This is a genomic window from Aeromicrobium sp. CF4.19, assembly GCF_051262555.1.
Classification (GTDB): Bacteria; Actinomycetota; Actinomycetes; order Propionibacteriales; family Nocardioidaceae; genus Aeromicrobium.
On sequence record NZ_JBIMEU010000005.1, the window covers coordinates 54,006 to 107,998 of the forward strand.

At 70.9% G+C, this 53,993-nt stretch carries 60 protein-coding genes (2 of these 60 cut by a window edge); 16 read left to right on the forward strand and 44 right to left on the reverse strand.

Going from position 1 to position 53,993, the window contains the following annotated elements:
* The 7 genes from ACHAAC_RS11950 to ACHAAC_RS11980 all read right to left on the reverse strand — a co-directional run.
* Window positions 1-492, reverse strand: partial view of an amidohydrolase family protein gene (locus tag ACHAAC_RS11950; protein WP_435716464.1) — the 5' portion only. The gene continues 387 nt to the left of window position 1, outside the view; only the first 492 of its 879 coding nucleotides appear in the window; it begins with the start codon at window positions 490-492; the stop codon falls past the left edge of the window.
* On the reverse strand, window positions 493-969 hold the full coding sequence (gene smpB, locus ACHAAC_RS11955; RefSeq protein WP_435716465.1) for an SsrA-binding protein SmpB: 477 nt from the start codon (window positions 967-969) through the stop codon (window positions 493-495).
* Window positions 970-1,006: 37 nt separating this feature from the next.
* On the reverse strand, window positions 1,007-1,483 hold the full coding sequence (locus tag ACHAAC_RS11960) for an SRPBCC family protein (RefSeq protein ID WP_435716466.1): 477 nt from the start codon (window positions 1,481-1,483) through the stop codon (window positions 1,007-1,009).
* 6 nt (window positions 1,484-1,489) lie between these two features.
* Complete coding sequence (locus tag ACHAAC_RS11965) at window positions 1,490-2,815, reverse strand: peptidoglycan DD-metalloendopeptidase family protein (RefSeq protein WP_435716467.1); 1,326 nt, start codon at window positions 2,813-2,815, stop codon at window positions 1,490-1,492.
* Between the two features lie 86 nt (window positions 2,816-2,901).
* The gene (ftsX, locus tag ACHAAC_RS11970; protein ID WP_435716468.1) at window positions 2,902-3,816 is read right to left on the reverse strand and encodes a permease-like cell division protein FtsX; all 915 of its coding nucleotides are present in this window, start codon (window positions 3,814-3,816) and stop codon (window positions 2,902-2,904) included.
* A gap of 11 nt (window positions 3,817-3,827) precedes the next feature.
* Window positions 3,828-4,517: a cell division ATP-binding protein FtsE gene (gene ftsE / locus ACHAAC_RS11975; RefSeq protein ID WP_435716469.1), complete on the reverse strand. Its 690-nt coding sequence runs from the start codon at window positions 4,515-4,517 to the stop codon at window positions 3,828-3,830.
* Window positions 4,518-4,585: 68 nt separating this feature from the next.
* A complete protein-coding gene (locus ACHAAC_RS11980; RefSeq protein ID WP_435716470.1) occupies window positions 4,586-5,827 on the reverse strand; it encodes a YeeE/YedE family protein in 1,242 nt (413 codons plus the stop codon).
* A 101-nt stretch (window positions 5,828-5,928) separates the two neighbouring features.
* Between ACHAAC_RS11980 and ACHAAC_RS11985 the strand changes: the two genes are divergently transcribed.
* Complete coding sequence (locus tag ACHAAC_RS11985; protein ID WP_435716471.1) at window positions 5,929-6,519, forward strand: DinB family protein; 591 nt, start codon at window positions 5,929-5,931, stop codon at window positions 6,517-6,519.
* An 11-nt stretch (window positions 6,520-6,530) separates the two neighbouring features.
* Here the strand turns inward: ACHAAC_RS11985 and ACHAAC_RS11990 are convergent, their stop codons facing one another.
* The 3 genes from ACHAAC_RS11990 to ACHAAC_RS12000 all read right to left on the reverse strand — a co-directional run bounded on the left by ACHAAC_RS11990 (window position 6,531) and on the right by ACHAAC_RS12000 (window position 8,544).
* Window positions 6,531-7,136, reverse strand: coding sequence for a maleylpyruvate isomerase family mycothiol-dependent enzyme (locus ACHAAC_RS11990; RefSeq protein ID WP_435716472.1), 606 nt, complete (start codon window positions 7,134-7,136; stop codon window positions 6,531-6,533).
* On the reverse strand, window positions 7,133-8,248 hold the full coding sequence (gene prfB / locus ACHAAC_RS11995; protein ID WP_435716473.1) for a peptide chain release factor 2: 1,116 nt from the start codon (window positions 8,246-8,248) through the stop codon (window positions 7,133-7,135). Before prfB ends, ACHAAC_RS11990 begins: the two co-directional genes overlap by 4 nt.
* A gap of 119 nt (window positions 8,249-8,367) precedes the next feature.
* A complete protein-coding gene (locus tag ACHAAC_RS12000; protein WP_435716474.1) occupies window positions 8,368-8,544 on the reverse strand; it encodes a DUF5302 domain-containing protein in 177 nt (58 codons plus the stop codon).
* A 33-nt stretch (window positions 8,545-8,577) separates the two neighbouring features.
* Between ACHAAC_RS12000 and ACHAAC_RS12005 the strand changes: the two genes are divergently transcribed.
* Both ACHAAC_RS12005 and ACHAAC_RS12010 read left to right on the forward strand, forming a co-directional pair.
* Window positions 8,578-8,997: an HIT family protein gene (locus ACHAAC_RS12005; RefSeq protein ID WP_435716475.1), complete on the forward strand. Its 420-nt coding sequence runs from the start codon at window positions 8,578-8,580 to the stop codon at window positions 8,995-8,997.
* 1 nt (window position 8,998) lies between these two features.
* Window positions 8,999-9,265 (forward strand): hypothetical protein, encoded by a 267-nt coding sequence (locus ACHAAC_RS12010; RefSeq protein WP_435716476.1) that lies wholly within the window; start codon window positions 8,999-9,001, stop codon window positions 9,263-9,265.
* Window positions 9,266-9,294: 29 nt separating this feature from the next.
* Here the strand turns inward: ACHAAC_RS12010 and ACHAAC_RS12015 are convergent, their stop codons facing one another.
* The 8 genes from ACHAAC_RS12015 to ACHAAC_RS12050 form a co-directional block, all read right to left on the reverse strand.
* Window positions 9,295-10,053: a lytic transglycosylase domain-containing protein gene (locus ACHAAC_RS12015; protein ID WP_435716477.1), complete on the reverse strand. Its 759-nt coding sequence runs from the start codon at window positions 10,051-10,053 to the stop codon at window positions 9,295-9,297.
* 207 nt (window positions 10,054-10,260) lie between these two features.
* The gene (locus ACHAAC_RS12020; protein WP_435716478.1) at window positions 10,261-10,662 is read right to left on the reverse strand and encodes a pilus assembly protein TadG-related protein; all 402 of its coding nucleotides are present in this window, start codon (window positions 10,660-10,662) and stop codon (window positions 10,261-10,263) included.
* Window positions 10,659-11,081: a TadE/TadG family type IV pilus assembly protein gene (locus ACHAAC_RS12025; RefSeq protein WP_435716479.1), complete on the reverse strand. Its 423-nt coding sequence runs from the start codon at window positions 11,079-11,081 to the stop codon at window positions 10,659-10,661. The genes ACHAAC_RS12020 and ACHAAC_RS12025 overlap by 4 nt, the downstream gene beginning before the upstream one ends.
* On the reverse strand, window positions 11,078-11,458 hold the full coding sequence (locus ACHAAC_RS12030; RefSeq protein ID WP_435716480.1) for a TadE family protein: 381 nt from the start codon (window positions 11,456-11,458) through the stop codon (window positions 11,078-11,080). Before ACHAAC_RS12030 ends, ACHAAC_RS12025 begins: the two co-directional genes overlap by 4 nt.
* Window positions 11,458-11,607, reverse strand: a complete 150-nt coding sequence (locus ACHAAC_RS12035) for a hypothetical protein (RefSeq protein WP_435716481.1) — start codon at window positions 11,605-11,607, stop codon at window positions 11,458-11,460. Before ACHAAC_RS12035 ends, ACHAAC_RS12030 begins: the two co-directional genes overlap by 1 nt.
* 32 nt (window positions 11,608-11,639) lie before the next feature.
* The gene (locus ACHAAC_RS12040) at window positions 11,640-12,545 is read right to left on the reverse strand and encodes a type II secretion system F family protein (RefSeq protein ID WP_435716482.1); all 906 of its coding nucleotides are present in this window, start codon (window positions 12,543-12,545) and stop codon (window positions 11,640-11,642) included.
* A 118-nt stretch (window positions 12,546-12,663) separates the two neighbouring features.
* Window positions 12,664-13,515 carry a type II secretion system F family protein gene (locus tag ACHAAC_RS12045; RefSeq protein ID WP_435716483.1) on the reverse strand — a complete coding sequence of 284 codons (852 nt, stop codon included), beginning with the start codon at window positions 13,513-13,515 and terminating at the stop codon, window positions 12,664-12,666.
* On the reverse strand, window positions 13,512-14,777 hold the full coding sequence (locus tag ACHAAC_RS12050) for a CpaF family protein (RefSeq protein ID WP_435716484.1): 1,266 nt from the start codon (window positions 14,775-14,777) through the stop codon (window positions 13,512-13,514). The genes ACHAAC_RS12045 and ACHAAC_RS12050 overlap by 4 nt, the downstream gene beginning before the upstream one ends.
* Before the next feature lie 230 nt (window positions 14,778-15,007).
* Here ACHAAC_RS12050 and ACHAAC_RS12055 point away from each other — a divergent pair, with 230 nt between their 5' ends.
* From ACHAAC_RS12055 to ACHAAC_RS12065, 3 genes are read left to right on the forward strand one after another with little or no spacing between them, the layout of a single operon-like run.
* Window positions 15,008-16,765 (forward strand): TPM domain-containing protein, encoded by a 1,758-nt coding sequence (locus tag ACHAAC_RS12055; protein WP_435716485.1) that lies wholly within the window; start codon window positions 15,008-15,010, stop codon window positions 16,763-16,765.
* A gap of 20 nt (window positions 16,766-16,785) precedes the next feature.
* Window positions 16,786-17,577, forward strand: coding sequence for a PspA/IM30 family protein (locus tag ACHAAC_RS12060; RefSeq protein ID WP_435716486.1), 792 nt, complete (start codon window positions 16,786-16,788; stop codon window positions 17,575-17,577).
* Between the two features lie 25 nt (window positions 17,578-17,602).
* Window positions 17,603-18,088, forward strand: coding sequence for a DUF2505 domain-containing protein (locus ACHAAC_RS12065; RefSeq protein ID WP_435716487.1), 486 nt, complete (start codon window positions 17,603-17,605; stop codon window positions 18,086-18,088).
* A gap of 5 nt (window positions 18,089-18,093) precedes the next feature.
* On the opposite strand, the gene ACHAAC_RS12070 is transcribed toward ACHAAC_RS12065, so the two are convergent.
* The 4 genes from ACHAAC_RS12070 to ACHAAC_RS12085 all read right to left on the reverse strand — a co-directional run bounded on the left by ACHAAC_RS12070 (window position 18,094) and on the right by ACHAAC_RS12085 (window position 21,588).
* On the reverse strand, window positions 18,094-18,381 hold the full coding sequence (locus ACHAAC_RS12070; protein WP_435716488.1) for a hypothetical protein: 288 nt from the start codon (window positions 18,379-18,381) through the stop codon (window positions 18,094-18,096).
* On the reverse strand, window positions 18,378-19,781 hold the full coding sequence (locus tag ACHAAC_RS12075; protein ID WP_435716489.1) for a wax ester/triacylglycerol synthase family O-acyltransferase: 1,404 nt from the start codon (window positions 19,779-19,781) through the stop codon (window positions 18,378-18,380). Before ACHAAC_RS12075 ends, ACHAAC_RS12070 begins: the two co-directional genes overlap by 4 nt.
* A 113-nt stretch (window positions 19,782-19,894) precedes the next feature.
* Window positions 19,895-21,064, reverse strand: a complete 1,170-nt coding sequence (locus ACHAAC_RS12080) for an AAA family ATPase (protein WP_435716490.1) — start codon at window positions 21,062-21,064, stop codon at window positions 19,895-19,897.
* Window positions 21,061-21,588 carry a hypothetical protein gene (locus tag ACHAAC_RS12085; protein ID WP_435716491.1) on the reverse strand — a complete coding sequence of 176 codons (528 nt, stop codon included), beginning with the start codon at window positions 21,586-21,588 and terminating at the stop codon, window positions 21,061-21,063. The genes ACHAAC_RS12080 and ACHAAC_RS12085 overlap by 4 nt, the downstream gene beginning before the upstream one ends.
* A 238-nt stretch (window positions 21,589-21,826) precedes the next feature.
* On the opposite strand from ACHAAC_RS12085, the gene ACHAAC_RS12090 reads away from it, so the two are divergent.
* Window positions 21,827-22,066: a helix-turn-helix domain-containing protein gene (locus ACHAAC_RS12090; protein WP_435716492.1), complete on the forward strand. Its 240-nt coding sequence runs from the start codon at window positions 21,827-21,829 to the stop codon at window positions 22,064-22,066.
* Here ACHAAC_RS12090 and ACHAAC_RS12095 read toward each other — a convergent pair.
* Window positions 22,056-22,559 carry a hypothetical protein gene (locus tag ACHAAC_RS12095; RefSeq protein WP_435716493.1) on the reverse strand — a complete coding sequence of 168 codons (504 nt, stop codon included), beginning with the start codon at window positions 22,557-22,559 and terminating at the stop codon, window positions 22,056-22,058. The two genes, ACHAAC_RS12090 and ACHAAC_RS12095, sit on opposite strands and share 11 nt — an antisense overlap.
* 102 nt (window positions 22,560-22,661) lie before the next feature.
* On the opposite strand from ACHAAC_RS12095, the gene ACHAAC_RS12100 reads away from it, so the two are divergent.
* Window positions 22,662-23,264 carry a LysM peptidoglycan-binding domain-containing protein gene (locus tag ACHAAC_RS12100; protein ID WP_435716494.1) on the forward strand — a complete coding sequence of 201 codons (603 nt, stop codon included), beginning with the start codon at window positions 22,662-22,664 and terminating at the stop codon, window positions 23,262-23,264.
* Window positions 23,261-23,749, forward strand: a complete 489-nt coding sequence (locus ACHAAC_RS12105; protein ID WP_435716495.1) for an Rv3235 family protein — start codon at window positions 23,261-23,263, stop codon at window positions 23,747-23,749. Before ACHAAC_RS12100 ends, ACHAAC_RS12105 begins: the two co-directional genes overlap by 4 nt.
* A gap of 22 nt (window positions 23,750-23,771) precedes the next feature.
* Here ACHAAC_RS12105 and secA read toward each other — a convergent pair whose 3' ends face one another.
* The 12 genes from secA to ACHAAC_RS12165 form a co-directional block, all read right to left on the reverse strand.
* Complete coding sequence (gene secA / locus ACHAAC_RS12110; RefSeq protein WP_435716714.1) at window positions 23,772-26,504, reverse strand: preprotein translocase subunit SecA; 2,733 nt, start codon at window positions 26,502-26,504, stop codon at window positions 23,772-23,774.
* A 68-nt stretch (window positions 26,505-26,572) separates the two neighbouring features.
* Complete coding sequence (locus ACHAAC_RS12115; RefSeq protein ID WP_435716496.1) at window positions 26,573-27,784, reverse strand: winged helix-turn-helix domain-containing protein; 1,212 nt, start codon at window positions 27,782-27,784, stop codon at window positions 26,573-26,575.
* Between the two features lies 1 nt (window position 27,785).
* Complete coding sequence (locus tag ACHAAC_RS12120) at window positions 27,786-28,451, reverse strand: response regulator (RefSeq protein ID WP_435716497.1); 666 nt, start codon at window positions 28,449-28,451, stop codon at window positions 27,786-27,788.
* Between the two features lie 97 nt (window positions 28,452-28,548).
* Window positions 28,549-29,175, reverse strand: a complete 627-nt coding sequence (gene hpf / locus ACHAAC_RS12125) for a ribosome hibernation-promoting factor, HPF/YfiA family (RefSeq protein ID WP_435716498.1) — start codon at window positions 29,173-29,175, stop codon at window positions 28,549-28,551.
* Window positions 29,176-29,285: 110 nt separating this feature from the next.
* Window positions 29,286-29,954, reverse strand: coding sequence for a ComF family protein (locus ACHAAC_RS12130; protein ID WP_435716499.1), 669 nt, complete (start codon window positions 29,952-29,954; stop codon window positions 29,286-29,288).
* Between the two features lie 74 nt (window positions 29,955-30,028).
* Complete coding sequence (locus tag ACHAAC_RS12135) at window positions 30,029-31,720, reverse strand: GerMN domain-containing protein (protein WP_435716500.1); 1,692 nt, start codon at window positions 31,718-31,720, stop codon at window positions 30,029-30,031.
* Window positions 31,717-33,261, reverse strand: a complete 1,545-nt coding sequence (gene mtrB / locus ACHAAC_RS12140; protein ID WP_435716501.1) for an MtrAB system histidine kinase MtrB — start codon at window positions 33,259-33,261, stop codon at window positions 31,717-31,719. Before mtrB ends, ACHAAC_RS12135 begins: the two co-directional genes overlap by 4 nt.
* 7 nt (window positions 33,262-33,268) lie before the next feature.
* Window positions 33,269-33,964, reverse strand: a complete 696-nt coding sequence (mtrA, locus tag ACHAAC_RS12145; protein ID WP_435716502.1) for an MtrAB system response regulator MtrA — start codon at window positions 33,962-33,964, stop codon at window positions 33,269-33,271.
* A 30-nt stretch (window positions 33,965-33,994) separates the two neighbouring features.
* Window positions 33,995-35,452 carry an adenosylhomocysteinase gene (gene ahcY, locus ACHAAC_RS12150; RefSeq protein ID WP_435716503.1) on the reverse strand — a complete coding sequence of 486 codons (1,458 nt, stop codon included), beginning with the start codon at window positions 35,450-35,452 and terminating at the stop codon, window positions 33,995-33,997.
* A gap of 47 nt (window positions 35,453-35,499) precedes the next feature.
* Complete coding sequence (locus ACHAAC_RS12155) at window positions 35,500-35,667, reverse strand: Trm112 family protein (RefSeq protein ID WP_435716504.1); 168 nt, start codon at window positions 35,665-35,667, stop codon at window positions 35,500-35,502.
* Between the two features lie 36 nt (window positions 35,668-35,703).
* The gene (locus ACHAAC_RS12160; RefSeq protein ID WP_435716505.1) at window positions 35,704-37,068 is read right to left on the reverse strand and encodes a phosphomannomutase/phosphoglucomutase; all 1,365 of its coding nucleotides are present in this window, start codon (window positions 37,066-37,068) and stop codon (window positions 35,704-35,706) included.
* Window positions 37,068-37,412, reverse strand: a complete 345-nt coding sequence (locus ACHAAC_RS12165) for a DUF3499 domain-containing protein (RefSeq protein WP_435716506.1) — start codon at window positions 37,410-37,412, stop codon at window positions 37,068-37,070. Before ACHAAC_RS12165 ends, ACHAAC_RS12160 begins: the two co-directional genes overlap by 1 nt.
* A gap of 49 nt (window positions 37,413-37,461) precedes the next feature.
* On the opposite strand from ACHAAC_RS12165, the gene ACHAAC_RS12170 reads away from it, so the two are divergent.
* Window positions 37,462-37,917, forward strand: a complete 456-nt coding sequence (locus ACHAAC_RS12170; protein WP_435716507.1) for a metallopeptidase family protein — start codon at window positions 37,462-37,464, stop codon at window positions 37,915-37,917.
* A 10-nt stretch (window positions 37,918-37,927) separates the two neighbouring features.
* Here the strand turns inward: ACHAAC_RS12170 and ACHAAC_RS12175 are convergent, their stop codons facing one another.
* From ACHAAC_RS12175 to ACHAAC_RS12185, 3 genes are all read right to left on the reverse strand, one after another.
* Entirely contained in the window at window positions 37,928-39,259 is a 1,332-nt protein-coding gene (locus ACHAAC_RS12175; protein WP_435716508.1) for a DUF5719 family protein, read from the reverse strand.
* A complete protein-coding gene (locus tag ACHAAC_RS12180; protein ID WP_435716509.1) occupies window positions 39,256-42,063 on the reverse strand; it encodes a glycosyltransferase in 2,808 nt (935 codons plus the stop codon). Before ACHAAC_RS12180 ends, ACHAAC_RS12175 begins: the two co-directional genes overlap by 4 nt.
* A gap of 211 nt (window positions 42,064-42,274) precedes the next feature.
* On the reverse strand, window positions 42,275-42,529 hold the full coding sequence (locus ACHAAC_RS12185) for a WhiB family transcriptional regulator (RefSeq protein WP_375002813.1): 255 nt from the start codon (window positions 42,527-42,529) through the stop codon (window positions 42,275-42,277).
* Window positions 42,530-42,656: 127 nt separating this feature from the next.
* On the opposite strand from ACHAAC_RS12185, the gene ACHAAC_RS12190 reads away from it, so the two are divergent.
* The 3 genes from ACHAAC_RS12190 to ACHAAC_RS12200 all read left to right on the forward strand — a co-directional run bounded on the left by ACHAAC_RS12190 (window position 42,657) and on the right by ACHAAC_RS12200 (window position 45,089).
* A complete protein-coding gene (locus ACHAAC_RS12190) occupies window positions 42,657-43,325 on the forward strand; it encodes a TIGR03089 family protein (RefSeq protein ID WP_435716510.1) in 669 nt (222 codons plus the stop codon).
* A 65-nt stretch (window positions 43,326-43,390) separates the two neighbouring features.
* Window positions 43,391-44,248 (forward strand): ABC transporter permease, encoded by an 858-nt coding sequence (locus tag ACHAAC_RS12195; RefSeq protein WP_435716511.1) that lies wholly within the window; start codon window positions 43,391-43,393, stop codon window positions 44,246-44,248.
* A 118-nt stretch (window positions 44,249-44,366) separates the two neighbouring features.
* Window positions 44,367-45,089, forward strand: a complete 723-nt coding sequence (locus ACHAAC_RS12200) for an ABC transporter ATP-binding protein (protein WP_435716512.1) — start codon at window positions 44,367-44,369, stop codon at window positions 45,087-45,089.
* A 24-nt stretch (window positions 45,090-45,113) separates the two neighbouring features.
* On the opposite strand, the gene ACHAAC_RS12205 is transcribed toward ACHAAC_RS12200, so the two are convergent.
* Both ACHAAC_RS12205 and ACHAAC_RS12210 read right to left on the reverse strand, forming a co-directional pair.
* Window positions 45,114-46,577, reverse strand: coding sequence for an LCP family protein (locus tag ACHAAC_RS12205; protein ID WP_435716513.1), 1,464 nt, complete (start codon window positions 46,575-46,577; stop codon window positions 45,114-45,116).
* 78 nt (window positions 46,578-46,655) lie between these two features.
* Window positions 46,656-48,089 (reverse strand): LCP family protein, encoded by a 1,434-nt coding sequence (locus tag ACHAAC_RS12210; RefSeq protein WP_435716514.1) that lies wholly within the window; start codon window positions 48,087-48,089, stop codon window positions 46,656-46,658.
* A gap of 251 nt (window positions 48,090-48,340) precedes the next feature.
* On the opposite strand from ACHAAC_RS12210, the gene ACHAAC_RS12215 reads away from it, so the two are divergent.
* Complete coding sequence (locus ACHAAC_RS12215) at window positions 48,341-49,435, forward strand: LCP family protein (RefSeq protein ID WP_435716515.1); 1,095 nt, start codon at window positions 48,341-48,343, stop codon at window positions 49,433-49,435.
* A gap of 29 nt (window positions 49,436-49,464) precedes the next feature.
* Here ACHAAC_RS12215 and ACHAAC_RS12220 read toward each other — a convergent pair whose 3' ends face one another.
* On the reverse strand, window positions 49,465-50,316 hold the full coding sequence (locus tag ACHAAC_RS12220; RefSeq protein ID WP_435716516.1) for an NAD(P)H-binding protein: 852 nt from the start codon (window positions 50,314-50,316) through the stop codon (window positions 49,465-49,467).
* An 82-nt stretch (window positions 50,317-50,398) separates the two neighbouring features.
* Window positions 50,399-51,553, reverse strand: a complete 1,155-nt coding sequence (locus tag ACHAAC_RS12225; RefSeq protein WP_435716715.1) for an acyl-CoA dehydrogenase family protein — start codon at window positions 51,551-51,553, stop codon at window positions 50,399-50,401.
* Between the two features lie 108 nt (window positions 51,554-51,661).
* On the opposite strand from ACHAAC_RS12225, the gene ACHAAC_RS12230 reads away from it, so the two are divergent.
* Both ACHAAC_RS12230 and ACHAAC_RS12235 read left to right on the forward strand, forming a co-directional pair.
* The gene (locus tag ACHAAC_RS12230; RefSeq protein ID WP_435716517.1) at window positions 51,662-52,249 is read left to right on the forward strand and encodes a hypothetical protein; all 588 of its coding nucleotides are present in this window, start codon (window positions 51,662-51,664) and stop codon (window positions 52,247-52,249) included.
* A gap of 18 nt (window positions 52,250-52,267) precedes the next feature.
* Window positions 52,268-52,885, forward strand: coding sequence for an MSMEG_1061 family FMN-dependent PPOX-type flavoprotein (locus ACHAAC_RS12235; protein ID WP_435716518.1), 618 nt, complete (start codon window positions 52,268-52,270; stop codon window positions 52,883-52,885).
* A 26-nt stretch (window positions 52,886-52,911) separates the two neighbouring features.
* On the opposite strand, the gene purE is transcribed toward ACHAAC_RS12235, so the two are convergent.
* Together purE and ACHAAC_RS12245 are read right to left on the reverse strand one after the other, a co-directional pair.
* On the reverse strand, window positions 52,912-53,406 hold the full coding sequence (gene purE, locus ACHAAC_RS12240; protein WP_435716519.1) for a 5-(carboxyamino)imidazole ribonucleotide mutase: 495 nt from the start codon (window positions 53,404-53,406) through the stop codon (window positions 52,912-52,914).
* Window positions 53,407-53,492: 86 nt separating this feature from the next.
* Window positions 53,493-53,993 carry the end of a 5-(carboxyamino)imidazole ribonucleotide synthase gene (locus ACHAAC_RS12245; protein WP_435716520.1) on the reverse strand. 630 nt of this gene lie beyond the right edge of the window, so 501 of the gene's 1,131 nt are visible here — the last part of the coding sequence; its start codon lies beyond the right edge, outside the window; the stop codon is at window positions 53,493-53,495.

Consider the following 53,993-nt stretch of genomic DNA (forward strand, 5'->3'; position numbering starts at 1 on the left):
CCCGGCATGGATCACGATCGGGGTCCCGCTCTCGGCCAGCGTCCCCCAGACCGGGTCAAGCAGCGGGTCGTCGGCGGCGAAGTCACCCACCTGCAGGTGGGCCTTGAACACCTCGACTCCGCCCGAGACGAGGTCGGCGACGTAGTCGGCAGCCTCGGGCTCGGGGAAGAACGTGGCCGACCACAGGGCGTCCGGCGTCCGCGCCGCGAAGTCACGCGTCCAGTCGTTCATGAACGTCGCGACACCCGGGCGGTGCGCGTAGGACAGCGCAGAGAACGTGCGCACCCCCATCGACCTCAGGTGGGCGACCCGCTCGTCGTCACTGCCCCGGTAGGTGATGGGCCACGGTCGGCCGAGCTTCGGCCCGGCAGCATCGAAGTAGGCCCACACCTTGGCCAGCACGCGAGGGTGCATGAAGTGCACGTGGACGTCGAAGAGCCCGGACAGGCCGAGCCCGTCGACCACCCCGGGCAGCTCATCGTCGGCGAGCACTCAGCGGATGCCCTTGAGCCGGCGACCGATCTCGCGCTGGGCCTCGGACTTGGCCTGCCGCTCGGCGATCGCATGCCGCTTGTCGTACTGCTTCTTGCCGCGTGCGAGGGCGATCTCGACCTTGGCCCGCCCGTCGGCGAAGTACAGCGCCAGCGGGATGATCGTCAGGCCCTTGGCCTGCGTACGCTGCTCGATCTTGTCGATCTCGTGGCGATTGAGCAGCATCTTGCGACGTCGCCGGGTCTCGTGGTTGGTCCACGTCCCCTGGCTGTACTCGGGGATGTGGACGCCGATGAGCCACGCCTCGCCGTTGTCGATGTCACCGAAGCCGTCCGTCAGGGATGCGCGACCAGCACGCAACGACTTGACCTCGGTCCCCGTGAGCACCAGCCCGGCCTCGAACGTGGACTCGATCTGATAGTCGTAGCGCGCCTTCTTGTTCTGCGCAATCATCCTGCGCCCGGTCTCCTTGGGCATGTGCCCCAGTCTGACAGATCAGTCAGCAGGCGGGACCTCAGTCACCCACCGCGGCCACGACGGCCGGGTCGGCGCACCCTCGGGCGAAGCCGGCGATGCGTCGATCGATGTCGCGCTGCAGCACCAACACGCCGATGCGCTCGGCCAGTGGCGCCAACCATGCCGGCCGACAACGGAAGCTGTACCGCCACGTGGCGATCGAGCGTGCGGCGTCGTCCGGGTGCGGGACGAAGCGCCAGCCAGCGGCGAAGCTCTCGAAGAACCACGGCCCCTCGACCATCGTCATCCCGACGTTGGTCGGCGGGTTGTACGAGACGTACTCGCTCACCATCGTCAACAGGCGGCTGCGGTGCCGGGTCCAGGTCCGGACGCCCTTGGCCGGGGCCTCGCCGAACAGCTCCTGGCGGGCGATGAACCGGTCCCAGCGCAGGCGCGTCTCACCGGTCGTCTGGGAGACCGCGAAGGCGGTGGCTGCGTCGACCGGCAGCGGCACCGACGACTCGACGACGGGCACGGTTGCTCAGAGCCAGCCCATGGGGTTGGTCGTGCCTCCGTTGGCGATCACCATGAAGTGCAGGTGGCAGCCGGTGGAGTAGCCCGTCGTGCCGACGTAGCCGATGACCTCGCCGCGGCTCACCCGCGCCCCGGCGCTCTTGGCGTAGCGCGAGAGGTGGTTGTACGTCGTGGCGACGCCCTGACCACGCATCACGCCGTGGTTGATGACGACGCGGTTGCCGTAGCCCGCGTTGTAGTACTGCTCGCTGATCGTGCCGTTGGCGGCCGCGCGGATGGGGGTGCCGCAGGGCGAGCCCCAGTCGGTGCCGTCGTGCAGCTTGTTGACGCCGGTGATCGGGTGGACGCGCATCCCGTAGGACGAGGTGATGGGACCGTTGACGGGGTAGGACAGCGACGAGCCGCCGCCACCGCCGCCTCCTCCACCGCCACCGGAGGACGAACCGCCTCCGCCGCCGCCACCACCGCCACCGCCGCCGCGGTTGGCGCGGCGGCGCTGCTCGCGCAGCTCCTTCTCAGCCAGTGCGGCCAGTCGGGAGTTCAGGCTGTCGCGCTCGCTCTCGTAGGTCTGCAGCGTCTTGGCGTCGGCCTGGCGGATGCGGTCGGCCTTCCCGCTCGCGCTCCGGCGGGCCTGGACCAGCTCGGTGACCTCGGCGGCCTGGGCCTCGGCCGCGGCCTCCAGCTCCTGCTTCTGCACGAGGTTGGCGGCTGCGGCCTCACGGGCGACGGCCACCTCGTCGCGGAGCTCCTTGACCTCGTCGCGGTTGAGCTTGAGCATCACGCGCGCAGCGGCGAGCTTCTGCATCGTGGAGACCTGCGAGTCGCTCACGGAGTCGTTCAGGCTCACCTGCTCGGTGAAGTCCGAGGGATCAGCGCCGGAGAGCAGCTCGGCGAAGGTGCGCATCCCACGGTCGCCCTCCTGCAGGGACTCGACCGTGAACTGCTCCACCTCGGTCTCGGACCGGCGCAGGCGGGACTCGCCGCGCTTGAGCCGGGTGACGGCCTTGTCCAGCTCAGCCTCGCTGCGGTCCAGCTCCGCCTGCATCCGGACGTCCTCGGCCGCGGCGACGGCGAGCTGGCCACGGGTCTCCCCCAGGGTGGACTCGGCCTTGTCGAGGCTCGCCTGGGCCTTGTCGAGTGCGGCTGAGGCCTCCGCGAAAGCCTTGCTGGACTGGTCGTAGCTCTTCTGCGCACCGTCGATCTCGCCACTCACGCCTCGGCGCTCACGCTCCAGCTCGTCGCGCGAGTCGGCGAAGACGGGGTGCGTGAAGGCAGTCACGAGCGTGACGGTGATGACTGCGGCGAGTGCCGCCTTGCGAGAGCTGAGAGCCATGTCCTCGACCTGTGGGGGAAGGCCTCCGGTGGTTCCGAAGGTGTCGATGTGACGGGTGGTACTGGTGTGACTCTAGTTGCTAGGGCTCAAACGTCAAGGTACTTGCGCGTCATCACCAGCGTCGGGATGAGCGCCAGCAGCACCGCCAGGCCCGTGGTGTAACCCATCACGAGGATCGCGTCCTGCCACCTGATCCACGTCGTGAGTTGGTCCAGCGTCGAGCGCAGGTACCCGTAGACGACCACGTACATGAACGCCGCGACCCCGAGCGCGGCCAGCGCTGCGGAGATGAGCGCGGCCAGGAGCGACTCCAGCAGGAAGGGCAGCTGGATGTGCCAGCTCGAGGCGCCCACCAGGCGCATGATGCCGATCTCGCGACGTCGGGCGTAGGCCGTCATCCGGATCGTGTTCGACACCTGCAAGATGGCGGCGACCACGAGCAGCAGCGACGTCGTGAGCGCCACCCAGCGCATGTTGTCCAGGATCTCGAACAACGGGCCCAGCAGCTCGCGCAGCGAGTTCACGCTGCCGACCCCGTCCATCCCGGAGACCTGGCTGACGACGCCGTCGAACTCCTGCGGGTCCTCCAGCGTGACGTAGTAGCTCTCGGGGAAGGAGTCCGGGCCGACCGTCTCGAGCTGCTGGCGACCGGACTCGGACTGGCCCAGCACCTCCTCGGCACGCTCGAAGTTGTCCGCCGGCGTGCGGACGTCGAAGCCCTTGACCTCGGGGTTGGTGTCCAACGCCTCCTGGACGGCACTCGCCTGCTCCTCGGTCACCGCTCCCCCGACGCAGGTGGCGGCCGGTGAGTTCTCGGTGCAGAGGTTGACCTGCAGCTGCAGGCGGTCGCCGAAGTACTGCTCGGTCCGCTCGGCCTGGCTCTGCATGAGCAGGCCGATCGCGGCGAGAAGCAGGGAGACGGTCATCGTGACGATCAGGGAGATCGTCATGGAGGTGTTGCGCGACAGGCTCGCGCGCAGCTCGCTCAGGGTGGTTCGCATGGGAGAAGTCCTCAGGACTGGTAGCCGTAGATGCCGCGGGCCTCGTCGCGCACGACCGCGCCGTCGACGAGCTCGATGACGCGCTTGCGCATCTGGTCGACGATCGAGGAGTCGTGCGTGGCCATCACGACGGTGGTGTCGGTGCGGTTGATCCGGTCGAGCAGCTTCATGATGCCGACGCTGGTGGTGGGGTCGAGGTTGCCGGTGGGCTCGTCGGCGATCAGGATCATCGGTCGGTTGACGAAGGCGCGGGCGATCGCGACGCGCTGCTGCTCACCGCCGGAGAGCTCATCGGGCATCCGGTGCGACTTGCCCTCCAGCCCGACCATCTCCAGCGTCTCGGGGACGAGGGTGGCGATGTCCTGGCGTGACCTGCCGATCACCTCCAGCGCGAAGGCGACGTTCTCGTGGACGGTCTTGTTGGGCAGCAGCCGGAAGTCCTGGAAGACGGTGCCGACCTGGCGGCGGAGCTTGGGGACCTTCCAGCTGGAGAGCTTGTTGATCTCCTTGCCGGCCACGTGGACGCGCCCCGTGGTGGGTCGGGTCTCGCGCAGCACGAGCCGCAGGAAGGTGGACTTGCCGGAACCGGAGGCGCCGACGAGGAACACGAACTCGCCCTTGGCGACCTCGAGATCCACCGACTCCAGCGCGGGCCGCTTCTGTCCAGGATAGGTCTTGGTGACCTTGTCGAAACGAATCACTCGGTCGAGTCTAGGCAGACGACCACACGTTGTTGCGGACCCACGCTCAGCGGACGCTGTCCTGGGGCTCAGCAGACCGTGTCCTTCGGACGGGGCACCCCCAGCCCGAAGTACGGTCGCAGACGCAGACCGACCCACGTCCCGGCCAGCGCCACCACGGCCCAGACCCAGCCGGAGACGCTCCCCGTCGTGATGCCACCGAGGTAGGCGCCGATGTTGCAACCGTTGGCGAGCCGCGCGCCGACGCCCAGCAGGATGCCTCCGACGAAGGCCGCCGCGGTCTCCCGGCCTCGGAAGCGGTGCCTGAGCGAGTAGACCCCTGCAGCGGTGGCGGCTGCCGCGGCGCCGATGATGATGCCGAGGTTGGTCAGGGTGTTCTTGTCCGACAGCAGAGGACCGGACAGCTGCGCCGCCGCGTCGGGCTGTCGCCAGTACGTCCACGTCTCCGGGTGCATGCCGAGAAGCTGGAGCAGCTTGGCGCCCCACAGGGCGAAGGCATTCGTGATCCCCCAGATGCCGCCCGAGACCCAGAGCACGCCGACGGCCAGGACGCCCAGCACCACGGCTCCGACGAGCATCGGCCAGGACCCTCGCAGGAGCCGCGCCCACCCCTGCGCACTCGGCGGACGGCCGGTGGGCGGGGGGTTGCGACGGCCTTGATGGGCTCTCGAGGCCGCGGCGATGCCGAGCAGCACGAGGATGGTCACCGCCCACGCACCGCCGAACCCGACGTGGTCCTGCAGCAGGATCGGGTCCCACGCGGGCAGGTCGTCCACGAGGTCGTACTGCCAGGTGTAGAGCACCGACCCGACGATGAAGCCTGCGAGCGTGACGAGGATGCTGGTCTGACCCGAGCCGACGGCGAAGAGCGTCCCGGACGCGCACGCACCGCCCAGCTGCATCCCGACGCCGAAGAGGAACGACCCCAGCAGCAGCCCGAGCCCCAGCGGCCCGGCGGCCGGGGTCGGCGTGGAGCCGAACAGGCCGGCGCCCGTCGCGAGCACCAGCAGGCCGAGGGTCGCGGCCGTCCCGAGCAGCAGCGCGTGCGCCCGGACACTGGCCCCGTTGCCGACCGCGACCAGCTGCCGCCAGCCGGAGGTGAACCCGAACCTCGCGTGGAAGAGCGCGACACCCAGGCCCAGCCCGAGCGCGAGCAGCACGGCCTGCTGTGCCCCGTGCCGTGAGGCGACCCACCAGAGCAGGCCGAGGGCAAGGGCGCCCGCGACCACGGTCGGCAGGACCTGCACGGGTGGCGCCGGCGGGGACTCCGGAGCGGGACCGGACGTCCGGGCGGGAGACAAGATGCTCATCCATCGACCGTAGGCACGATGCACCCGGTCGCCGCACCGTGCTCACATCACGGACGCGCCCGTGGCCGAACCTGTCCGGGGCCGCTGGCAGACTCCCCGGCATGAGCACCCCGGACCACAAGGACACGCTCCTTCGCCACCTCCACGTCGGCCGCGACGCGCTGCGCTGGAAGCTCGAAGGGCTCCCCGAGCTGGACGCTCGGCGCCCGCTCACCCCCACTGGGCTGAGCCTGCTCGGCCTCGCGCACCACGTCGCGGTCTGCGCGGCCGGCTACTTCGGCGAGACGTTCGACCGGTCGTTCATCGAGCCGCTGCCGGACGTCGAGACGGACCCGCACGCGGACTTCGTCGTGCCGGCCGAGGTGAGCCTGGCGGGCGCCCTCGGCTTCGTCGATCGCGCGTGGGCCCACGCCGACGCCACGATCGAGGCACTCCCGCTCGATGCACCCGGCCGCGTGCCCTGGTGGTCGGGGCCGCGCAGCGAGGTCACGCTCGAGCAGATCCTGGTCCACATGATCGCCGAGACGCATCGTCATGCCGGCCACGCGGACGTCCTGCGAGAGGGGCTCGACGGCCTGGCCGGCGTCCGGCCGGATGCGGACAACCTGCCCGAGAGCATGGACTGGCCCGCCCACGTGGCGCGAGCCCAGGGGGTCGCGGAGGACGCGGCCCGCCGGGCCGGGGAGGCCTGAGCCGGCCCTGCTCAGCCGTTCTGGGAGGGGCCGGGCCGCGAGGCAGCGGTGCGTCCTGTCGCGGCGAGGAGGACCTCCTCGGCCGTGCCTCGCACCACCTCCGGCCCGGAACCCAGGGCGACGTCGACGTCCGTGGCCTCGAAGCGCTGGGCCGCGAGGTCCGTGCCGAACCCCTTGACGTGGGACTGGTCCATCGCGCCGAGCACCACGGCGATGCGCTGGGGCGGCGACACCGTGGGCAGGCCGAGAGCGCGGGTGATGTCGAGGCCATGGATGACGTCGTGACTGAGCGCGCTGTGCTCGGTGCCGCCCGGCGGCTGCCAGCGGGTGTCGACGTTGGCTCGCAGCGTGGCCACCAGCTCAGGACGCCCGCGATCGGCGTCGCGACGGGCCTGGCGGTCCGCAGCGCGGTCGAAGCTGAAGCGGGCCCGCGCGAGCAGGAGCAGCAGCCGCGGCACCGAGACGGTGAACGGCATCACGAGGTGCGCGGCCACCTCCTGGACCCGCCATCCGTCGCACAGCGACGGCGCCTCCCACTGCGCGTCGGTCAGGCCCTCCAGGAGATGGACGAGGTCGCGCCGCTGCGCCGACGTCATCGCCTGGACGTCATCGGTCATGCCGAGTCCGCCTCCACACCACGACGCCAGCGGATGCCGGCCTCGATGAAGTCGTCGATCTCGCCGTCCAGGACGGACTGGGTGTTGCCGGACTCGAGCTCGGTGCGCAGGTCCTTGACCAGCTGGTAGGGGTTGAGCACGTAGTTGCGCATCTGGTCGCCCCAGGAGGCCTGCACGTCGCCGCGCAGCTCGTCGAGCTCGGCCCGCTCCTCGGCCTTCTTGAGCGCGAGGAGCTTGGCCTTGAGGATCACCATCGCGCTGGCCTTGTTCTGCAGCTGGCTCTTCTCGTTCTGGCAGCTGACCACCACGCCGGTGGGCACGTGCGTCAGACGGACGGCCGAGTCCGTCGTGTTGACGCTCTGGCCGCCGGGACCGCTGGAACGGTAGACGTCGACGCGGATCTCCTCCTCGGGGATGTCCACCTCGTCGGTCTGCTCGAGCACGGGCACGACCTCGACGGCTGCGAAGGAGGTCTGGCGACGGCCCTGGTTGTCGAACGGGGAGATGCGCACCAGGCGGTGGGTGCCGGACTCCACCGAGAGGGTGCCGTAGGCGTAGGGGGCCCTGACGGCGAAGGTGGCGGACTTGATGCCGGCGCCCTCGGCCCAGGACGTGTCGTAGATGTCGACGACGTACTTGTGCCGCTCGGCCCAGCGGACGTACATCCGCTGCAGCATCTCGGCGAAGTCGGTGGCGTCGTCGCCGCCGGCACCGGAGCGGATGGTGACGATGGCGTCACGCTCGTCGTACTCACCGGAGAGCAGCGTGCGGACCTCCAGGCGCTCGATGGCCGTCCGGAGCCTGCCGATCTCGGTCTCCGCCTCGGTGATCGAGTCGGCGTCGCCCTCCTCCTGCGCGAGCTCCACGAGGACCTCGACGTCGTCGAGCCGCTGGCGCAGCCCCTCGATGCGCTCGAGCTCGGACTGCAGTGCGGACAGCCGGCCGGTGACGCGCTGGGCGTTGGCCTGGTCGTCCCACAGGTCGGGGGCTCCCACCTGGTCCTGCAGGTCGTCGACCTCGACGCGCATCGCGCCCAGGTCGAGCACCTTCTCGACGGACGCGAGCGTGGCGCCGAGCTCCTTCAGCTGAACGGGAAAATCGGTCGTGGCCACCTGGTCAGGCTACCTGCCACCCGCCAGTCCAACTCCCGCACGGGTGCTCGCCCCCGAGACGGCTGTGCCTGCGGCGCGTCACCTCGTCCGGGGTCACCGTGGGCGACGGCTTCGAGCCCTCAGACGCTCTTGCGCCTGAACTCCTTGACCTCGATGGGCTTGTCGGACCCGTGCGACTTCTCGCTCGTGTCGTGCTCGACCCCGTCGGCGGTGGCGTGGTGACGCTCGTGCTTCTTCTCCAGAGCCTCACGGAACTTTCGCTTGACGTCCTCGTCGCTGCTGCTGTTCTCGTCCATGCCTCACCGTACGCCGTGTGATGTGATCAGGCCGTGACCTGCCTGTTCTGTGCCGTCGTCGCCGGCGACTCCCCTGCCCACCGCGTGCTCGAGGAGGAGCACGTCGTGGGGTTCCTCGACGTGCGCCCCGTGTTCAAGGGTCACGTCCTGCTGGTGCCTCGCCAGCACGTCGACACGCTGCCGGACCTGCCGACCGACCTCGTGCAGCCGCTGTTCTCCACCACGCAGAGGGTGGCCACTGCCGTCACCGAGGCGTTCGACGCACAGGGCACGTTCGTGGCGATGAACAACGTCGTCTCCCAGAGCGTGCCGCACCTGCACGTCCACGTCGTTCCGCGCACCAAGGGCGACGGGCTGCGAGGTTTCTTCTGGCCACGCACCAAGTACGGCGACGACGCGGATGCCGCCGGGCACGCCGCCCGTCTGCGCACGATCCTCGAGGAAGGGACATGAGATGACGAAGGCAACCGTGGGGCCCGCCGCCCGCCTGGAGGGGGTGCGCGTCAGTGGACCGACCGCCGTCGCCGCGCTCGCGCTCGGCGCGACGGCAGTCAGCGCACTGGCGATCGGTGCCGTGGCGATCGGACGGCTGGCCGTCGGACGCCTCACCGTTCGTTCGCTGCAGGCAGACGAGGTGGACATCGGCGTGCTCCGCGTGGGCCGCGTCGAGGTGGACGGCCAGGTGTGGCCGCCGCCGGCACCTCGAACCGACGGGCCCTGACGCCGACGAGCACGTCCGGCCCTGGCGAGTCAGGGCGTCGCGGACCACGCCGTCGCGACGCGCGCGACCTGCGCGGTGTAGTCGGCGCTGTCGTTGTAGCTCCTGACCGCAGCGACCCACGCCTGCGGCTCGCGCAGGTCCGTGCTGTCGGCGCACAGGTAGCGTGCGGCGGCCAGCACGGCGTCGTCGACGCTCTGCGGATTCTCGACCCCGTCGCCGTCGCCGTCCGCTGCATGCTGCGCCCACGTGGAGGGGATGAACTGCATCGGTCCGACGGCCCTGTCCCACAGTGGGTCACCGTCGAGCCCACCCTCGTCGGTGTCGGCGATGCGGGCGGTGCCCTGCGTGCCGTCGAGCGCGATGCCGATGACCTCCGGGGTGGCCCTGCCGGCCTCGTCCAGCACCGCACCGTCGATCGTGCCGTGCTCGGACTCCACCTGGCCGATCGCGGCGAGGGTGTTCCACCCGAGACCGCAGCCCGGCTGCTCCTCGGAAAGCTGCAGCGACGCACCGGCGTAGGCCGCCAGCGCCCGCTCGCCGATCCCGGTGCTTTGACCCACCCTGGCCACCCACTCGGGGTCGGCGAGCGCAGAGATGGCGGCATCACCGGGCGCAGCCTGCTCGTCACCGGTCTCCGGCGCGGCAGCCGGCGGGGCCGCGGCGGGCGGCTCCGCGACAGCCTGCTCCGCTGCCGGGGAGAGCTGCCAGCCCGCCACGGCGATAAACCCGAGGCCCAGGACCATCAGTGCGACCGCCACCACCGCGAGGCTGCGACGAGGGGCGCTCACGGCGCTTCCGCCCGTCCCACCACGCTGCACGCCCGAGCCGCCCGGCGCCGCGGGAGCACGCACCCATCCAGCGACGGGTGCTGGCGCTGACAGGTCATGGGGCCTCGAACCATGGGCGGGAAGATCATCGCGTCAAGCCTAGGGAGGTCGAGCCTTGTGAGGCGGGGGCACGTCGCTGTCGGCAGGGAGCAGCACCGCCCCGAGGACTCACTGGAGCTGACGCAGGGAGGAGGTGGCCTCGGACACCACGGTCGTGCTGGACGTCCACCCGGGCGGCGCCAGGGCGAGCCCGATCTGCCGGTCCAGGCGGACCGTGACCCGGTCGTCGTCCACCACCACGTCGACGGCACGTGCGTCACGTCCGGCCAAGTACGCCCCCACGAGCCGGCGAGCCTCCCCGGCATCGAGCTCGACGCGTTGGTCGGTGTAGAAGCCGGCCTCATCGAGCCCGTCGGCGGCAGTCAGGGCAGCGCCGTCGGCCAGGTTGTTCAGCTCCTGCTTCTGCAGGAAGGCGGCCGAGGCGTTGACCACGACCACCACCAGCAGGCCGATCACGACAAGGAACCCGATGGTCGTCACGCTGATGCTGCCGCTCTCGCGCCGGGTCATCGACCCTCCCGGAACGTCCCGTACGGCTCGCGGTGCTCGCTGTCCACCGAGATGCCCCCGAGCTGATCACCCAGGGCGCTCGGCGTCAGCGGCAGCGGCTGCACGGCACGGACGGTCACCAGCACCGAGGAACCCGGCTGCAGGCAGTCGGCCGGGGTCGGGTGGCATCGGATCGCGACGTCGGCCTGCACGTCGTGGTCGGCCAGGGCGACGTCCGCAGCGAGCCTGGCCCGCTGTTCGGCCGTGGTCAGGTCGGGCGCGAGCAGATAGGCCCGTGCGGCCGCCTTTCCGGCGACCGAGACCCCGTAGGCAGCACGCTGTGTCTCGAAGACCGCGAGCAACAGGTAGACGAACGGCACCAGCAGGATCAGCGTGACCCAGACGAACTCCACCGACGCCGAGCCGCCCTGTCGTCTCACGGCTCGACCTCCCGGATGGCCCGGCCCCGTGCTTCCAGGGGGACCGCGGGGCCGAACAAGCCCAGCGCCGGCACCTCGGCCCGGATGCGCACGAGCACGGCGGGGCTGCCACCGACATCGGTGCTCTGGACCCTGATGTCCCCGGCGTAGCGATCGGCGAGCGTCGTGCGCACGAGGTCGCGGGCCCGGTCGGCGGCGTCCTCGGGTCGGGCCTCCAGCGGCGCGGCCGCCCTCGCCCCGTCGGAGGCAGCCGCAGTCAGGGTGTTCCGGACGTGCAGGACGAGCCCGAGCTGGATGATGCCGAGCACCAGCGGGACCAGCAGCATCATGACGAGCACGTAGTCGACGACGGCCGACCCGCGCTCCCCGCGAGTCATCAGCCGCCGACGGCCGACAGCGCGCTCTCGAGCATGGATCTCAGCTGCGGCCCGGCGACGGCGGTCAGGATGGCGACCAGGCCGGCGGACATCACCGTGATCATCACCCACCCCGGTACGTCGCCGCGCTCGTCGCGAGCTCGCGTCATGGCGGTCGTCGAAGGTCTCATCGTCGTCTCACTCATCCTGTCGTCATCGTCAGTCCGATGTATCCGGGGAAGAAGGCGAAGATCACGGTCACGGGGAGAATCAAGAAGACCACCGGGAGCATCATCGCGATCTCCTTGCGCCCACCGGCCTCGATGAGCTGGCGACGCGCCGTCTCCCGGACGTCACGGGCCTGGGCGTGCAGGACGTCCACGAGCGGGGTCCCACGCTCCACCGCGACGGCCAAGCCCTCGCTGAACCTGGCGATGCTCGGGACGCCGGTGCGCGAGGCGAGCCGCACGAACGCCTCCGCCACAGGGGTCCCGGTGCGGATGTCGGCCAGGACACGGCCGAGGTCGTCGGAGAGGTCGCCGCGGCACACCCTCAGCACGCGCTCCAGGCCCGCGACGGGGCTCTCGCCGGCAGCCACCGCGAGCGCGAGCAGGTCCGCCACCACCGGGAACTCCTCCGCAGCGCGCTCCTCGTGCCGCCGCACCCGCGCGCCGAGGTGGTTGTCGCACGCGAGCGCTCCAGCGACGAAGCCGGCGAAGCAGAACGCCAGCAGGGCGACGACGTCCGTGCGCGTCGTCGACCACACCACGACGCTCGTGATGGAGCAGACGGTGAAGCCGAGCACGCCCCAGACCACCTGTCGCAGTCGGAAGTCCTCGACGTTGCCCTCGATGCCCAAGCGATCCAGCCGGCGCTGGACGCTCACAGCACCGCCCAGCACGTCACCGAGCCTCGCGGCGAGACGCCGCACGATCACGTCGACGACGGCGCCAGCCGCCCCGGGGACGGGCACGACAGCGGCGGGATGGACGTCGCGCACGTACGGCAGGACGCGCGACTCCAGGCTGGGACGGCGACCACGACGCCATCCGGAGACAAGCAGGAGCACACCGACACCCAGGCTCCCGCCGAGCACCGCGCCGGTCATGCGGACACCTCCGTGGAAAAGGCACGGTACGAAGGTGCCCGCATGAGGCGCCAACTGTTCACTCGCTGGGGGTACCACCCTGCACGCAGCGAAGCGGAGTGCTTGGGGGAGCGCTCGCTCATGCCAGCACCCTGCGCTCGGCCGGTAGCCGGCCGAGCCACATCATCAATCGATACGCCACCAGGCAGACCACTGCCCCGGCCGACAGGACCAGGGCACCGGTGCCACTCGCGTACCTGTCGACGACGTCGCGCTGCAGGCTCATCGCGAGGAGCACGACCCACGGGGCCGCCACCGCGAGGCGCGCTGCGTTGACCGTCCACGACTGGCGTGCCTCGAGCTCGCTGCGGGTGCGCAGGTCCTCGCGCAGGAAGGTGGACAGGGAGCGCAGCATCCTCCCCAGGTCACCGCCCCCGACGTCCCTCGCGATGCGCAACGCCTCCACCACGCGGTCCCCGGTGGGATCGGCCAAGCGTTGCTTCAGCAGCTCCAGTGCCGTGTCGAAGCGTCCGGTGGCCTGGTAGTCCCGGCCGAACGCCTCGAACGGCCCGCGGAGCCCCTCCGGCCCACGCTCCCCCAGCTGCACGAGCGACTCCGGCAGGGACAAGCCGGCGCGGACGGCGGAGGCGAGGTTGTCGACCGCGTCCGGCCACAGCTCGGCGTTCTCGCAGAGCCGACGCTCTGCCCTGCGCCTCAGGACCCCGACGGGCACCGCCGCGCCCATCAGCCCGAATGCCAGAGCGACCGTGGCGACGCCGGAGACGACGAGCATCACGAGGCTCGCCACGAGGAACGATCCGGCACACAGCCCGACGACCGTGCGCAGGGGCACGTCGGGGAGACCGAGGCGCGCCAGCACGACGGACCGAGCCGGTCGAGAGCGTTCGCGCCGCGGCGGCGGTTCCACGGCCATCCACCACAGCACCAGCAGCAGCCCGCTCCCCATCAGCAGCCCGACGACGACGCTCATCGATGCCTCCCCGCGGCGTCGGGGCCGAGCTCCAGGACGTGGTCGAGGTCGATGCCGGCCTGCTGGAAGGCGTCGCGACGAACGGGGATGCCATGGCCCCGCCGCAGCGTCCCCGCCTCGAGCACGAACACCGGGTCGCCCTCCACGAGGCCGTTCTCCACCCGTCCTGTGACCGCAAGGATCTCGCGGACCGTGCGTACTCCGGACGCGTCGATGCCGGTGTGCACGACGAGGTCGACCGACCCTGCGACCGTGGGGACGACGAAGCCGGCGCCGATGTTCTCGCCCGCAAGCAACGGCAGGGTGCAGAGCTTCACCAGCGCCTGTCGGGCCGAGCTGGCGTGGATGCTCGCCATGCCGGGGAGCCCTGCGTTGAGCGCCAGCAGCATGTCCAGGCACTCCGCCGCACGCACCTCCCCGATGACGATGCGGCTCGGCCGCATCCGCAGGGCCTCCTTGACCAAGGACCGGAGCGGGATCTCCCCCGTGCCCTCCAGCCCGGCCTGTCTGGTCTGAAGGGCCACCCAGTCGGGGTGACCACACTGCAGCTCGAAGACCTCCTCGGCACTCACCAGCCGTTGGGACCCGGGGATGGCCGCGCACAGGCAGTTCAACAGGGTCGTCTTGCCGGCCTGCGTCCCACCGGAGACGACGACGTTGAGCCCGGCCTTGACGCTCGCGTCCAGGAACGTGGCCGAAGCCTCGTCCAGAGTGCCCAGGGCGACGAGGTCGGCCAGGCTGTGCGCGCGGGCCACGAACTTCCTGATGTTGACGGCCGCGAACCCCCTGCTGATCCCCTCGAGCACCACGTGCAGACGGTGGCCGCCGGGAAGCATCGCGTCGACGAACGGCTGGGAGATGTCCAACCGTCGTCCCGACGTGGACAGCATCCGTTCGACCAGCTCGCGCACCTGACCGGTCGTCAGGATGACCGAGGTCAGCTCCGGCCGACCGTGTCTGGCCACGAAGACCCGGTCCGGCTGGTTGATCCAGATCTCCTCGACCTCTGGGTCATCCAGGAACGGCTGCAGTGGACCGAACCCCGACACGTCGGCCACGATCTGACCGACCACACGGTCGGGCTCGTCCAGCGAACGCACCACCCCGGTCAGGCTGCGCCGCTCGTGCTCGGCCACCACGTCCAGAGCCACCTGCCGCACCGCATCGGCCTCACGCTGGGGGTCGATGCGACGCTGGCGCACCACGTCGCGCACCTGCTCGGACAGGCTCGAGCCCGTCACGGTGCCGCTAGTCGAGTCCATCTCGACGCCTTCCCCCGAAAGCTCAACGATTGCCCGGCATCCTGCCGCAAACTCCACGTCAGCGGAACCCCGACACCGCAACCCTGTGGAAAATCGGGACGGTCGCACCACCCGCCCGAGATCGCGACGAGCCCGCGCCGGGTGAGCCGCGACGAGGCCCGGCCCGGCCGAGCGCCCTCACCGACCGGGGCCGTGTTGTCCCGTCACCACCCATCGGCCAAGATCGAGGCGTGACGCCTGCGCCACTGCGACTCCCCGCCCTGCTGCTCATCGGGCTCCTCCTCGCGCCCGCGCTCGTCTCCCCCGCGGCCGCAGAGGCTCCGCTGGACATCTCCGGCCCCGTCACCGACCGGGCGGGGGTCCTCTCCCAGGGTGAGACGTCGCGCGTGGAGTCCGCGCTCGACGACTTCTACACCGACACCCGACGCCAGCTCTTCGTCGTCTACGTCGACAGCTTCGACGGCATGAGCGGACAGGAGTGGGCCGAGGCGACCGCTGAGGAGTCCGCCATCGGCTCGGCTGACGTCCTGCTCGCCGTCGCGGTCCGCGAGCGTGCCTACGGGTACAGTGCGCCGGCCGAGGGCTTCAGCGACGACGACCTCGCGACGGTCGACCGCGAGTTCATCCTGCCCGCCCTGCGCCGAAGCGCCTGGGACGACGCGGCCGTCGCAGCTGCGGAGGGGTTCACCGAGGCCAGCGAGGGCACCGACGTGCCCTGGGGCCTCGTCGCCCTCGGCACCGCCGCGGTGCTCGGAGCGGGTGGCTACGCCGTCTACCGCTCACGCCGCCGCTACGACCACACCCACCACGTCGTCGACGAGCACGGCAACCCCGTCGACCCGGCAGCCATCCTCACCGACGCCGAGCTGGAGCAGAACGCCGCCGCCGCCCTCATCGCCATCGACGACGCCCTGCACACCTCCGAGCAGGAGATCGGGTTCGCCGAGGCACAGTTCGGCACCGAGGCCACGCGGAAGTTCCGCGCTGCGTTGGAGGAGGGTCGCGCGACGGTGCGCGAGGCCTTCACCCTGCGCCAGCAGCTGGACGACGCCGAGCCCGAGACCGACCAGGAGCGCCGACACATGGCCTCGCGGATCATCACACTGTGTGAGCAGGTGGACGCCTCCCTCGACGAGCACGTCGAGGCCTTCGACCAGATGCGCGACATCGAGCACCGGGCGCCCGAGGCACTCGACGAGGCCGCCGCACGGCTCGTCGCCGTGCGCGACCGGCTCCCCGTCGCGCGAGAGTCGTGGACGCGCCTGCGGGCGGAGCGCAGCAACACGGCCGTCGCCCCGGTCGCGGGCAGCGTCGAGCAGGCGGAGGCGCTGCTCACCGCGGCCGAGCAGTCCGTGGCCGAGGGTCGACAGGACCTCGCCACCGACACCGACGCCGCTGCGGTCGACATCCGCGCCGCCGAGTCCGCCACGGCACAGGCCGACGCCCTGTTGACGGCCCTGTCAGAGCTGGAGCAGAACCTGCGGTCCGAGGCCACCGCCGCCGATGACCTCGCCGGCCGGGTCGCTGCCCAGGTGCGGGCCGTGCAGACCTTCGTGCAGACCCATCGTGGGGCCGTCGGCAGCGACGCCCGGACCCGGTTGTCGGAGGCGGAACGCCTCGTCGAGTCGGGTCGTTCGGTCCTGGCCACCGACCCGGACGTCGCCACGACCTCGCTGGAACGAGCCGAACGGCTCATCGGCGAGGCGCAGCAGACCGCCGACGCGGACGTCGCGCGCTGGCGTGCCGACCAGCGGCGCACCGACGAGGGACGCGGCTCCTCAGCCGGTCTGGACTCCCTGCTCCTCGGCGGCATCCTCATCGACCGCGACCGTCAACAACGCTCCCCCGGTACACCGAGCGCGTACCGTGGCAGCAGCACAAGACGTCGCTCCGGCAGCACCCACGCCCGCAGGAAGACCCGGCGCGCGCCGAGCAGCTTCGGCGGCACCTCGAAGCGAGCCCGCCGCGGTGGCGGCGGGCGATTCTGACCCTCAGGAGAGAGAGCACCATGGCACAGAAGCAGTCCATCCTCGGCCGCATCGCCCAGCTGACGCGAGCCAACCTCAACTCGATGATCGACCGCGCCGAGGATCCCGAGAAGATGCTCGACCAGCTCGTCCGCGACTACACCGAGAGCATCCGTGAGGCCGAGGAGGCCGTCGCACAGACCATCGGCAACCTGCGCCTGGCCGAGGCCGACCATGCGGAGGACGTCCGCGCCGCCAAGGAGTGGGGCGCCAAGGCCATCGCCGCGTCCCAGAAGGCCGACGCGATGCGTACCGCCGATCGGGCCGACGAGGCCGACAGGTTCGACCAGCTCGCCAAGGTGGCCATCGGCAAGCAGATCGGGTTCGAGAACGAGGCCAAGACCGCGGCACCCTCCATCGCCTCCCAGGGCGAGACGGTCGAGAAGCTCAAGACCGGGCTCGTGCAGATGCGCGGCCGTCTGGAGGAGCTCTACACCAAGCGCGACCAGCTCGTCGCCCGCCAGAAGACCGCCGACGCGCAGGCCAAGGTGCAGGACGCCGTCAAGTCCATCAACGTCATGGATCCCACCAGCGAGCTCTCCCGCTTCGAGGAGAGGGTGCGACGCCAGGAGGCGCTCGTCGCCGGTCAGGCCGAGCTGGCCAACGACAGCCTCGAGTCCCAGTTCGACGAGCTGGAGGCCGACTCGACGCAGCTGGAGATCGATGCCCGTCTGGCCGAGCTGAAGGGCCAGCTGGGCACCGGGACCGAGCCCTCGTCGTTGGAGTCGGCGCCCGAGGAGCAGCCCCAGTCCGACCAGACGCCTTCCAGCTGAGTCCCCGGCCTGCAAGGATGACGCCATGAAGCTCAACGACTCCCACTCCTACGGCGACGCCGACGTCGAGTCCGTCTACGGACTCATCACCAGCGAGGACTTCCGCAAGGAGTCCGCCGAGGACGTCGGTGCCACCGACGTCGACGTCACCGTGGAGGCCTCCGGCGACGGCCACACCGTCACGATCGTGCGCACCCAGCCGGCCGACATGCCCGACTTCGTCAAGAAGCTCACGGGCGACACCGTCAAGGTCAAGCAGACCGAGAAGTGGGGCGGGCCGGAGTCCGACGGCAGGCGCCGCGCCGACGTCAAGGTGAGCATCATCGGTCAGCCTGCGGAGATGGTCGGCAAGACCGAGCTCTTCTCCACCAAGAGCGGCACCGAGTTCACGCTGGACGGCGACGTCAAGGTGAGCATCCCGTTCATCGGCAAGAAGGTCGAGCCCGAGGTCGCCAAGGCGATCAAGGCCTCGCTCAGGCACGAGGTCGAGCTGGGCATGACTCGCCTCTGATGGGGTCAGGAGACGGCGGCGATCACGTCGCCGATCTCCTGCGTCGCGTACCAGGCGAGGTCGCCGCTGCCGTCGGCGTCGACGTGAAAGGCGTGGACGACGTCGAGGGTCAAGGCGTCGTCCTCACCCACCTCCGCCACCACGACCACCGGACCGCGCTCGGCTGCCGCGAGCAGTGCCTCGTGCTCGTGCGCCTCGTCCTCGCTCTCGGCAGCGATTCGCTCGCCCGTCAGTGCAGCGCCCTCTCGCAGAGCGCGCACCAGCTCGGCGTCGGCCGCCACCCACACCCTCATGAGCGCCCCGGGCGGGACCGGCCCCGCGGCGCCCGACCACGGCGCGTTCCGACCGTCTCGACCAGCTCCTCCAGAGCGTCCTCGATGCACTGCGCGAGGACGTCGATGTCGTTCACCGCGTCCCGGTCGGCGACGATGCCGAAGAACACGCGGCCGTGGTACGACGTCACGCCCACGGACAACGCCCGGTGGTTGGACAGCGGCAGGCACGGGTAGACCTCGGCCACCTGCTTGCCGGCCATGAAGACGGGGTCCTGGGGGCCGGGGACGTTGGTGATGACGAGGTGGTGGCCCCGGCCGCTCTCGGCCGCCGCCACCCGCGCGCCGACCGCGTGGAAGGTCGATGTCGCGAACCCAGGGAGCGAGGCCAGCTGGTTGGCGGCAACGGCCGAGCCCGTCTCGCGGTGGTCCTTCAGGGCGTAGGAGACCTGGTGCAGCCGCACGACGGGGTTGGACTCCCCGACGGGCAACGACAACAGGTGACCGCGGACCTTGGAGCCCAGCGACGTCGGCAGGCCGTCGTCGGCCACCACGGACATCGGCACCATCGCCCGGAAGCTCGTCTTGGCCGTCACGGGCTCCGCCCGGGTCAGCATCCAGCCCCGGATCCCCCCGGCGATGACGGCCAGGATGACGTCGTTGACCGTCCCCCCGTGCTCCTCCCGGACGCGGCGAAAGGACTCCAGGTCGGTGTCGAGCGTCGAGAAGCGCCGGTGCCGCGACGGTGCGGCCGTCAGCACGCCGCGCGGCGGTGGCTGGCTGGAGCCCAGCAGGGGAAGGCGCCGGGCAGCACGGCCGAGGTTGTGCTCCGTGATCTGCAGGGCCTCTCGCGGGTGCCGGACGTTGCGGTCGACGCCGGCACGCACCAGACCGAGCCCGCGGGGGTGAGGTCGGGGGGTCCACTCCTGGTGCGGGATGTCACGGACGCTGTCGGTCTCCTCCAGCAGGACCTGGGCGAGGTCGATCGTCTCCGAGCCGTCCACGAGCGCCTGGTGGGCCTTGAACAGCAGCGCCAGGCGACCGTCCTCCAGCCCTTCGACGAGGTAGAGCTCCCACAGCGGCCTGGAGAGGTCCAGCCGGCGCGCGACGAGCCGACCCACCAGCTCGTGGAGAGCCTCCCGCGTCCCCGGACGAGGCAGCGTCGAGCGCCGCACGTGCATCGAGATGTCGAAGTCCTCGGCGTCGACCCAGATCGGCGTGCTGAGCGCGCCCGGCACCTTGCGCGGGATCTGCCGGTACCGCGGCACGATGTCCAGCCGCTCGCTGATGACCTCGATCAGACGGTCGTGGTCCAGCGGCGTGGGCCCGGGCTCGAGGATGGCCAGGGAGGCGATCTGCCGTGGCGTCGTCGGCGTGTCCCGGTTCAGGAACATCGCGTCCAAGGGGCTGAGGCGTTGCATCGGTCTCCTCCAGGAGGTCGCGCGGACCGGGGCACCGGTCAAGCGAGTCAGGTGACCTCCCTATCAGCGCGATCTCCAAGGTCGGCACTGAACCTACCATCGAGTACCGGGCGTCAACGTGCGACGGCGCGGGGCGCGAGAGGGGATGTCAGCGTCGCGTCTGCCAGTCGGGCGAGGGCCGTCACGAACGGGGACGACGGGGCCACGACGTGCGGGAGCTGACCGGCCATCGTCGCGGCATCGAGGGCCGGGACGTCGGCCGGGACGAGGGCGACCGGCGCTGTCTCGCCGAGTCTCTGCACCGTCTCGACCAGCTCGCGCTGGTCCCACCCCAGGGTCGGCCGCGTCTGGTTCAGCACCACGCGCGGCGAGGTGTCGACGACGGAGCGCAGGTCGTGCAGCCCGCGGACGAGACGGGCGATGCCGACCGGGTCCGCTCGACCGACCGCCACCACGACGTCGGCCACCTCCAGGACCTGGAGGGTGGCCTGGTTGCGGCCGGGGCCCGTCGCGTCCTGCTGCTCGAGGCAGAAGCCGCAGTCCACGACGACGTCACGGTGTCCTCGGCGCAGCTCCTGGAGCACCCGCTCGAGACCGGCGGGCCGCAGTGCCCTCCACATGTCGGCACGTGGCAGTCCGGTCAGCAGGTGAAGGTTCTCGGCGACCGCGACGACGTGGTCGGCGGCGACGTCCGTGCTGCCGCGGTTGGCCTCGCGGCAGGCCGCCATGAGGCCGGAGACGTCATCGAGCAGTCCGACGAGCTGCGCCTGGGATCCACCGTAGGTGTCGGCATCGACGAGCACCGTCGACCGACCGCGGTGGGCCAGCTCCGCGGCCAGCGCGAGCGCCACCGTGCTGCGACCCGGTGCTCCCTGGGGCCCCCAGACCGCGACCACCCTGCCGTCGGGCCCCGCACTCGCTGGCTCCGCCGGCGGGCTGGCGGGCCGGTCGACCGTCGCCGAGACGACCGCTGCCTCGACCTCCCCCGGGCGGGAGTGCAGCACGACGCCGAGGGCGTCGGCGCGTGCTGACGGGCCGAGGCCGACGACCTGCACGCCGCGACGTCCCAGGGCGGTGATGGTCTCCACGTCCAGCCCGGGCAGCTCGACGTCCACCACGGCCACGTCCGCCGAGGCGCCGGCGACGGCGAGAAGCTCCGCGACGTCCATGCACCGGCGGGCCAGCAGGAGCGACGGCGCCGCCTCCAGCTCGCGCACCACCTGCGTCTCCCACGCTGCTCCGCCGGCGGCCAGTGCCACGGACCGTGGGGTCGAGCCGGTCACGAGCGCCGCACCAGCGTGACGTGGCCCGCCGACACCCGGCCGACCAGGTCTCCGGCCAGCTCGGCGGGGGCGACGTCCACCAGCACCGTCCTGGACCCAGCGCCACCCTCGAGCCCGGACCCACCGCCCGTGGAGACGACCGGCACCGCCTCCAGCACGAGCGTTGCCGCTTGGGCCGGGTCCTCACCGGGCGCAGGCCCCACCCAGACGTCGACGAGCTCACCGCGGCGCAGGTCCTGGGGCGCCGCGCCCGTGGCCACCGCCAGCGGCAGCTCTGTGGACGCGGCCCCGTCCGCCGGTGCCAGGGCGTCGCGCGCGAGCAGGGTGCCGGCGCCGACGTCCCGCGACCAGGCCAGCTCCTTGAGCGCCGCCGGCAGCTCGTCGTCGACCCGCAGGGCGCCGTCGGCCGCCGGGGCGTCGAGCAACGCCTTGGACTCGACGAGCTGGCCCGTCCGGACCGGGTCCCCGGCCACGACGTCCTCGCCGACCGTCCAGTAGCCCACTCGGTCGTCACTCTGTGCCACCACCCACGTGCCAAGGGCTGCCGCCCCAAGCACGAGCAGGCCACCCAGCAACAGCCGTGGGTCCGTCCACGACCGGTGCCGCAATCGATTCGTCCGTCCTCGCTCGCGAGGCCCCCGCCACGTCGTCATCCCCCGTTTCTACTCAGCCAGAGCCTCGCCGTCCACCCCTGCTCCGGTTGTCCACAGCAATCTGGACGGGCTGCCGAGGTCTCGGGCGTCCCCATGGGAAACTGGGTGCATGGCTGTCGAGCAACGCTTCTACACGCTCGCCGACGTGGCCGAGGTCCTCAACGTCACGGTGCGGCAGGTCTATGCGCTCGTCCGCTCTGGCGAGCTGCGCGGCATCCAGGTGGGGGGCCGCCATCAGTGGCGGGTCGAGCACGACGAGCTGGAGGCCTACATCCAGCGTCAGTACGCCAAGGCCGAGGACGCGCTCGCGGACTCCGAGGCACCCGCGGACGACGACGTCAACGCCTGAACGAGAGCACGGCCAGGCCGGCGAACGGCACGACGGGCCGGCGTCCGCCCGCGGTCGCCAGACGGACGAAGTCCCGGCCGACGACGTCCACCACTCCTTCGAGGACTGCACCGTCGCGGCGGGCCACCCGCACCTCGTCACCGTCCTCACGGACCCGTCGCAACAGCTGAGGCCAGCCGAGTCGCGCGCTCACCCGGCCGGATGGATCGGCTCGACGATCCGCCGTCACCACGGTCAAGACGGCATCCGCCGCCACGACGTGGTCGATCGCGACCGAGGCCAGGTGCACGACCACGTCGTTGACCAGCTCGGCACTGCCGGCCACCCGTCCGACTCCCTGGACCTCGAGCTCGACCGCACCTCCGACGAGCGAACGCCAAGGCGTCTGGGACCACTCCTCGTCCCGCAGCTCCTCGACGAGCGCATCACGCTCGCCGAGGGCCATGTCCTCGGCCTGTCCCTCGAGCTCGGCGAACAACCGGTCCCAGCGCACGGCGCGAGCCTAGGCCACATCTGTGGACGAAGGATTGACCAACGATGACGAACGGACTTCAATGTTGTCAAACGACATCAAACGTCATCATCGGGGGTCGTCATGCTCAGCAGCACCGGTCGGGTCGTCGCCGTGGTCGCCACACTCCTCACCGCGTGGACCGTTCCGCGGGCACCCGACTCCGCAGCGGCACTCGGCGGGCGAGACCTGCCTGCCGCCCTCGCCGGCGTCCTCGAGCTCGGGCTCCTCGCGCTGGCCGGCTGGACGCTGCTCACGCTCCTGCTCGCGAGCACCCGGGGAGCCCCCGCTCGTCTCGGGCGACGCCTCGTGCCTGCCGCTGTCCGCGCCGCCCTGTTCACCGGCGCCGTGGCGGCCACGGCCTCGGCAGCACAGGCCGGCGAGAGTCCATGGCCGGTGGACGGGCTCCGCCTTCCCGAGCGAGCCGTGGTGGCGCAGTCGGACCCCACGCCCTCGACCACACCGACCGTCCGGCAGGACGAGGCGATCACGGTGCAGGACGGGGACACCCTGTGGGGCCTGGCTACCGCCAGGCTCTCCAGCAACGCAGGGGATGACGCTGTCGCGAGCCTCGTGCGACGGATCCACCAGGCCAACCGCGCTCGCATCGGGCCGGACCCCGACATCATCCACCCGGGTCAACGCCTGGTCGTGCCCACCTCCACGAGCACACAGGACGACCGATGAGGACCGCGGTCGCGCTGTCGCCCCGCCCCCGTCCGCAGTTCGAGCTGCCCCTCGCCGACGCGCCAGGCCAGGCGCCGCTGCCCTTCCCGGGCATGCAGGCGGTGCTCCCGGTCTCCGTCGACCGTTCCGACACCGAGCTGGCAGGTCGCGCCATGCGTCAGCCGGTGGCTCGCTTCATGCAGGCCCTCACCGAGGTCCTGTCCGGGGAGCGGCCGGTCCGCCAGATGGCTGCCTGGATGACGCCGACCGTGCACGCCTCGCTGTCCTCACGCCTGGTGGCTCGGGCCCGGGCACCGCGCCGTGGTGGAACCAGCGCGGCGCGGCTCGTCTCCGTGCACGTGGCGATGGTGAACGACGAGGCCATGGAGGTGGCCGGACGCATGGTCCACCGCGGACGGTCCAGGGCGGTCGCGGTCCGCCTGGAGCTGCTCGTCAACCACCGCGGGCGCACGCACTGGACGTGCACGGCCCTGGAGTGGGCCTGAGCCCCTCTCTGCCGGGCTCGGATCAGCGGTTGCGCTTGCGTGACTGACGCTGCGCCTTCGCCTTCTGGCGCGCCTTGGACTTGCTGTTGGTCTGGCGCTGGCGCTCGTTCTCCTCCGGCTCCTCGTCCTCTCGCCTCACCTCGGCGTCGCCGGACTCGCTCGGCGCGGAGTAGGCGAGCTTCTGCTCCTTGCGGGCCTCGAGCCCCTTGGCCCTGAGCTGCGGTTCCTCGGACTCCTCGGACTCGTCGGACCCCTCGGACTCGCTGCTGCGCGGCTCGACCTGGACGTCGAGATTGAACAGGAAGCCCACCGACTCCTCCGCGATGCCGTCCATCATCGCCGTGAAGAGGTCGTAGCCCTCGCGCTGGTACTCCACGAGCGGGTCGCGCTGGGAGTACGCCCGCAGGCCGATGCCCTCGCGCAGGTAGTCCATCTCGTAGAGGTGCTCGCGCCACTTGCGATCAAGCACGCTCAGGAGCACCTTGCGCTCCAGCTCGCGCATGACCGGCGCACCGAGGTCCGCCTCGCGTCGGTCGTAGGCCGCCAGAGCGTCCTCGACGACCATCTCGGTGAGCTTCGCCCGGGTGAGGCCCTCGCGGCTGCCCACCTCGGCATCGACGGCCTCGATGGTCAGGGAGGTCGGGTAGAGGGTGCCGAGCGCCGTCCACAGCTTGTCGAGGTCCCACGTCTCGGAGAACCCCTCGGTGGCGCCGACGACGTAGGCCGCCGCGGTCTCGGAGACCATGGAGCGCACCCAGTCCTGCAGGTTCTCACCCTCCAGCACCCGGCGTCGCTCGGCATAGATGACCTCGCGCTGACGGCTCATCACGTCGTCGTACTTGAGGATGTTCTTGCGGCTCTCGAAGTTCTGTGACTCGACCTGACTCTGCGCCGAGGCGATCGCACCGGTGACCCGCTTGTTCTCGATCGGGACGTCGTCGGGGATCTTCATCGACTGGAGCACCCAGTTGACCCAGTCCGCCTTGAACAGGCGCATGAGGTCGTCCTCGAGCGAGAGGTAGAAGCGGGTCTCGCCCGGGTCACCCTGTCGGCCGGAGCGGCCTCGCAGCTGGTTGTCGATGCGTCGCGACTCGTGCCGCTCCGTGCCGATCACGGCAAGTCCGCCGACGGCGGAGACCTCGTCGTGCTCGGCCTTGACCTGGGCCTCCATCTGCTTCAGCGTGTCGCCCCAGGCAGCCTCGTACTCCTCGGAGTCCTCCAGCGGGTCGAGACCGCGCTTGCGCAGCGCCTGGTCCGCCAAGAACTCCACGTTGCCTCCGAGCATGATGTCGGTTCCTCGACCGGCCATGTTCGTGGCCACCGTGACCGCGCCCTTGTGACCGGCCATCGCCACGATCGACGCCTCACGATCGTGCTGCTTGGCATTGAGGACCTCGTGCGGGACCTTGCGCTTGCGCAGGTGCGTGGCGAGCCGCTCGCTCTTCTCCACGCTGGTCGTGCCGACGAGGATGGGCTGGCCGACCGCGTGCCGCTCGACGATGTCCTCCACGACGGCGTTGAACTTGGCCTCCTCGGTGCGGTAGACGAGGTCGGGCTGGTCGGCGCGGGCCACGGGCTTGTTCGTCGGGATGGGGACGACGCCGAGCTGGTAGATCTTGTCGAACTCGCTCGCCTCGGTCATGGCCGTGCCGGTCATGCCGCCGAGCTTGTCGTAGAGCCGGAAGTAGTTCTGCAGCGTGATCGTGGCAAGCGTCTGGTACTCCTCGCGGATGCGCACGCCCTCCTTGGCCTCGATGGCCTGGTGCAGGCCCTCGTTGTAGCGGCGCCCGTCCAGGATGCGGCCGGTGTGCTCGTCGACGATGATCACGTTGCCGTCGATGACGACGTAGTCCTTGTCGTTGCGGAAGAGCTCCTTGGCCTTGATGGCGTTGTTCAGGAAGCTGATCAGCGGGGTGTTCACGGCGTCGTAGAGGTTGTCGATCCCGAGTGCGTCCTCGACTTTGTCGATGCCGGACTCGCCGACGGCGATCGTGCGCTTCTTCTCGTCGACCTCGTAGTCCTGATCGATCGTCATGGCACCGACGATCCGCGCGAACTCCCCGTACCACTTGACCTCGTCCTCGGTCGGCCCGGAGATGATCAGGGGGGTCCGCGCCTCGTCGATGAGGATGGAGTCCACCTCGTCGACGATGGCGAAGTTGTGGCCGCGCTGGACGCAGCTCGCCAGGTCGTCGGTCATGTTGTCGCGCAGGTAGTCGAAGCCGAACTCGTTGTTCGTGCCGTAGGTGATGTCGCACTCGTAGGCCTCGCGACGCTCAGCGGGCCGCATGCTCGGAAGCACCATCCCGACGCTGAGGCCGAGGAACGTGTAGACGCGCCCCATCCACTCCGCGTGGTAGCGCGCGAGGTAGTCGTTGACCGTCACGACGTGCACGCCCTTGTCAGCCAACGCGTTGAGGTAGCAGGGAAGGGTGGCGACGAGCGTCTTGCCCTCGCCGGTCTTCATCTCGGCGATGTTGCCCAGGTGCAGCGCCGCTCCGCCCTGGATCTGGACGTCGAAGTGACGCTGGCCGAGCACCCGGCTGGCGGCCTCGCGCACCGTGGCGAACGCCTCCGGCATGAGGTCGTCGAGGGACTCTCCCGCCTCCAGGCGATCCCTGAACTCCTGGGTCATGCCCTGGAGCTCCTCGTCGCTCAACGCGGAGAACTCGTCCTCGAGTGCATTGACCTGCTTGGCGATGGCCTGCAGCTGGCGAAGGATCTTTCCCTCACCGGCGCGCAGGATCTTGTCGATGACCTTGGGCACTGAAAGGTACTCCTCATGGAAGTCGGGGCACCCCGAGTCTAGGACCTCCGGCCTGATCAGCCGAAGGCAGCGCCCAAGGGTCCGGCGAGCGACCCCCTCGGCTCCACCGCGACGTCGTCCAGGCCCAGCCAGTCGGCCATGGTCCGCAGCTCCGCCGCCAGCTCCGCAGCAGTGTGTGGTGGGGCACCGGGCTCGGCCCAGGCGCCCTTGACGCGCAGCACCCCGGCGGCTCGGTCAGCCTTGAGGTCGACCCTGGCGACGAGGTCGTCGCCGAGCAGGAACGGCAGCACGTAGTAGCCGAACTCGCGCCGCTCCTGCGGCACGTAGATCTCGATGCGGTACCGGAAGCCGAACAGCTGCTCGGTGCGGGTGCGCTCGAAGACGAGCGGGTCGAAGGGGCTCAGCAGGGCACGCGCCGCGACCCGACGCGGCCGGGCCGCCTCGCGGTGGAGGTAGGCGGGCCGGTCCCAGCCGGCCACCTGCGCCGGCACGAGCACCCCGTCCTCCACCAGCTCGGCGACCGCCCGCTGCGTGGGCATCGGCGCGGTCCGGAAGTAGTCCCGCAGGCACGGCTCGGTCCCGATGCCGTGGGCCCGGGCGGCGTGCTCCACGAGCACCCGGTGAGCCTCGTCCGAGCCCAGCGCCGGGCGGGCCAGCACCGCGGCGGGAATGACTCTCTCCGGCACGTCGTACATCCGCTCGAACTGGGCGTTGCGCCGGGCCGAGGTCACCTCGCCGACGAAGAACAGGTACTCCAGCGCCTGCTTGGTCAGGGACCAGTTCCACCCCCAGTGCGTACGGTCCCGCTCGCCGGCCAGTCCCACGGCCGCGTCGACCTCGCGAGCCGACATCGGACCAGCGGACCGCACGACCTCCCGCACCGCCGCGACGAGGTCGGGGTGCTCCTGGGCGACCTGTCGGGGCCCACCCCACATGCCGTGCCGCTCGATCATCCGGTGCTGCAGCGCCGGCCACAGGTCGACGTCGACGAACGTCGCGACATGAGCCCAGTACTCGAACATCGCCCGCGGAGCCCGGCCGGCCGCACGGTGGAACACGTCGAGGTCGTAGGGCCCCATGCGTGAGTAGAGCGGCATGAGGTGCGCCCGCTGGAGCACGTTGACGGAGTCGATCTGGAAGAAGCCCAGACGGCGCAGGGTCCGGCGCAGGTGCGCGCCCGTCACGGGCCCGGACGGGCGGGGCCGGGTGAAGCCCTGGGCCGCGAGCGCGACGCGGCGCGCCTGCAGCGGTGTCAGCCGCACCGGCACCTCAGAGCGAATCGTCGAGCAGGTTGGAGCGCACCGCGTACATCGCGGCCTCCATGCGCGACTTCATCTGCAGCTTCTCCAGCATGTTGCGGATGTGGTTCTTGACGGTGTTCTCGCTGATGAACAGCTCCTCGGCGATCTGCCGGTTGCTGTAGCCCCGGGCCACCAGTCGCAGCACCTGCAGCTCGCGGGCCGTCAGCTGGCCGGTCAGCTCAGCAGGGCTGCGCGACATCTGCACGAACTCCTCCAGCAGCTTGGTCGCCATGCTCGGGCTGATGAGGGACTGGCCGGCAGCCACGAGCCGGACCGCCTCAGCCACCTGGTCGTACGTCGAGCCGTCCTTGAGCAGGTAGCCAGATGCTCCGCTCTTGATCGAGTCGTAGAGGTCGCGCTCCTCATCGCTCGCCGTCAGCATGATGATCCCGGTGGAGGGCGAGATCGACTTGATCGTCGCGCACACCTCGACGCCGCTGCGACCGGGCATGCGGACATCGAGCAGCACCACGTCGGGCGGGGTCTCCTCGACAGCCGCGATGGCCTTGTCGCCGTCGTCGACCTCGACGAGGTCGAGCGTCTCGTCCGCGCTGAGCACCATCGAGACCCCCCGACGGAACAGCTCCTGGTCATCGACCAGGAGGACACGGATATGGGGTTCCCGAGACGTCACTCACTCATCGTAGACGCGTCGACCGCCCCCCGTCAGCCCCCAGCCGCCCGGCGAGCTCCCCCGAGGGCACAGCGCCCCCGGGCTCGCCCGCCGTGCATCACTGCGAGACGTCGAGGTGGATGACCCCGTAGTCGTACCCCTTGCGCAGGTAGACGACGCTCGGACGCATCGAGTCCTTCTCCAGGAACAGGTAGAAGTCGTGCCCCACCAGCTCCATCTCGTAGAGCGCCTGCTCCAGGGTCATCGGGGAGGCCTCGTGCGTCTTCTCCCGGACGACGATGGGCCCGTCGCCCTGCACCCGGATGCCGGCGACGTCGTGGGTCAGGGTGTCCTCGGTCTCCGGGTCCGGGTTGACGAGCTCGGGCGGCACGTCCGCCGTGACCTCAGCCAGCGATGCCGGTCGGTGCTGTCCCATGCTGATGCGGCGGCGGTCGGCGGAACGACGCAGCCGCGACTCGAGCTTGTCGATCGCGGCGTCCAGGGCCGAGTGCTGGTCGGTGGAAGCTGCCTCGGCACGGATGACGGGGCCACGGGACCGCACCGTCATCTCGACGCGAGCGGCCTTGTCGTGCTGGCGCGGGTTGGGCTCATGGGTGACCTCGACCTCGACCCTCAGGATCTTCTGGCGCTGGTCGTACTTCTCGATCCGGTGGAGCTTCTCCTCGACGTGCGTCCGGAACCGCTCGGAGATCTCGCTCTTGCGGCCGTTGACGACGATTTCCATGGGGGCCTCCTGCGCTCGATGCTGAATGGATCACATGTCTTCGACCGTAGCCCCCCCGGAGTTCACTTGCCAGAGCAGCAGCTCACGACTTCGGGGCGAGCCGCTGATCGTCATCTCCGTGCCGTCACGGTCGCCGCGCCGACGGCGCTCGGCCCTGTTCTCGCCAGCACGGCGACCGCCTCGGCGAGGGTGGCCCCCGTGGTGACGACGTCGTCGACCACGACCACCTGGGGCCCCACCGGTACGGCCCTGCGCACCGCGAACGCCCCGGCGACGTTGAGACGACGAGCGCGGGCGTCGAGCCCGGACTGGTCGACGGGGCGTCCGCTCACGCGCAGTGCGTTGCAGGTCGTCACCTCGACGCCGACCTCCTCCAGCCGCCGTGCGGCGTGCGTCGCCAGGACCGCGACCACGTCGGCGCCTCGACGTCGACGGCTCCGTCGCGTGGCCGGCACCGGGACGAGGCAGACCGGCCGACGAGGGTCCGCTGCCAGGCACACGCTCGCCGCCAGCAGGAGTGCCAGCGGCTCGAGCAGGACCCGGACGGAACGCTCCTTCCATGCCACGACGACGTCGCGGGCGAGCCCGTCGTGAGAAGCCGCGGCCACGACCGGGACAGGCTCGTGCAGGACGACCTCCGGCTCCGGCTCCAACCCCGGACGGCACCCGGGGCACACCCCTCGCGCCGGCTCTCCACACCCCACGCAGACGGCTCCCAGGACGAGGTCCGCTGCTGCCAGCCGCCAGCTCAGGCGTGCTGGGTCGGGTGCAGGGGCCATGGTCCCACCGTGCCGTGTCCACGACCGGTCGGCCAGTGCCTCGGAGTCGGGCTGGGGACGACCGGCGAGGCCGCTCAGCCCCGGGGCGCCAAGGAGGTGACCTCCCCGGCGTCAGCGAGCTGCCACGCGCGGCCGGGGGCGAGGCTCCAGAGCCGGTCCTCGCCGTCGACCACCCACAGGGTGGGGCGGTCGCCGTTGCCCACCGCGAGCTGCCGCGCGCCCACGTCCGGCAGGAGAGCGGACCCGCCCCGCACCCCACCCGCGAGGTCGCTGCCGTCGATGTTGACGCTGTGCACCTGTGAACCGACGTCGGTGTCGGCAAGAACGCGGAGCCTGGTGCCGTCGGTCCAGACCGGGGAGCGCACACCGGTCAGCTCCGGCGCCAGCCGGCGGGGATCTCCGAGGCCGACGATCCGCCCGTCGTCGTCGCGTCGCGTCGCACCGACGAACAGCCCTCCGGCGGCGTCGACCATCGCGTAGCGACCGTCGTCCGGGGAGACCCGAAGCGCCTGCGGGTCGAGCCCGTCCACGGCCGAGGAGTCGAGCGCCCTGACCTCGCCGTCGGTGACAGCCCGGACCCTCGACCCACCGGCGGGCCGATCCACCACCAGCAAGGTCCACCCGGAGGCCCAGGAGACGTCCACGACGTCATCGCCCCGGACGTCGACCGGGTCCTCGCCGGACTCATCGGTGATCCGGACGGTGGAGTCCCCGAGCAGTGCCGCCGCACGACCGTCCGAGATCGCGATCGTGTCGGCGCCCTCGGCATCGTCCTCCCACGGTCCGGAGGTGGTGCGCACGGCACCACCGCGCAGCTCCACGAGCCGGTCGTCCTCGACGGCCCACGGGCCGTCCCGAGGCTCCACCGGCCCGTACCGGTCCCAGGCGTCGACGGGCTGCACCGCGCCTCCCCCGGGAAGCGGGACTGCGGACGCGCCCGCGAGCCGGACCCCCTGCACGTCGGGGAGCTGGCGCAGGGTCCACACCAGCTGGGCGGAGATGCGCTCCTGGACCGTGGGATCAGCGTCCTCGACACCTCGCTCGAACTCGACGTCGGCCACGCCGTCGGCGTTGACGGGAACCGACGGCCGCACCAGGCCGGCCTCGGGCACGGAGGTCCGCACGTCCGCCGACGCCGACGACGGCCCGCGGGCCAGGCTGAGCACCAGGGACGTGGGCAGCGTGTCCCCGACGACGAGGTGGACGAGGCTGGGGACCACCGTCGATCCCGACGGATCGAGGAAGTAGATGGCGAAGGGGCGGATGTAGTCCGCAGCGAACTTCTGCGTCACCAGGACCCCTTCGGGCGGGTTCGCGATCCGCCACTCACCGTCGATCCGCTCCAGACGCAACCGCGTCACGCGATCCTCCCCCACAGCCTCGCGACGACCCTGCACGTCGAGCGCTGACTCGACGCGGCGCTCCACCGTGACGGTGCGGTCGCCGCCGGGCGCACGGGGCGTCGCGATCCGGGGCTCTGAGTAGATCTCCGTCCGGGCCGAGGGCCGCCAGGCGTCGTCAGCCTCCGGCGTCAGGTACTCACCGGCGACGGCACGGGTCACGGGGTAGGCCAGCATCGCGTCGAGGAATCCGCTCACCACCTGCTGCGGCGTCGCTCCCGGGACCGGCGGTGCCGGCGAGTAGCGCGCGGTGCTCCCCGCGACGTCATCGGCCTCGGCCACGGACTGCACGGGACTGCTCGTCGGCATCCCCGCACACGCGCCGAGCACGAGCATCGCGGCCGCGGCTGCAAGAAGGGCCCTCACTGGAAGACCATCTCGACGACCGGCTCACCGGCAGCCGGCTCGCTGGAGTCGGCGCTACGTTTGGGCAGCGTGAGGACGAACTCCGCGCCCTCACCCCGGCGACCGAAGGCCCGCAGGGTGCCACCGTGCAGTGCGGCGTCCTCGCGGGCGATGGCCAGTCCCAGCCCTGTGCCGCCCTGGGTCCGCGCGGGATCCGCGCGCCAGAACCGGTCGAAGACCCGCAGGTTCTCGTCCCCGCCCAGGCCGACTCCGAAGTCGCGGACCACCAGGGAGGCGCGGTCGGCCGACTGACCGACCTCCACCTCCACGACGTCCGACCCGCTGTACTTGGCCGCGTTGGCCAGCAGGTTGCGCACGATGCGATCGATCCTGCGCACGTCGGCCGCCACCACGACCGGCCGGTCCGCGCCTCTGACCCGCACCTGGACCCCGAACCGGGCCAGCACTGCATCGTTCACCGATCGTCGTGCCACCTCGGCGAGATCCACGCGCTCGAGCTCGAGCTGGGCGGCTCCGGCGTCGAACCTGCTGAGGTCGAGCAGGTTGGACAGCAGCTCCTCGAAGCGGTCCAGCTCGCCCTTGAGCAGCTCCGCGGCTCGGGCGGTCTTGGGGTCGAAGTGCCGCCGGGCGTCGTGCAGCACCTCGCTGGCCATCTGCACCGTGGTGAGCGGCGTGCGCAGCTCGTGAGACACGTCCGACACGAAGCGTTGCTGGAGCCTGGACAGGTCCTGCAGGCGTCGGATCTGGTTCTGCAGGCTGGCGGCCATCTGGTTGAAGGAGGTGCTCAGACGGGCGATGTCGTCCTCGCCGCTGACGTGCATGCGCTGCTCCAGGCTCCCGGCCGCATAGCGCTCGGCCACCCGCCGGGCCAGCCTCACCGGCCCCAGGACCTGGCGCGACACGAGCCACGCGACCCCGCCCACGAGCAGCACCATCGCGAGGCCGCCCACCAGCAACGACTGGCGCACGAGGTCGAGCGTGCCCTGCTGGTCCGCGAGGGAGAACAGGTAGTACATCGCGTAGGACTGGCCGGTGCCCGGGGAACGCAGCCTGCTGCCCACGACGATCGTCGGGGTCTCCTGGCCCGTGCCGAGCACCGAGAGGTCGGCGAAGCGCCAGTACGTGCCGGTCGAGCCCCGGACCGTCTCCCGCAGGTCTGCCGGAATGGCGCCTTCTCCGAGCGCGATCGACGATCGGGTGGGGGTCACGTCGGCGTCCTCGACGAGCGGGCCCTCCAGGACGAGCTCGTAGGTGCGGGCAGTGGTCTCGGTCTCCGTGAGCGTGTCGACCATCTGGGCCAGGGCCTGGCTCTGCGCCGACGGCTCGCTCTCGACCTCCGCGTCCAGCTGGGCCTGGGCCTGGGCGAACCCGGACCGCGCCTCGGCCACGACCGCCTCCTGCCGGCGCTCCACCAGTCCCTCGGCGACGCTGGTGAGCAGGGCCCAGCCGGTCAGTCCGACGACGATGGCACTGAGCAGCAGGGTGCTGACGACCACGCGGGTCTGCAGCGATCGACGCCACACCCGACCCAGGCGGGTCACGGTCGGCTCATCCGGGAGCGATCGCCTGGTACCCCACACCCCGGACCGTGCGGATCACCCTCGGGGCGTCGGCATCGTCCTCGATCTTAGAGCGCAGGCGCGTCATGTGGACGTTGACCAGCTTGGTGTCGCCGGGGTGGTGATAGCCCCACACCCGCTCCAGCAGGGTCTCGCGGGTGAACACCTGCTCCGGGCTGGCCAGCAGGCAGGCGAGCAGGTCGAACTCCAGCGGCGTGAGGTCCAGGGTCTGTCCTGCGCGGGTGACCGTGTGACCGCCGGGGTCGAGCACGATGTCACCGAAGGTCAGAGGGTCGCCGAGCGCGTCGTTGCGCCGCAGGCGCGCCCGCACCCTCGCCACCAGCTCGGAGTTCTTGAACGGCTTGGTGACGTAGTCGTCCGCGCCCGCCTCCAGGCCGCGGACGACGTCGTCGGTGTCGGCCTTGGCGGTGAGCATGATGATCGGCACCGCCGAGACCTCCCGGATCTGGCGACACACCCTCATGCCGTCGACCCCCGGAAGCATCAGGTCGAGCAGGACCACGTCCGGGCGGAAGGCGGAGAAGGCCGCCATGACGGCGTCGCCACTGCGACACACCGACGCGGTCAGCCCCTCCCCCTCCAGCACGATCGAGAGCATCTCCGCCAAGGAGGCATCGTCGTCGACCACGAGCACGCGGTCACGCCTGCTCCTGCGGTAGCTCATCGCTTACCTACCATCTGGGGTGCCGCCGGATCAGTACCGGTAGTGCTCCGACTTGTACGGGCCGGCGACGTCGACTCCGAGGTAGGCGGCCTGCTCCTTGGTGAGCTCGGTCAGCTCCACGCCGAGCGCGTCGAGGTGCAGGCGGGCCACCTCTTCATCCAGGTGCTTGGGCAGGATGTGCACGCCGAGCTCGTACTGACTGGCCTTGGTGTAGAGCTCGATCTGTGCCAGGACCTGGTTGGTGAAGGAGTTCGACATCACGAAGGACGGGTGCCCCGTGGCGTTGCCCAGGTTGAGCAGACGCCCCTCGGACAACACGATGATCTTCTTGCCGGCCGCGCCGTCGTTGGAGGGGAAGATCCACTGGTGGACCTGCGGCTTGATCTCGTCCTTGACGATGCCGGGGATCTTGGCCAGGCCCGCCATGTTGATCTCGTTGTCGAAGTGGCCGATGTTGCCCACGATGGCCTGGTGCTTCATCTTCTGGAAGTGCTCGACGGTGATGATGTCGAAGTTCCCGGTGGTGGTGATGAAGATGTCCGCGGTCTCCACGACCGAGTCGAGCCGCTTGACCTCGTACCCGTCCATGGCAGCCTGCAGGGCGCAGATCGGGTCGATCTCGGTGACGATCACGCGAGCTCCCTGACCGCGCAGCGACTCTGCCGAGCCCTTGCCGACGTCGCCATAGCCGCAGACGACGGCGACCTTGCCACCGATCATGACGTCGGTCGCGCGGTTCAGGCCGTCGATGAGCGAGTGGCGGCAGCCGTACTTGTTGTCGAACTTGCTCTTGGTGACCGAGTCGTTGACGTTGATCGCCGGGAAGAGCAACGTGCCCTCGCGGAAGCGGTCGTACAGACGCAGGACGCCGGTGGTGGTCTCCTCCGAGACGCCCTTGATGTCCTTGGAGATGTTCGTCCAGTGCTGCGGCTTCGCCTCGACGGAGCGGGCGAGGACGCGCAGCACCTCCTTGAACTCCTCGTTGTCGGTGCTGTCCTGGGAGGGGACGACGCCGGTCTTCTCGTACTCGACACCGAGGTGCAGCAGCATCGTGATGTCGCCGCCGTCGTCGAGGAGTACGTTCGGGCCGCCCTCGACACCATTCTCGTCGGTGAAGTCGAAGACCTTCTCGGCCTCGTCCCAGTACTCCGCGAGCGTCTCGCCCTTCCAGGCGAAGACGGGGGTGCCCTTGGGGTCCTCGGCCGTCCCGTCGCGGCCGACGACGACCGCGGCAGCTGCGTGGTCCTGCGTGGAGAAGATGTTGCACGTCGCCCAGCGCACGTCGGCACCGAGGTCGACGAGGGTCTCGATCAGCACGGCGGTCTGGATGGTCATGTGCAACGAGCCGGCGATCCGGGCTCCGGCCAGTGGCTGGCTCGCGCCGAAGCGCTCGCGCATGGCCACCAACCCGGGCATCTCGTGCTCCGCGAGCTCGATCTCCTTGCGGCCGTACTCGGCGAGCGACAGGTCCTTGACGTCATAATCCATGAGGCTCATCCTAACGGCCACGTCCTGCGCTCACGCACGTGTCCGGGTCACAGGGCGCGGGCCTCGTCGACGAGCATCACGGGGATGTCGTCACGCACCGCGTACGCCAGCCGGCAGGCACTGCAGACGAGCTCGTCCGCGTCCTGGTCCACGTGCAACGTGGCCCGGCACTGGGGGCACACGAGGATCTCCAGGAGCGCGGGGTCGAGGTTCATGGGCCAAGCCTATGACGTCGGCGCGACGGATCGACGTCAGGCGCGGACGAGCGCGAGGACCTCGTCACGCACGCGGGCCATGGTGGCCTCGTCGTCACCCTCGACGTTCAGCCGCAGCAAGGGCTCGGTGTTGGAGGCTCGCACGTTGAACCACCAGTGGTCGGCCTCCACCGTGAGGCCGTCCATCCGGTCCTGCCGCTCGTCGGCGTAGCGGCGGCAGAGCTGCTCGATCACGGCGTCGGTGTCCACGACCCGGCTGTTGATCTCGCCCGACGCGACGTAGCGCGTGAACGCCCCCATCAGGTCGCTCAGCGTCCCGTCGGACTCCCCGAGGGCGCCGAGCACGTGCAGCGCCGCCAGCATCCCGGAGTCCGCGAGGTAGAACTCGCGGAAGTAGAAGTGGCCGGAGTGCTCCCCGCCGAAGACGGCGCCGGTGCGCGCCATCTCGGCCTTGATGAGGGAGTGGCCGACGGGCGTGCGGACGGCGCTGCCACCGTGCTCGGTGACGATCTCCGCCACGGCCCGTGAGCAGATGACGTTGTGCAGGATCGTGGCGCCGGGCTCGTGCTGCAGGTGACGCGTCGCCACGAGCGCCGTGATCGCCGACGGTGCGACGACGGCCCCGGTCTCGTCGACGACGAAGCAGCGGTCGGCGTCTCCGTCGAAGGCCAGTCCGAGGTCGCAGCCGTGCTCGCGGACGGTCGACTGGAGGTCGACGAGGGTGCTCGCGTCGAGCGGGTTGGCCTCGTGGTTCGGGAACGTGCCGTCGAGCTCGAGGTAGAGCGGGACCAGCTCGACGTCCAGATGGGCGAAGACGGCCGGCACGGTGTGTCCGGCCATCCCGTTGCCGGCGTCGACGGCGACCTTGAGCCGTCGCCCCGACACGGGGGCCAGCCGCAGCAGCGTGTCGGCATAGGTCTGCAGGAAGTCCAGCTCCTCCAGGGTGCCCTTCGCATCGGCTGCGACCTCGGCGGACGGATCGGCCAGCATCGGACCGGCGAGCTCCGCGATGGCTGCGAGGCCGGACTGCAGGCCGATGGGACGCGCCGCCGCACGGCAGAGCTTGAGCCCGTTGTCGCCGGCCGGGTTGTGGCTCGCCGTGACCATCACGCCGGGCAGGTCCAGCACGCCGGAGGCGCAGTAGAGCAGGTCGGTGGACGCGAGACCCACGTCGACGACCCCGGCACCCCGTGACCGGATGCCGTCGGCGACGGCGGCGGCGATGGCCGGCGACGACGCGCGCATGTCACGTCCGACGACCGCCCTGCCGCGGCCGTCGCTGATGCCGGTCTCCTCGGCGAACGCCGAGCCGAGCGCCCTGGCGACGCCGGCGTCCAGCTGCTCCGGCGAGCGCCCCCGGACGTCGTACGCCTTGACGATCTCGCGGAGGCGGGGATGCATCAGCGGTCCTCGGGGCTCGGGTCGCGCACCAGGTGCAGGGCAGGCCCGGGGGGCTGCGGGTCGGCGCGACGAGGCCGGCCGGCCTCGCGCACGGCGTCGGCCAGGGCCAGCAAGTCGTCGTGGCTCGGCTCGATCGTGGTGGGGTCGGGAGCCAGCCTCAGGACGTCCCACCCGCGCGGCGCGGACAACCGCTGGGAGTGCTCGGCGCACAGGTCGTAGGTGTGCGGCTCGGCAGCGGTCGCCAGCGGGCCGAGCACGGCGGTCTGGTCCGCGTAGACATAGGTCAGCGTGGCCACCGCCGGCTGGGAGCACGCGGACCGCGTGCATCGTCTGATCGCACCCACGTCGGCGAGCGTATCCCCGGCCCCGGCACGGCCTCGTTAGGCTCACCGTGTGAAGGACAGGATGGGGCACCTCGGCGGCGCCGTCAGCGGCCCCCGGCCCGGTCGGATGCGCTCCCGGCGTGGACGCGGCCACCGAGGGCCGATCGCCCTGCCCGGCCCGCTGTCGGCGTCGAGCGTCCCGGTGCACCGCACCCCGCGGGAGCGCTTCGACCTCTTGGTCGCGAGCATCCTCGCGGCCCTGGACAAGCACTTCGCTGCCGAGCCCGAGGCGGTCGACGTCGTGGTCGAGGACGTGCCCCTGCTGCCGGAGTCCTGGGACCAGCCGATCCCGCATGGCGCCCTCGTGCGGTCGGGGGCCGGCAGCCGGGTGCTGCTGTACCGGCTCCCGATGACCCAGCGCTGTGGAACGCCCGAGGACCTCGAGGACCTCGTCTGGGCGGTGCTCCTGCAGCACCTCGCCCAGGCCTGGGACGTCTCCCCCGACGACATCGACCCCCGACGCTGAGAGGCCGGTCTCAGCGGCTCGGCGCGCCCCAGCGGACGGCGGGGCCCTCGGCGGTGACCGGCGCAGCGGTGAGCGGCAGGGACGCCAGGCCGCGTCCCTGGGCGTAGCCCGCCGAGCCGAGCACGTCGCCCTCGGAGCGGAGCAGGAGGGCCACGGCGTCCCCCGCGTCCAGCAGCTCGTCGGCATCGACCTCGACGCTCCCGCCACCGGCGACCTCGACACGAGCGGAGTCCAGCTCCTGTCCCTCCTCGTCGACGGCGGCGACGCTCACCCTGCCGTCGGCCCCCGGGGCACTGAGGACGATCGACCCGAGGGCAGGCCCTCCGAGCTCCAGCGGGACGACCGCCGTGCCCGTCCAGGGCTGCGCCGCCGGGGTGACGGCGGTGTCCTGACCGACGGTCTGCACGGCCCCGGTGATCCGGGTGTTCGCGTCGAGCACCAGCGAGCTCGCGGACTCCGCGAGGGCCGCCGGGAGCTCGACGGTGCGCGTCCGTCCGGCCCCCACCTCGACCTCCGAGAGCTCCTCGGGCACGAACGTCCCGTCCTCACCGAGCACCCGGACGTCGACGCGCGCGGTCGTGCCCGTGGGGTTCACCAGGCGCAGGATGCGGTCGGCGCTCGTGGCCGGTAGACCACCGATGACCAGGCTGCTGGCGGGTGCCGCGGCAGTGGGCACGAGGTCGCCGCCGTCGGGGGACGAGTCGACGGCGACCGCCGACAACGCTCCGCGGCGACGCTCCAGGTGCACGCTGAGGTCGTCCTCGCCCGCAGCGAGGTCGGCGACCGACACCCGGCGGGTCTGGAAGGGCTCGACCACGACGCCCTCCGCGTCCACCGCGTCGACCGGCCCGTCAGGGCTCCACAGGGTGAGGTCGGCGACGGCCGGCGCGTCGGCCAGGTTGGTGAGCACGAGGGTGGAGCTGTGGTCCGTTGTGGAGCCGAGTCCGGTGAACCAGGCCTCGTCGACGACCGAGGGGCAGGCAGCCAGGGCCAGCTCTCCGCCCTCGGTGCCGGCAGCGAAGCCGACACCTCCCGTGCCGGCGCCGTCCTGGCGGACGAGGAGGTCGGGTGCGCCGACCTGCGCCGTGCGGTACCGGGCCGGGTCCCGCAGGTCCTCGACCGGATCTCCGTCGGGCACCGTGAGGGCCTCCGCCTCGCGGCCCGGCTCGACCTGGGTGGCGGCGATCGTGCGACCGTCACCCGCTGGGCAGGCGTAGCGAGACTGCTCGACCTCCACCTCGCGGGCGGCCCTCGGCTCGTCGACGGTGGCCGGGAACACTGCCGCCAGGGCGACCAGGAGCAGTGCGACGACCGGCAGCACCGCGACGGCTGCGCGCCTCATGCGGGCACGTCCTCACGGGCAGCGCGAGCGTCCGCGCGACGCCGGACCGGTGCCGTCATGATGATGGCCCCGAGCCACGTCAGGACCTGCAGCACGCCGAGCGCGGTGCGCCAGAGCCCGGTGTCGGAGGTCGCCCGCTCCGTCTCCAGGGAGGACGTCCAGACCCGGGACCCCGGGCGATCGCTGCCGGCCGGCTCGAGGAGCGGAGCGGAGTCGATGCGTTGCTCGACCACGGGATCGACGTCCGGCGCGTAGATGGCCTCGATGCCCGAGGCGCCGAGGCGCCGCACGTCGGCCGCCGATCCGCTCGAGAGCAGGCCCTCTGCCGCCGCGACGGTGCTGCGCTGTCGCTCGGGATCGGGACGCAGCGCCTCCTCACCGAGTGTCGGCCCGGAGCCGCGCACGACGCGCACGTCGACGCCCTCGGCCAACGTGCCGGTGACGACGAGCGTGTCACCGGAGCGCTCGGAGAGGAAGGCGGGAACGGTGTCGGGCCGGGCACGGTCCAAGGGGTCGTCGGCGCCCCGCACCATCCACCACGCACCGGAACCGACCGGCAGCAGCAGGGCGAGCGCCACCAGCGTCGCGACGAACGGACGCCCGAGGCCGCGTGCGGCCGGCGCGGCGAGGAGAACCGCCGTGGACAGGCCCAGCACCCAGACGGCCACGGGGACGCCCACCCACGGTGAGACCGGGGCGGAGCCTCCCGGGACGGAGAAGGTCACGAGGCTGCCGATGACGGCGAAGCCCAGTCCGACGACGGCGACGAACCAGCAGACCTGGACAGCGGTGCGGGTCGGGCGCGCCACGAGGGCGAGGACGGCGAGCACCAGCAGGCCGGCGCCCAGCCACGCCGGGGCCTGCCCGGGCCCGCCGGCACGACCGAGCAGGAGCTCCAGCGCCTCCAGACGTCCGGCTCCTTGACCGTCCACCGGGAAGCCGGCCTCCCACCACGTGCGCACCGGGTGCAGCGCGCGCTGGACGACCCACGGACCGAGGAGGACGACGCTGGTCACGGCGGCTGCGCCGGCATGGCGGGCGAGCCTGCGTTCGAGGACGCAGAGCAGCACCAGCCCCACGAGACACATCGGCAGCAGCACCGGGGCGAACGCCGCGCCGACCGCGATCCAGATGCCGAGCCGCAGGCCGAGCTGCCACCCCGGCCGCTGCACCAGCTGCAGGGCGGTGTTGGCCACGACCGGCAGGACGACGAGCGCGACGACCGTGCCGATCCGGCCTTGGGCCACCGCCCCCAGCGCGGCGACCATGAGTGCGTAGGTGACCGCCCAGGTGATGCGCATCCCCCGGTGCGGGCTGATGACGCGCCCGAGCCGATGCGCCGTCAGGCCGGCCAGGGGCACGGCGAGCAGCATGAGGAGACTCACCACGATGCCGGGGGCGAACCACAGCGGGGTGGCCACGGCCGCGAGGAGGCCGGCGAAGATCGGTCCGAACGAGGTGCTCCCGAGGCCGACGTCGTGCTCACCGGTCAGGAGCAGGGCCCACCAGTCGCCGGCGTCGGCGGGGGTCGGCGGGAGCGCCCCACCCAGCAGGACGCTCTGCCCCGGGCCGGTCCACAGGTCACGCCCCGCGATCAGCGAGCCGAGCACGAGGGCGAGGACGGCGACGAGCCAGGGCCGACGTCGCCACAGGGGCGGCTCGTCCTCGAGGTCGTCAGTCTCGTCCGAGCCACCCTCGCCGAGCACGGAACGTCGCCCGGACGTCTCGATGACCTCGGGCCGCACGAGGTGCGTGACGATGTCGCGCAGCGCGTCGACGCCGTGCCGGTACGGCAGCCAGAACGGGGCGAGCAGGTGCTTGACCTCGCGGTGCGAGCGGCGGGCGACGACAGCCCGGGCCCGGCGTGCCGCCCGCAGGTCGAGCGGGTGCGCGTAGACCGCACGCAGCGCCAGGAGCTCGTCACCCGCCGCCTCGGGGTCCTTGGACACCAGGAACCCCAGCACCCGCAGCATGCTCCCCACGAACAACCGGACGTACGTCCAGGCGAAGCGAGGCCCGGACGTGTTGACCAGCACGGTGCGCAGGGCGGCCCGACGGGCCTCCCACACCGGCGGATCGCCTGCGGCACGACGGCGGGTGCGGCGTCGGCTCGCCTCCGCGTGGAAGATGATCGACCCGGGCGCGGTGCGGGTGCGGTAGCCGGCCCGCGCGACACGCCAGCCGAAGTCGATGTCGTCGAAGTGCAGCGGGAGGGCCGGATCGAGGCCACCGAGCTCGTCCCAGACGTCACGACGCACCAGCATGCCGGCGGTGTTCACGGCCAGCACGTCGCGGGCCCAGTCGTGCTGGCCCGCGTCGGGCTCACCGGTCTCCAGGCCGGTCTCACGACCCCCGGTGCTGGTGATCGTCAGACCCACCTCCAGGAGACGGCGCAGCGACGGCCACTCGCGGATCTTGGGGCCCACCACGGCGATGTCGTCAGCGGAGGTGGCGACGTCGAGGAGGCCGGCGAGCGACTGGGGCACGACCGCGGCGTCGTCGTGGAGCAACCAGATCCAGTCGGTGGCTGGCAGCGCCTCGACACCGAGTGCGGCCGCGGCCCCGAAACCGGTGCCCGAGGGGGCGTAACGGATCCGTTCGGCTCCGAAGGACCGGCGCAGCTGCTCAGCACCGTCATCGGTCGAGGCGACGTCGACGACACGCCAGGCCGTGGGCGCGTGCTCCAGCCGGGAGAAGGACTCCAGCACCTTGGGCAGCCACGTCGCACCGTCGTGGGCGACGAGCACGGCACCGACAGTGGGTGGAGAGCTCCGCCAAGGGCTCGTCTCCTCCACGTCATCCATGAGGGTCGAGCCTAGGGCACGTCCCCCAAGTCCGCGCAGTCGATCCGGGCGGCATCCGCGCCTGGCTGACAAGGCGGAGGGCCGAAGCCATACCGGTGTTGTCTCGCGAGGGCCGACAACGCAGCCAGCCAGGATGCGGGGACGTCCGGGCGGCGCGGGGGCTTGGGGGACGTGCCCTGGTGGACGAGGGCCGAAACGCCTCCCGGGGGCGTCAGGCGCGCTTCTTGAGCTTGCGCCTCTCGCGCTCGGAGAGACCGCCCCAGATGCCGAACCGCTCATCGTGCGCGAGGGCGTACTCCAAGCACTCCCCACGCACGTCGCACGTCAGGCAGACTCGCTTGGCCTCGCGGGTCGAACCGCCCTTTTCCGGGAAGAAGGCCTCAGGGTCCGTCTGGGCGCACAGCGCACGCTCCTGCCACATGAGCTCTTCGTCCTGCTCGAGTGGCCAACCCAGATCGAATGACATGGAGGTAATTACACGCCTGTTCACTGCCACACGTCAAGCCGAATTGCCACAATGTCCGGATCCTTCGGCGTGTCGTGCTCGCCACGGGCCGTCGGAGGAGCATGGTGCCGGCTGCCACGATGGTGTCATGCCCACCACCCTCGCCGCCCTGCTGTCGGGCGTCAGCGACCCCGCCCGCCCCCTGCTCACCCTCGACGACCGAGCCACGGGTGAGCGGGTCGAGCTGAGTGCCGTGACCACCGCGAACTGGGTCGCCAAGACGGCCAACCTGCTGGTCGACGAGCTCGACGCCGAGCCCGGCACGCGTGTGCGACTGGGTCTGCCCTCGCACTGGTTGCGCCACGTCTGGCTGCTCTCGGCGTGGACCGTCGGGGCGACGGTGGTCGACGCCGACGCCGACATCGGGGTCAGCGGGCCGGAGCTGCAGGCACAGGAGCAGCATCGCGTCGCCGCTTCGCTGCGTCCGCTCGGCGCCCGGTTCTCCGAGCCGCCGCCCGGCTTCCTCGACCTCGGGGTCGAGGTCCCCGGCCAGGGGGACGACTTCGTCGCCCTCGACCCGCCGACCCCGGACACGGCAGCGATGGACGTCGACGGGCTGCGGGGCACTCACGCCGACCTGCTCGCCGGTGCCACGCCCACGGCCGAACGCGTGCTCGTGGAGCCAGGATCGGTGGCCCACGACGCCCGCCTGCTCGTGGACCTGCTGCTCGGCGGGGGCTCGCTCGTCCTGGTCCGCTCGGGGACACCGGCCATCCTGGAGCAAGTTGCCGTTCAGGAACGCGCCCTGATTCGTTAACTGCGGCCCCTACACTCACCTGCGCCTCGGCCACGAGCCGAGGCCCCGGGACGAGAGGGCCAGCGATGAGTGTCACGGACGACGTCGTCCGCAGCGATCTCACCCCCGTGGGCGGCCGGCCTGCCCTGGGTCCGTACCTGCTGCAGGTGTGGCGGCGTCGCGACTTCGCCTTCTCGCTCGCCCGGTTCCGGCTCGAGGCCGAGAACGGGCGCAACCGGCTCGGCCTGGCGTGGGTGGTGCTGCGTCCCCTGATGAACGCCGGTGTGTACGGTCTCGTCTTCGGCTTCCTGCTGCAGACCAGCCGGGACGTGACGGACTTCATCGCCTTCCTGGTCATCGGGGTCTTCATGTTCGAGTACTTCTCGACCTGCCTGACGACGGGCGCGAAGTCGATCACCGCGAACACGGCGCTGGTGCAGAGCCTGAGCTTCCCTCGGATGACGCTCCCGCTCGCCCTCGTGGCTGAACGCCTCCTGCAGTTCCTGCCGATGGTGGCGATGATGGGTGGCGTCGCCGTGCTGCACGGGCACCCCCCGCGGCCGCAGTGGCTGCTCCTGGTGCCGCTCGTGCTGCTCTTCACCGTCTTCAACACCGGGCTCACGCTCATCACGGCGCGGCTGACGGTCCACCTGCGCGACCTGACCCATCTGCTGCCGTTCGTCTCCCGCTTGTTCTTCTACTCCTCCGGCGTCTTCTTCAGCATCGAGAAGCGCCTCGCCGACAGCGGGTGGCTGGCAGCGGCGGCCGACCTGCAACCCATCCACGAGTTCCTCACGCTGGCTCGATCGATCCTGCTCGAGGGACCGGACTACGCCATGCCGGGGCACTACTGGGCCTACGCGAGCGCGTGGTCGATCGCGATGCTGATCGCCGGCGTGCTGTTCTTCTGGGCTGCGGAGGAGCGCTATGGCCGGACGGACTGACTCCTCTCCCGGGGGCGCGCCCGGCCCAGGGCCCCGCACCCCCGGCCGTGCTGAACGCGGCCCAGGGCCCCGCACCCCCGGCTGTGCTGAACGCGGCCCAGGGCCCCGCACCCCCGCCGTGGTCGTCGAGGACGTGCACGTGGAGTACCGGGTGCTCGCCACCGGCAAGCGACCCACCGGCGAGGACGCCGGGCGTCGGCTCCTGCACCGCGGATCGCGATCGACACGAAGCGTCCACGCACTGCGCGGGGTCACGTTCACCGCCTACGCGAACGACTCGATCGGTGTCATCGGCGCCAACGGCTCAGGCAAGTCCACGCTCATGCGGGCCGTCGTCGGGCTGACGCCGACCTCCCACGGCACGATCCTCGCCACCTCCCGGCCCAGCATGCTCGGGGTCGGAGCCGCCCTCATCAAGGATCTCTCCGGTGGGCGCAACGTCGTGCTCGGCTGCCTCGCACTGGGTCTGACCAGGCGGGAGGTCGAGCAGAAGTACGACGAGATCGTGACCTTCTCCGGCCTCGGGGAGTTCATCGACATGCCGATGCGCACGTACTCCTCCGGCATGACCGCACGGCTGAAGTTCGCGATCGCCACGGCCCGCGACCACGACATCCTGATCATCGACGAGGCCCTGGCCGTCGGCGACCAGCGCTTCCGCGAGCGCAGCGAGGCCAAGATCCGGCAGATCCGCGACGACGCCGGCACCGTGTTCCTCGTGAGCCACTCCATGCGCTCCATCCGGGAGACCTGCAGCCGGGTCCTGTGGATCGATCGTGGCGAGCTGCGGATGGACGGTCTGCCCGACAAGGTCATCACCGAGTACGAGAAGTCCCGGTGACCGGGTGAGGCTCGGCCGAACCTCTCAGCACGTCGCCTTGACGTCCGCGACGTTGTTGGCCGCTGCCTGGCGCTCGTTCTCCTCCGTCGACGTGTCCTGGCCGGGCACGTCCTGCGTCGGCTCGGGTTCCGGCGTCGTCGCCGAGGGAGACGGTGAGGGTGTCGTCTCGTCCTCGCCCTCGATGGCCTCGTCGATCATCGTGTGGATCTCCTCGTAGTCCGGCATGGCGACGTTCACCTCCGGCGGGACCAGCGAGACGGTCGCGATCGAGTGGTCGCGCGACTTCAGTGCGAGGTCGCCGAAGGGACCCAGCTCCGCGGCGGGGATGTTGGTGGACAGCAGCGTCTGCCCCGAGCGCGCGATGTCCGAGGCGTTCATGATGACCTTGCTCGGGCTCATCTGGTCCAGCATCGCCACCATGAGGCACTTCTGACGCCCCATGCGGGTGAAGTCGTCGGATTGCACCCGGCTGCGGGCGTACCAGAGCGCATCAGTGCCGTTGAGCTGCTGCCGTCCCGGCTCGATGTACTCCTGCTTGTAGGAGTCCTCGAGCCCGAACTTCGCCAGCCGCGTCGGCACGTCGATCTCGACGCCGCCGACCGCGTCCACCATGTCCTCGAAGCCCTTGAGGTTGACCATGACGTGGTAGCTGATCTGCAGGTCCGTGGCGCCCTCGACGGCGTCGATCGTCGCCTCGAGCCCGGGATCCTCCGCGTCGGGGTAGAGGTCGGCGTTCTCCCTGCCGAGGGTGTGCACGGCGTTGATGAGGCACTCACCGCCGCAGTTGTAGCCGTACGGGTAGAGGTCCCGCAGCGGCGAGTCCTCGTCGAACGGCACGTTCTGCAGGTTCCGCGGCAGCGAGACCAGGACCGGCTCGCCGTCCTCGGCGTCGATGCTCACGACGGTCAAGGAGTCCGGCCTGACCCCGTCGCGGTCGTCCCCGGAGTCCGAGCCGATCAGCAGGATGTTGTACCGCCCCTCCAGCGGCTGCTCGACCTCGACCTCGTCGAAGACGTCGTTGACCACCTCACGCTGCACCCCTGCGACCTGGGAGGCGTACGCGGCCGTCCCTGCCACCCCCAGCAGCAGGGCTGCGTTGACCACGAGGACGACACCGGCCCGCCAGGCCGGGAGGGAGAACGGCCGCGCGAGCCGCAGCGCGTCGCCCAGGTAGGCGAGCCACACCAGGGCGAAGCCCACGAGCCCGATCCGGGCCCCCATCAGTGCCGTCGAGTCGGTGGCCAGGCCGATCAGGCCGGCGCGGTCGTCGTGGTAGCGCCAGGCGACGACACCCAGCCCGGCGAGGACGACGACCCATGCGGCAAGCCCCACCCAGCCGAGCCAGCGACGACCCACGGCGACCTGGGCGGACCCGGGTGCGACGGCCGACATGAGGACGAGCGCGAGGGCGCGACGAAAGCGCAACCGTGGCGAGAGGATGTCGGCCTCGCTGCCGCGGCTGAGCAGACGTGCTCTACGTCGGGTCATCGGCTTCCTGGGACGGGGGATCGGCGATGGCCCATTATGTCCGACCATCACAACTGCTCTCCTTCGTCCCCGGGTGGCTCAGCACGCGGCAGCGACGTCGCTGCTCTGGTTGGCCTCGTTGGGGTCCTTCGCCGGAGCCGTGGGATCAACCTGCTTCACCTGGCTCAGGCTCGCCCGCTCCAGACCGTAGGGCTTCGGTGCCTTGCCCTCGGCCTTCTGGACGGCCTCCGCCACGAGACGGCGGACCTTGGGGTAGTCAGGGTTCCCCGTGTAGATGACCGGCGGGGTGAGGGAGACGCTGGAGATCTTCTGGGCCCGGGCCTTCAGGGCCAGGTCCATGAAGACGTTCAGGTCGCTGGCGGGCACGTCGGTCGTCAGCAGTGCCTTGCCGGAGTCCGCGATCTTCTGCACGTTCATCAGCACCGTCTTGGGATCGAGCTGCTCGAGCATCGCGCTCATCAGGCACTTCTGCCTGCCCATCCGCGTGAAGTCGTCGTTCTCGACGCGACTGCGGGCGAACCACAGGGCCTGCGTCCCGTCGAGACGCTGCTCCCCCGCCTCGATGTAGCCGGAGATGGGCGCGCCGATGCCGTCCATGGCCGTGCGCTCCCGGACGTTCACGTCCACGCCGCCGACGGCGTCGATGAGCGTGCTGAACCCTTCCATGTTGACCAGGGCGTAGTAGTTGAGCTGCAGTCCTGTGATCTCCTCCACGGCACCCATCGTCGCCTCGATGCCCGGCTCGTCCTCGTCGAAGAGCTCGGCGTTGTCGTTGGCCCAGGTGTTGACCGCGTTCAGGTAGCAGCCGTCGCAGTCGAACCCGTCGGGGAACTCCTCGCGCATCACGGAGTCCTCGGGGAACGGCACGTCCTGCAGGTTGCGTGGCAGACCGACCAGGACGGTTCTACCGGTGTCGCGGTCGATCGAGGCGACCTGCAGGGAGTCCGGCCGCATGCCATCACGGCCGTCGCCGGAGTCGGTGCCGAGCAGCAGGACGTTGTACCGACCGTCCGTGGGATCGGACGAGGCCTCCGAGGCGAAGACCGTGCCGATGAGGCCGTTCTGGACGCTCACGAGGTGCGCGGCGAAGAACATCACGCCCGCCGTGCCGAAGCACAGGGCCGCGTTGACCCCGGTCATCCACAGCCGGTGCCCGCGGCGCAGCTTGAGGGGTCGTCCCAGGCGCCATGCATCGAGCAGCAGGACCACCCAGGCGATGGCGCCCAGGATCAGGAACCACCTGCCGATGAACAGCAGACGGGGGTTGGTGAACAGGGCGAAGACGCCTGAGCGCGAGGTGAGGGCGAGCAGGGCGACCAGCACGACGGCGACGATGACGCCGAGCCAGACGCGCAGGGCGATGCGGCCGACGCGACGGTTGCCCATGACGAGCTGGGCCGACCCGGGCATGACCAGCGTCATGAACGTCAACGTCAGCGCCCGCCGGAACTGGATGCGGTCTGACGCCACCTGGGTGGGGCTGGGGCCGGCCTCGGCCCGGGCGTCGCTCATGCCGTCACGTCCTCACAGGAACCACCGTAGGAACGCGACCGCACGGAGTGCTGTCGGTTCGCTCGCTGCCGCTCGCTCATGAGGTCCTCACTGTGTCTGACCGGGGAAGTAGTGAAGGTCGGACCGATCGTCACACAGAACCCTCGACTCCAGGTCGAGGCTGCACCCGACACGCCGAGGTGCGCCCGTCGGCGCCGCGACGCGCGCGGCATGCACGGGACCGACCTCCTCGTTCGGCTACCGTCAGGGCCATGGCAGACCAGCGTCCCGACGACCAGTACGGGTGGTTGTACGGAGGTGGCCGCGACGATCGACCTCCGCCCCGCGGCCGCAACGACGATCTCCCGCCGCCGAACCTGCCACCGCCCGGGCGCGGTGGCCGGCCCCCCGGTGGTGACGACGGTGGTCGCCGAGACCGGCGACGGAGCCGGTTCGGGCCCAAGCGCGCCCTCTTGGCCCTGCTGATCGCATGGGTCCTCTTCATGGTCGTCGTCCCGCTCTACGCCTTCACCACGATGGACACCGTCGACGCCGACCCGGGCGAGGGCCGGCCCGACGAGCAGAGGGGCTCGACCTTCCTGCTCGTGGGCTCTGACAGCCGCTCCGCCGACCGGGTGGAGGGTGACCGTGGCCGAACCGACACGATCTTGCTGCTGCACTCCGGCGCAGGGCCGTCCATCCTGATGTCGATCCCGCGGGACTCCATCGTGGAGGTCCCCGGATACGGCTCGACCAAGATCAACGCCGCCTACTCCTACGGTGGCGCCGAGCTGTTGACCCAAGCCGTCGAGCTCAACACCGGCATTCGCGTCGACGACTACGTCGAGATCGGCTTCGACGGCCTCAAGGACGTCGTGGACGCCGTCGGTGGCATCGAGATCTGCCCCAAGGAGGCCATCGAGGACCGGGACTCCCGCCTCGACGTCGAGGCGGGCTGCCAGAACGCCGACGGCGACACGGCCCTGGCCTACTCCCGGGTGCGCAAGGCCTACGGCGACGGCGACATCCAGCGCGTCCAGAACCAGCGCGAGGTCATGGCGGGGATCGCCTCGTCCGTCGTCTCTCCGTGGACGTTCGTGAACCCGATCCGCTACTGGGGGGTGAACACCGGCGCCGCCGCGTCGGTGCGCATCGGCGAGGACACGAACCCCTACGGCGTCGCCAAGTTCGCGCTCGCGCTGCGGGGTGCGATGGGGGCCGACGGGCTCAGCTGCACCGTCCCGTTGGCCGACTTCTCCGTGCGCTGGGACCCCGAGCGCAGCCAGCAGATGTTCGAGGCGATCTCAGGCGATCGCACCGGCAGCATCGGCGAGCTGTGCACCGAGGACGGCCTCCCGGCCGGGTGAGTCGGCCGAGGAGGTGCGGTGACCGCCGCTCAGAGCAGGTCCGACCGGTGGTCGGCGAGGAAGGTCTGCAGCGTCCGGGCTGGCCGTCCGGTCACCCGTTCGACGGTGGCGGTCACCACCGAGAACGTGCCGGCGTGCACACGCTGGAACGTCAGCGCTGACAGCTCGCGCTCGAACCCCTCGGTCCCGACCAGCGCCTCGTCGACCGTCGTCTCCCGGTGGACCACAGGGCGCCCCGACGCCTCGCTGAGCAGCTCGGCGGTACGCGGCAGCGAGACGACCTCCGGACCGGTGAGCTCGAGCACCTCACCGCCGTACCGCTCGTCGAGCAGGGCCTGCTCCGCCACGGCGGCGATGTCCCGGGCATCGATCCAGGCCAGGCTCATGCCGTTGCTCGGGAACGGAAGCTCACCTGCCTCGACGACCGGGTCTCGGTAGAAGCGAGGGTCGGTGAGTACCTGCATGAACCAGCTCGGCCGAACGATCGTCCAGGCGTGCCGGCCTTCACGAACGACCTTCTCGGCGCGCAGTGCCCAGGCCTCGGGACCGATCTCGTCGGGGTCCTTCTCGGACAGCAGGACGACACGGACCTCAGGTGCCGTCGATGCGAGCAGTGTCTCGATGAGCTCTGGCGCGTCGGGGCGATCCGGTCGCACGACGTACACCGCATCGATGCCGTCGGTGGCCGCCACCCACGCGGCCGGGTCGTCCCACGAGAAGGTGGTCGGACGGACGCCCTGAGCGGTCACCGTCGACGGGTCGCTGCTCCCCCCGAGCACCTCGACATCCCCTCGTGCGACGAGCTGCTCCGCAAGGGGCGCGCCCGTCTTGCCGCGAACGCCGGTCACCAGCACGCGCGTCACGTCGTTGCCCTGCTGCATGCCATCTCCCCGGGATCGAGTTCTTCAGTGCAGTGAAGCAGCGGTTCGCGACGACATCAACTCACCAGAGCATGCACGGCCTCTACAGGGTGCTCTGGATCCCTGCGAGGAGCTGGCGGGCCATCACGATGCGCTGCACCTGGTTGGTGCCCTCGTAGATCTGAGTGATCTTGGCGTCGCGCATCATCCGCTCCACCGGGTAGTCGCGCGTGAAGCCGTAGCCGCCGAGCAGCTGCACGGCGTCGAGCGTCACCTGCATCGCGGTGTCGGAGGCGAACGCCTTGGCCGCGGCGCCGAAGAACGTCAGGTCGTCGTCACCACGCTCGGACCGGCCGGCAGCGGCGTAGGTCAGCTGACGCGCGGCCTCGACCTTCATGCCCATGTCGGCGATCATGAACTGCAGACCCTGGAAGTCACTGATCGGCTTGCCGAACTGCTTGCGCTCCTGGACGTAGCCGAGCGCGTAGTCCAACGCCCCCTGGGCGACTCCGACGGCCTGGGCGGCGATCGTGACCCGGGTGTGGTCGAGGGTCTGCATCGCGATGGCGAACCCCTGCCCGACGTCACCGATGATCCGATCGTCGGGCACCCAGACGTCGTCGAGGTAGACCTCACGGGTGGGTGAGCCCTTGATGCCGAGCTTGCGCTCAGGAGCGCCGAAGGACACTCCCTCGTCGGACTTCTCCACCACGAACGCCGTGATGCCCTTGCTGCGTTGCTCGGGATCGGCCTGGGCGAGCACGGTGTAGTACTCCGAGACCCCGGCGTTGCTGATCCAACGCTTGACGCCGTTGAGCCGCCAGCCATCACCGTCGCGCACCGCCTTGGTCTTCTGGTTCGCGGCGTCCGAGCCCGCGTCGGGCTCGGAGAGGCAGTACGAGAAGCCTCCGTCACCGGCAGCGAGCGGCGTGAGGTAACGCTTCTTGAGCTGATCGTTGCCGCCGAGCATGACCGGGAGCGAGCCGAGCTTGTTGACCGCCGGGATGAGGGAGCTGGAGACGCACACACGGGCGACCTCCTCGATGACCAGCACCGTGGCGAGGGCGTCGGCCCCCGCGCCTCCGTACTCCTCCGGCACGTGCGGCGCGTGGAAGTCCGCGGCCACGAGGGCGTCGTGCGCCTCCTGGGGGTAGCGAGCCTGCTCGTCGACGTCCGCGGCGTGCGGGGCGATCTTGGCCTCCGCGACGGCGCGCACGGCCTCACGGATCGCCTGGTGCTCCTCGGACAGCACGAACATCTCGGTCACAGGTCTCTCCAGACAAAGTAGTTGGACTTCCTAGCAATCGTATCCGCACCCCCGGTCGCGAGGCATGCCGAGGCGGGTGTCCTCCCGCACACTGGGGTCATGCTGCAACGCTTCGACGGCCACATCGTCGGCCTCGGCACGACGTCCGGAACCCGCATCGTGGTGGGGATGTGGGAGCACAGCCCTCTCGGAGCCTTCGCCGACGCGATGGTCGAGGACGCCGGCGGGCACCGCACGCTCCTCGCCCCGACGGACGAGGTCGCGGACTTCGTGGCCTCCACCTACACCTTCGACGAGATCCAGGTGCACCCCGTCCACCGGGCGGGCTGGTCGTTCCGGGCGGGTCCGCTGACGGCCACCTGGGTGCCCGGTGGGCGGGCGCCCGTCGGCCGGCTCCTGCGGGCGGTGCCCACCGTCGTCAGCGAGGCGGAGGCGTGGGCACGACTGTGCGACCCGATCGCGCGGCGCGTCATGCCCGGCGTGCGTACCCACGGCTCGGCCGGACAGGGCCGCACCGAGTGGTACGCGGCCCGCGACGCGTGGCACGTCGACTCCCTCGAGGCGTCCTGGGAGGGCCGGGACCTCGGGCCCCTCGCCCCTCTCGCCCCCGCCGTGCGGTTCGGTTTCGGGTCCGCCCCGAGACGCCCGACGCTGACCCGGCTCAGCTCGTTCGTCCGCCTGCCCTGAGGCCCTATCCTCGACGCCATGGCTGAGATCACCGACGTCCAGCGACTCAGAGCCCTGCTCGGAGAGGCCGGCGGTCCCGCCGCCACGAAGGACCGTTCGGTCCTGGAGGAGATGCACATCGCCTGGCTTCGCTCCTCACCCTTCTGCCTGGTGGCCACCTCCGGCGCCGACGGCACCTGCGACGTCTCGCCCAAGGGCGATCCCGCAGGCTCCCTCGTGCACGTCATCGACCGGCACACGATCGCGATCGCCGAGCGCCCGGGCAACCGGCGCGCGGACGGGTTCGCCAACCTCCTCACCAACCCGCACGTCGGCCTGCTGTTCCTCGTCCCGGGTCGAGGGGACACGCTGCGCGTCAACGGACGGGCGCGGCTGCTCGACGACGCCCCCTACGCCGACGAGCTCGTCGTGCGTGGCCACCGTCCCGTCGTCCTCTGCGAGGTGAGTGTGGAGCAGACCTTCTTCCACTGCTCCAAGGCGTTCCTTCGCTCGGACCTCTGGGAGCCCGCGACCTGGCACCCCGATGCCGTGCCGTCGCGCGCGGAGATCGCCCACGCGATGGAGCGCTCCCACCAGAGCCTGGACGACGTCAGGGAGTACTACGAGGGTCGCGACTACCGCGCCGGCCTGTACTGAGCCGGCCTGACTGACGCGGGCCCTTCTCAGCGATCGCGCAGTGCGGCACCCTTGGCCCGCGCGACCTCGGCCAGGTCCACCTGGAACTCGAGCATCCTCTCGGTGAGCTCCGGATCGCCCGCAGCGAGGATGCGCACCGCGAGCAGCCCCGCGTTGCGCGCACCACCGATCGAGACCGCCGCGACGGGCACCCCGGCGGGCATCTGCACGATCGAGAGCAGGGAGTCCATCCCGTCGAGGTGCTTGAGCGGCACGGGGACGCCGATGACCGGCAACGGCGTCACGGCCGCCAGCATGCCCGGCAGGTGCGCCGCTCCCCCGGCCCCGGCGATGATGACCTCCACGCCGCGACCGTGCGCCTCACGACCGTAGGCGATCATCTCATCGGGCATCCGGTGCGCCGAGACGACGTCGGCCTCGTAGGCGACGCCGAGCTCGTGCAGCGCGCCCGCGGCGGCCTCCATCGTGGGCCAGTCGGAGTCCGATCCCATGACGATGCCGACTCGCGGCTGAGCGCTCATGTCCCGAGCCTATCGGCCCCGGGCCCGACCCGGATCGGGTGTCTGGGCCGACCGGGATGAGGTTGCTGAGGCACCGATCCGGAGGATCAGCCGTCCTGAAGCAGGTCGGCCGCCCGCCGGGCGCGGGCCAGGACCTCGTCGAGGTCGTCACCCACGACGGTGACGTGGCCGACCTTGCGCCCGGGCTTGACCGCCTTGCCGTAGAGGTGGACGTGGACGTCGGGCTCGGCCTCGAGCACCGTGGCGACCTGTCCGTGGAGATCGTCCACGGCACCGCCGAGCACGTTGACCATGACCGCCCAGGGCGCCCGCGGCGTGCTGGGTCCGAGGGACAGGTCGAGGACGGCCCGCAGGTGGTTCTCGAACTGGCTCGTCGCCGCGCCGTCGATGCTCCAGTGCCCGGTGTTGTGCGGTCGCATGGCGAGCTCGTTGACGAGCACCCGGCCGTCGGCCGTCTCGAAGAGCTCGACGGCGAGCATGCCGGTGACGTCGAGCTGCTGGGCCACGGTCTCGGCGATGCGCTGCGCCTCGGCGGCGAGCGCCGGGGCGAGATCGGGGGCCGGGGCGATGACCTCCTTGCAGACGCC

Excerpts from the sequence above, each read along its gene's own strand:
- ACHAAC_RS12040 (WP_435716482.1), bottom strand. The coding sequence starts at position 12,545 with ATGACCGGCGCGGTGCTCGGCGGGAGCCTGGGTGTCGGTGTGCTCCTG.
- ACHAAC_RS12030 (WP_435716480.1), bottom strand. The coding sequence starts at position 11,458 with ATGACTCGCGGGGAGCGCGGGTCGGCCGTCGTCGACTACGTGCTCGTC.
- ACHAAC_RS12195 (WP_435716511.1), top strand. The coding sequence starts at position 43,391 with ATGAGTGTCACGGACGACGTCGTCCGCAGCGATCTCACCCCCGTGGGC.
- ACHAAC_RS12210 (WP_435716514.1), bottom strand. The coding sequence starts at position 48,089 with ATGAGCGACGCCCGGGCCGAGGCCGGCCCCAGCCCCACCCAGGTGGCG.
- smpB (WP_435716465.1), bottom strand. The coding sequence starts at position 969 with ATGCCCAAGGAGACCGGGCGCAGGATGATTGCGCAGAACAAGAAGGCG.
- ACHAAC_RS12185 (WP_375002813.1), bottom strand. The coding sequence starts at position 42,529 with ATGTCATTCGATCTGGGTTGGCCACTCGAGCAGGACGAAGAGCTCATG.
- ACHAAC_RS12035 (WP_435716481.1), bottom strand. The coding sequence starts at position 11,607 with ATGACGCGAGCTCGCGACGAGCGCGGCGACGTACCGGGGTGGGTGATG.
- ftsX (WP_435716468.1), bottom strand. The coding sequence starts at position 3,816 with ATGCGAACCACCCTGAGCGAGCTGCGCGCGAGCCTGTCGCGCAACACC.
- ACHAAC_RS12020 (WP_435716478.1), bottom strand. The coding sequence starts at position 10,662 with ATGACCCGGCGCGAGAGCGGCAGCATCAGCGTGACGACCATCGGGTTC.
- ACHAAC_RS12215 (WP_435716515.1), top strand. The coding sequence starts at position 48,341 with ATGGCAGACCAGCGTCCCGACGACCAGTACGGGTGGTTGTACGGAGGT.
- hpf (WP_435716498.1), bottom strand. The coding sequence starts at position 29,175 with ATGGAAATCGTCGTCAACGGCCGCAAGAGCGAGATCTCCGAGCGGTTC.
- ACHAAC_RS12000 (WP_435716474.1), bottom strand. The coding sequence starts at position 8,544 with ATGGACGAGAACAGCAGCAGCGACGAGGACGTCAAGCGAAAGTTCCGT.
- ACHAAC_RS12130 (WP_435716499.1), bottom strand. The coding sequence starts at position 29,954 with ATGGCCCCTGCACCCGACCCAGCACGCCTGAGCTGGCGGCTGGCAGCA.
- ACHAAC_RS12190 (WP_435716510.1), top strand. The coding sequence starts at position 42,657 with ATGCCCACCACCCTCGCCGCCCTGCTGTCGGGCGTCAGCGACCCCGCC.
- ACHAAC_RS12220 (WP_435716516.1), bottom strand. The coding sequence starts at position 50,316 with ATGCAGCAGGGCAACGACGTGACGCGCGTGCTGGTGACCGGCGTTCGC.
- ACHAAC_RS12180 (WP_435716509.1), bottom strand. The coding sequence starts at position 42,063 with ATGGATGACGTGGAGGAGACGAGCCCTTGGCGGAGCTCTCCACCCACT.
- ACHAAC_RS12155 (WP_435716504.1), bottom strand. The coding sequence starts at position 35,667 with ATGAACCTCGACCCCGCGCTCCTGGAGATCCTCGTGTGCCCCCAGTGC.
- ACHAAC_RS11990 (WP_435716472.1), bottom strand. The coding sequence starts at position 7,136 with ATGACCGATGACGTCCAGGCGATGACGTCGGCGCAGCGGCGCGACCTC.
- ACHAAC_RS12160 (WP_435716505.1), bottom strand. The coding sequence starts at position 37,068 with ATGCATCCCCGCCTCCGCGAGATCGTCAAGGCGTACGACGTCCGGGGG.
- ACHAAC_RS12225 (WP_435716715.1), bottom strand. The coding sequence starts at position 51,553 with ATGTTCGTGCTGTCCGAGGAGCACCAGGCGATCCGTGAGGCCGTGCGC.
- ACHAAC_RS12070 (WP_435716488.1), bottom strand. The coding sequence starts at position 18,381 with ATGAGGGTGTGGGTGGCGGCCGACGCCGAGCTGGTGCGCGCTCTGCGA.
- ACHAAC_RS11965 (WP_435716467.1), bottom strand. The coding sequence starts at position 2,815 with ATGGCTCTCAGCTCTCGCAAGGCGGCACTCGCCGCAGTCATCACCGTC.
- ACHAAC_RS12075 (WP_435716489.1), bottom strand. The coding sequence starts at position 19,781 with ATGCAACGCCTCAGCCCCTTGGACGCGATGTTCCTGAACCGGGACACG.
- ACHAAC_RS12175 (WP_435716508.1), bottom strand. The coding sequence starts at position 39,259 with ATGAGGCGCGCAGCCGTCGCGGTGCTGCCGGTCGTCGCACTGCTCCTG.
- mtrA (WP_435716502.1), bottom strand. The coding sequence starts at position 33,964 with ATGAGCTACCGCAGGAGCAGGCGTGACCGCGTGCTCGTGGTCGACGAC.
- ACHAAC_RS12105 (WP_435716495.1), top strand. The coding sequence starts at position 23,261 with ATGAGGACCGCGGTCGCGCTGTCGCCCCGCCCCCGTCCGCAGTTCGAG.
- ACHAAC_RS12065 (WP_435716487.1), top strand. The coding sequence starts at position 17,603 with ATGAAGCTCAACGACTCCCACTCCTACGGCGACGCCGACGTCGAGTCC.
- ACHAAC_RS12230 (WP_435716517.1), top strand. The coding sequence starts at position 51,662 with ATGCTGCAACGCTTCGACGGCCACATCGTCGGCCTCGGCACGACGTCC.
- purE (WP_435716519.1), bottom strand. The coding sequence starts at position 53,406 with ATGAGCGCTCAGCCGCGAGTCGGCATCGTCATGGGATCGGACTCCGAC.
- ACHAAC_RS12050 (WP_435716484.1), bottom strand. The coding sequence starts at position 14,777 with ATGGACTCGACTAGCGGCACCGTGACGGGCTCGAGCCTGTCCGAGCAG.
- ACHAAC_RS12010 (WP_435716476.1), top strand. The coding sequence starts at position 8,999 with ATGACGAAGGCAACCGTGGGGCCCGCCGCCCGCCTGGAGGGGGTGCGC.
- ACHAAC_RS12060 (WP_435716486.1), top strand. The coding sequence starts at position 16,786 with ATGGCACAGAAGCAGTCCATCCTCGGCCGCATCGCCCAGCTGACGCGA.
- ACHAAC_RS11985 (WP_435716471.1), top strand. The coding sequence starts at position 5,929 with ATGAGCACCCCGGACCACAAGGACACGCTCCTTCGCCACCTCCACGTC.
- ACHAAC_RS11980 (WP_435716470.1), bottom strand. The coding sequence starts at position 5,827 with ATGAGCATCTTGTCTCCCGCCCGGACGTCCGGTCCCGCTCCGGAGTCC.
- ACHAAC_RS12045 (WP_435716483.1), bottom strand. The coding sequence starts at position 13,515 with ATGAGCGTCGTCGTCGGGCTGCTGATGGGGAGCGGGCTGCTGCTGGTG.
- ahcY (WP_435716503.1), bottom strand. The coding sequence starts at position 35,452 with ATGGATTATGACGTCAAGGACCTGTCGCTCGCCGAGTACGGCCGCAAG.
- ACHAAC_RS12205 (WP_435716513.1), bottom strand. The coding sequence starts at position 46,577 with ATGACCCGACGTAGAGCACGTCTGCTCAGCCGCGGCAGCGAGGCCGAC.
- ACHAAC_RS12090 (WP_435716492.1), top strand. The coding sequence starts at position 21,827 with ATGGCTGTCGAGCAACGCTTCTACACGCTCGCCGACGTGGCCGAGGTC.
- ACHAAC_RS12100 (WP_435716494.1), top strand. The coding sequence starts at position 22,662 with ATGCTCAGCAGCACCGGTCGGGTCGTCGCCGTGGTCGCCACACTCCTC.
- ACHAAC_RS12235 (WP_435716518.1), top strand. The coding sequence starts at position 52,268 with ATGGCTGAGATCACCGACGTCCAGCGACTCAGAGCCCTGCTCGGAGAG.